Genomic DNA, 57,671 nt, shown 5'->3' with positions numbered 1-57,671 from the left:
TCTACACCAGCTTTTTCAACTTGCTTTTTACCAATTTTTCCAATTGAGTCGTCGCTAAATTCAAAGGTTTTGTGACACTGAATGCAAACCAGATGGTGGTGGTGATGCAATTCCGGTAAATTCAGTTCGTAATGTTTGTGTCCTTCTGCTAATTCTAGTTCGCGCAAAATACTAATTCTTGCCAATAAGTGCAGCGTTCTATAGACAGTAGACAAGCCTATTTTTTCTCCTTGACTTTGCAAAATATTGTATAATTCTTCTGCACTCAAATGATTGCCTTGTCGCAAATTTTGAAACACATTCAAAATTGTTTCTCGCTGGGGAGTCAGGCGACATCCTCTCTGGTTAAGTTCGACTTTGAGTGAGTTGCTGCTGTATATATTCATCACTAATTTATCCCAATAATTGTTATAATTTCCCCCTCTGTCAGGGGGAGTTTACTAGATCCTAATTCCGGTTTCTAAAGGTGGAATAGAAGGATTAATTGTCTGTTTTCCGGCATAATCTTTGTGAGCTCTAGAGCAATGTTGCTGGCAAGAATTGGCAAAACAAGTCTTTGGTTCAAAGTCAGTACAGCCGATCGCATCCTCAGTACAAGCAACGCACGGCCGCACCGTACACTTGAGACGGTAGTCATTCGTAAAAAATTCGCAATTGGAACAAGGAATTTGATGCAGTCGCCGGAGTTGCTGGAATCCTTCTCGCAATGCTAGCCAAGCACTCCACAAAAACACGAGCATCAAAATACTGATACAGAAGCCGTAAATAACAACAGTCATAGGGTAATTTCTCAAAGTATACACAAATTGGAAACAGATTTAAGTCAGAAACAAAGTAAAAAGAAACTTTGTTTCTGACTTAAATCGCCTTCAGCTTCTATTCAAACCGGCGCGATAAGCGTGCCAGATGTGACCGACAAGCGCTGTTACACCAAATAAAAATTGTGCATTTAGGCGGGCATTACCAACCCAAAACTTAAAATTCGCTTCATCCTTTTCCAAGTGGTTAACGCTAGCAATTGTCACGGTTCTTTCCCTCGTAAAATTAATATTTGGGCAATTTTCAACTTGAATCTTGTTGTCCTTAGCATTTTTTCCAGAGTTTTTTGAACTAGGCAAAATTTGAATAAGACTTACGAATCAAGGTTCAGAAACCGGGGTTTTTACGAAAAGACTTGTGGTCATCCGTAGATTCGGTAAAAACCCAGTTTCTTTGGTGGGAGTGAGTCCAGGAGTTTTTAAGTCCTACGAATCAGGTATTATTTGACAGAAATTTAGCTATGACTTGAGATAAAACCGGATTTCTCGAAGCTATTAGTGCTGCAAGTAGCGGACAGAAACCCGGTGATTTAGTTTTTCGCAGTGCGGACTTAATTCCGCACTACAAACCATTTTTAGTTCAGTTCACAACCCCCCGGAAGATTGCATCAATGCCAGCAAAATTGTCTAACAGCAAATAGGCAAGGAATGCTCCGCTGGTACCGCCCATTACCAAACCGCCCCGGAATAAACTCCAATCTTCAGGCGTTTTGTGCCAGTAAAGAACTTTACCTGCTTCAATCTTCCGATTCTCGTAAATCGAGAGGCCCGTTGCCAAAATCAAGACTAATGCTAGAGTTACCAGCAATGCTGCCAGCGGTGCTAAATTTTTGTCTTGCAAAGGAAGCAATACTGCAAAAGCTCCTACTAGGAAATAGCCGTGAGCCAAGCTAACTTCTAATCCCCTGACTATGGGAGACAATCCCTTGCGGTAAATCGGCAAATTCCGCAAAAAGGTTACAGTCACGTCGGAAAAACTAACTGCTGTTGCCGCCGCAGGTTGAGCTTGTATCCGATCGGACTTTTCAACGCTGCTGGCAGTTGCCGTTACAAATTCGCCCGATCGAAAATCAAACCCCGCCGCCTTCGTGCGAACGCGCAGCGCGTGCCAGATGTGACCCGAAAGCGCCAAAATCGCTAACACAAAATGGCTTGTTGCGAGCCAAGTCCGGGAAGAAACAACCGCTGCATCCGAGCCGCTAAAACCCACAGGGCCGTAGAAAACCTCTGGATAAACAGTGTCATTTACAGTCACAAAATAGGCGGCCAAAAAGCCCATATAAGCCAGAGCGCCCAAACTGTAAGAAAGGTAAGCTTCTCCCGACCAAAACAGCACTCGCTTGGCCCAAGCAAAAGGCTTAGTGAAGATATGCCAGAAACCGCCAAGAATGCAGAGCAAGCCAACATAAATGTGACCGCCGACAACATCTTCTAAGTTGTCAACTGCTGCCATTCCTTCCGGGCCGCGCACTGGCAAAAGATAGCTGAAAATGCGGGCAGGATTGAGGGTTGGTTCGCTAATTATCCGCACATCAGCAACGTGGGGATCGTAAAGACCGCCCCAAAATAAGGCTTTTGCCACCAACAACCAAGCACCTGCACCTAATAGCAATAGGTGAATGCCGATGATGGTTGTCATTTTGTCTTTGTCTTCCCAGTCGTAGCCGAAAGAACCAAAGAATGTTTTGTTTTGCGGCAATACTTTCGGGCCGAGCAAGGAATGGTAAAGACCGCCGGCACCGAGAACTGCGGAACTAATTAGATGCACAACTCCGATCGCAAAATAGGGATAGGTATCAACAATTTGACCGCCTGCTCCTACTCCCAAACCCAAACTTGCCAAATGCGGCAGCAAGATTAAACCTTGGTTGTACATCGGCAACTCTGGGTTAAAGTTTGAAAGTTCAAACAGAGTCATCGCCCCGGCCCAGAGTACAATCAAGCCCGCGTGAGCTACGTGAGCTCCCAAAATTCGTCCTGAAAGGTTGATGAAACGGGCGTTACCTGCCCACCAGCCGTACTCATTTTCTGACTTTTCCGGCTCTGGAATTAAATTCTGATCTGCTATTGCTTGCATTTTCGCTTTCCTCCTGATGCGGTTAACTGGCTGGACTGGCTGCAACTTTATTTCCTTCGGGCTGGATGTCTTCGCGCATGGCTTGCACGACTTTGCCTTTGCGGAAATCAAATCCTGCCGATCGCAAAGCGTGCCAGAAATGGCCTTGTAGAACGAAGAAGGCGAGCCAGAAGTGGGTGTTAGCCAACCAGACGCGGGAGGTCAGCATTCCTTCGCTGTGAAAATAGGGGAACTGCTCGAAGCCAATTTTTAAAGTTGGCCCGTAGAATTCCTCTGGGTAAGCAATGGTGTTGACTGAAACAAAGTAGGCTGCGATGAAACCCATTAAGGCTAAGGCACCGAGACTGTAGGAGAGGTAAGCTTCTCCCGACCAGATGAACAGGCGTTTTGCCCAATCAAAAGGTTGAGTGCGAATGTGCCAGAGGCCGCCGGCAATGCAGAGGATTCCTACCCAGATATGTCCGCCGACAACATCTTCGAGATTGTCAACAGAGGCGAGCCAATGCGTGCCACCTGCACCGAACAGGTAGCCGAAAATCACGGCGGGATTGAAAGTGGGTTCCGAAATTACCCGCACTTGCCCGATCGTGGTATCATATAAACCACCGAAATACATAGCTTTGGCCACCAACAAGAAGGCACCGACACCAAGCAAAACTAGGTGGATGCCCAAGATGGTGGTCATTTTATCTGCGTCTTCCCATCTGTAGCCGAAGAAAGGAGTTTTTTCTTCGAGGGTGGCGGGCCCTTTGAGGGAATGAAAGATGCCGCCGAAGCCGAGAAAGGCTGAGCTAATTAGGTGAATTGCACCAATCTGAAAGTACGGATAAGTATCGACAATTTGGTCTCCGGCACCAACTCCAAACCCGAGTCGGGCTAGGTTTGGCAACAGGATTAAGCCTTGTTCGTACATGGGAAATTCTGGGTTGAAACGGGAAAGCTCAAATAGGGTATAAGCTCCCGCCCAGAGGACGATGAGGCCTGCTTGGGCGACGTGAGCGCCTAGCAAACGACCGGAAAGGTTGATTAAGCGGGCGTTGCCGGCCCACCAGGGAAAGGTTTCTCCTTCGGCTGGGAAGGATTTTTTTGCCATGCTTGTCACGGGGCGATTTACCTCTTGTGAAAGATGTCAGTTGAGTTTTAAGCGCTTGCAGCTTATTGATATAGATAATCAACAATTTTAGAAGTTTCGTCAAGGGTTATTTGATAAAATTTTTCACTTATTTTAGTTAAGATATGTAAACAAGCACTCTAAAATATCGTGAAAATCAGTCTATGACTGGTTTTTAGGTAAAAGCGGAACTTTAGTCCCAGTTGGGAAGAATAAATATTAGAGCAATATTTATAAAGCTATTGACAAATAGTATTAGTAAGGGTAGAGTGTTGTTTAAGTAGCTATCTCATCCTCTCGCAAAAGACAAGGTGGCAAAACAAATCCGGTACTTTCTTCTGGGTAAGCTTCCATCGAAGTGGGACTAAAAGACGGTGCGGGATTGTTTTTTCTCAATTAAGAGAATTAATACCAGCTAATGGCTATTTCTTGGCATATTCATCTCAAACTCCAAACCACAAAGCCTGAGAGCAAACGCTCTCAGGCTTTTCTATCGAAATTTTTAACTGCTTGTGGAATCTGGCGCGCCCGTTCAAGCAGAGGATTTGCTTTCCTCGGCGACTTGCTCGTTGCTGGGCAATTCGAGGCAGTAACCGGCCCCGTATACGGTTTTGATGTACCGAGGATGGCGGGGATCGGGTTCCATCTTGGTTCTCAGGTGTCTGATGTGTACGCGAATTGTTTCGATGTCGTCGTCTGGGTCGTAGCCCCAGACTTCTTTGAGGATTTCGCTGGGAGAGACTGTTTGACCGTGGCGCTGCAGCAAGCAGTGCAGCAACTCGAACTCTAGGTGAGTCAGTTTGACGGTATTAACGTACCAAACAGCTTCAAACCTTTCGGGGACGAGGGTCAGCGGGCCGTAATTCAGGATTTCGGAGTGTTTGGCTGCTTGGGGGATGCGGTCTGTGCGCCTTAGCAGGGCTCGCACTCGCGCCAGCATTTCTTCTAGTTCAAAGGGTTTGGTCAGGTAGTCGTCGGCGCCGGAGTTGAAGCCTTCTACTTTGTCTTGAGTTTGGCTTAAGGCTGTCAACATCAAGACGGGTATGTCGGATGTGCGATCGTCCCTCCGCAAACGCTGACATACTGTGAATCCGTCTACTCTAGGCAGCATCAGGTCTAGGACAATCAGATCCGGCAGCAGTTGTATTGCCAGTGCCTGACCTTTGATGCCGTCTTCTGCCTGGGTGACTTCGTAGCCAGCCATTTCTAGGTTGACGGCTACCAGTTCGGCGATCGCTGCGTCATCATCAATAACAAGTATCCGAGGCATCATCATTTATCTCACCGCTAACCAGATGGCTGAGACTACAGCATTCTGGGGGTTCCAGCTAACTTTAACGAACAATGTTTTAATCTTAAGCTTCATTAAGAGCTTTGCGAATTCTGTAAATATTCTTGTACTAATTATAAGCCCTATGGAGCAACTATCAAAAAAATGTTCGCCAAAAATCTTTCTGAGGGCAGATTTTTTTACTGGCCGAGAGGTTAAATTTTGGTCGGATGCGGTCGGGTTTTGCGGGGAGTTAGCTGCGATTTGATGTGAGATTTAAGATTTCAGAGGCGATTCTGGCTTGACTGGCCGATCGATGTAACTGTATAGCCTTTCTGTGCTCTGGTATGAGGTACTATCCGGGCATGGGGCATAGGGCATAGGACATAGGGCATACCCCACTTTTTTGATAACCGCTATATCTACGACTGTCGAAATGAGAAATGCCAATATTTTTGGTAGGAATTTGCCCTAAAGTTGAGCGGTTGAGCCTAGAAATTGATAGTGGCGGATATCTGGTGGTGCAATTCCTCAAGCTTCTAATTGCTGCTGTGCGGCTTGAATGTGAATTGAAGCGAGATGTATTGAGAAGAAAACTTTGCTTTCCCACTTTTGGATGCGGGTAAAATCGATGTCGGTTTGCTGCGGCATTTGTCGATCGACCTGTTTCGCGATCGAGCTTGTTTTGCCTCTATGATATCAAAAAATAGTCTGAGCCTTTGAGTTTATGGTTGCCCACGATCGATCGCCCAACAACTCTAAATTTTGTTAACTTTGTTAAGTTCAGTTAAAAAAAAATTCTTTTTTTTTTTGATGCCTAGGGCTTGCTTTTGATGGCTATTGACGGTATAATCTAATAATGAGAGTGTGACTATTTGTACCCAAAAAACTCACTATTCCCATTATTAAATGGTATCATACAAAAGTCAAAAAATCAACCCCCAAACCTGAAAAAAATGGGCATTTTTTTTAATCTTCTGAAAAAATAAAAATTTGTTGAAGCTGCGACATAACCGAGAAAAACTGCTAGCAAAGCTAGTGAGGCGGAGCGGGTTGAGTATTGTTGCTGGGAAGAGTAGGCTTAGAGTCTAATTTTTGGAAGTAAAGACTGCCGATGGTGGCTAAAAATATTGTATAACCAACAGCTTGCAAAAGATAGATTCGATCTCTGTATCCAAAGAGTGCTTTGAGAATAACTCCGGGAAACTGCCGATCGGGCAAAACTCCTGCGGCATTCCACACCATCGGGCCTAAAATACAAGAGTGCAGTGCTGCAGTGCGATCGTAAAAAACACAAATCCCTGCATACTTGCTATCCATCTGCGACAAAATAGCAGCAGCTTGGTCAAAATGCTTGAGTGCAGATACCGCCAAACCCGCCACAATTAATAGCAACAAAATTCCCATAAACTTGAAAAACAGGCGGATATCAATTTTGACTCCCCACTTGAACAACAGCGCCCCAATGATTGTCGCCCCAGTCAAACCGCCCAAAGCGCCTAAAGCGGGACTCAAACCCTGTTGAAATTGAGCGCTAACAAACAAAACTGTTTCAAAACCTTCGCGCAGTACCGCAATGAAAATTAAACCAAATACGCCCCAGCCGGCCTGAGTATTTTCTCTTAAAGCTGCTGTAACTGCTCCTTCAACTTCAGTTTTGAGAAACCGCGCTTGCTGAGTCATCCAAATTAGCATCCAGCTTAGCATGGCGATCGCCACAACTCCCAAGACGCCTTCTAATAGCTGTTTGATTACCGGTGCGTAAGGCTGATTAGATGTTGATAGGGCGGCGAGTAACCCGTTGAATAAAACACCAACCAAACCGCTAGCAGCAATGCCGGCTGCGACACCTGCATAAACCCAGGAATTGAGGTTACTTTGCTCGGCTTTTTTCAAACAAGCGAGAACAATTCCCACGACTAAGGCTGCTTCCACGCCTTCGCGCAGGGTAATTACAAAAGTCGGTACAGCTTCGCTAAAAATCAGTTCCATAAAGTTCGTAGTGAGGACTGAAGTCCTCCATATTTTTTTTAGTGAGGACTTCATTCCTCTCTTGCGATACTTTTAGTTAATAAGGACTAAAGTCCTTAGTACAAACTAATTAGATCCCAACTAAGGAAGGCTGGTTATTAATTGCCTTAACTAAAATCTCTAAGCATCTTTTTCAGTTCTACTTGATGCAGTTCTTCTTGACCGATCATGGTGCGGGCGTATTCTTCCAGATAAATACTGCAATCTGTCACTACTTCAAGTAAAGATTTATACTTTTTGAGGGCTTTCTTTTCGTGATTTAAACTTTCTTCCAACAAATCTTTTACCGAATGTTTGTATGTTTCTTCGATATTCGCAATTTTTTGCGTTGGATGTCCTTCTAAACCAGTAAGAATTTCTCCGGCTTGTTGCGCGTGGAGCAGGGATTCAGTTGCTTGTGCTTGAAAAAATTGCACGATGGGGATGCGGTTTGGGCCTGTCACCATCAGTGCATAGTGGGTGTAGCGCACAACCCCTGCTAGTTCCCATTCCATGATGGTGGCTAGCAGTTCTTGGGTTTTTTTATCGTCAAGTTCTTTCATTTGTTGTGTTTGATTTAAAATGCAATAAAAGACAGTATTTAGGATATCATGTTTCTTGATTGAATGGATTTTTGGCAAAAAGTGTTTTTTTTAAAGGCCTAAAGCGGTAAGGTGCGATCGATCGCCCCTTACCGCTTTAGGCCTTTGAATTTTGTCGTGATTTCAAGAAAAAGTTTCCCAGCAAGGCGCGCGCCGCGCAGCTTACCGGACAGTTTTTTGTCTCAGTTAGGGGTTGACTTCCAAGACTCCATTAGGAGCAAACACTACGGTAAATTTGGCTGCGGGTACTGCACCGCTGTTACTCTGAGTTTGGGAAGTCTGCTGCAAAGAAGGTAGGGGAGTTTCTTGGGTGAAATCTTTGGCTGGTTGATTGAGCGGCTCGAAATTTGCGATCGCCCCATCAAGACTCGCAGTCACGCGATACACTAGATTTTGCGTGAAGGTAGGCTTAGTTTGCCAATCTCGATCGATGCGATCGTAAGTAGTAAGACACAATTAATTACACAAAACTCTGGGCTACAAGCCTTGTCTAGTAAAGAATCAGCAAAAAATCAGTGTGTAATTAATTCTGTCCAATTACTTACAGTTTCAGACTTAACTCCTGTAGCTGGGCGCGATCGGTAATTTCTGCTGTCTGATTAGTCCCATTCACCGCCTGAGCTTCTGCTGGTTGGCCTGCTGATACAGGTACAGCTTGCACAGTCTTATCTGTACCACTACTGGTAATAGCTGTTTCAGTAGACTGATTAGTAAAAGGCACAACATCAGGAGACTTTTGAGGCAACTTTTTTGGGCTGTCAGCAACTACCGCCTGCAGCGCACCGCTACTGGTAATAGCTGGTTGGGCGGGCTGATCAAAACTCCGAACATCTGTCGCAGTACCATCAGGATTTTTCAACTCTGGTGTCCAAGATTTGACGTAAATACCGCGAAACTTTTCTTTTTGCGCTACGCGAAACATCGCGATGGGATAAGTCACACAAAAAAGAGTGAAAACTCCCATACAAGCCCAAACTATTTTGTGCATCTCCCTGGCTGGGAGCGGCTTATTTTTTGTTGGCGTTGCTGATTTACGGTATGAAAGGCTAAATATGCAAGTCATAGAAACCAGAATCCACAAAACTTCTGAATTTCAACTTATTTTTTCATACCCTGATTAAGCAACGCCTGTTGGGAAAATTACTTGACAATAATTGCATTAGTTTTTTGAATATCTTGAGAATGCCCGCAGTGTGGACTGAGCCGTGAAGCGTAGCTATCCCGTAGGGAATCGCACGTTTGCGCGATGGACTGCTGCAAAAATATTACTGACTATAATAAGTAGCAATAATTCGGGCTTTTTCATTTTTCCAACACCCACTAATTGCGATTTGACTAGCTTTCGGGCAATTTTACTGCTGCTGCGGTCAAAAGGTTAATGCGATTAGTTCTCAAAAATTGAGAATAAAACCAATTGAGAATTTTCAGTCAATTATTTATATTTTTTTAATATTTTGCTTGACCAACCCAAAAACGGATGTTAAATTGCCAAAAGATATTAATAATTTTTATCAAAAAGCTGGCAGGTGCGGGCTGTAAGTATAAAATTCGATTAATTGTTAAGAATTACTTAATCTCCGATCGCCCCGGAGTGAAAATTATGGCGGTTTGTTGCCTGCATCCTTGTAACAGAAGCCATCGCCCGCCACGAATTGCCCCCTAAAGAAGAGCATCACTGCCCCGCACCAATCCCCCCATAGGGCATAGTAAAGTTTTGTAATAAATAGTTGACTAAAGGGTTGGGAGTTCTCTTGTTTGGGATATATCGATGCACATACCTGATGGTTTTCTTTCACCGCCCGTAGCCATTGCCACCGGCGTAGCAAGTGCAGCAGTAATTGCAGTTGCCCTAAGTCGAACCCGCGCCAGTCTGGGATTGCGGCAAGCCCCAATCATGGGCTTAACCACAGCTTTCGTGTTTGCTGCCCAGATGATTAACTTTCCCGTAGCCGGCGGCACCAGCGGGCACTTGTTGGGAGGGGCGCTGGCATCCGTGGTTTTGGGGAGCCCTTGGGCGGCAACTTTGGCGATGAGCACGGTTTTTATCATTCAAAGCGTCTTGTTTGCCGACGGGGGCATCACCGCCTTGGGTGCGAATATTTTTAACATGGGGCTAGTGGGCATTTGGGTTGGCTGGTGGCTGTTGCAGCCGTTGCAGCAACTCTTGGGAGGTTCCAGAAATCGCTTGCCCATAGCTGCGGGTATTGCCGCCGCCCTCAGCGTCGTTGCTGCTTCTATTTGTGTGGCGATCGAACTAGCAATTTCTGGTACAGTACCGCTGAATATCGCATTACCCGCAATGGTAGGCGTACATATTTTAATTGGCATTGGCGAAGGGATAATTACAGGCGGAGTTTTAACTTATCTCGTCAAAGTTCGGCCGGATTTATTACCGGGAGAACAGCCGCAATTGCAGAAATGGGTAGCGCCAGTAGTAGGGGTTTTATTAATTTCGGGCTTGCTTTCGCTGTTCGCTTCAAGTTGGCCCGATGGGTTAGAAGCTGTAGCGGAAAAATACGGTTTTAAAGATAAAGAAGCTGTGGCGATCGAAAATCCTACTCCTTTAGCAGGTTACACAGTTAAAGGATTAGAAGAACAGCCTATCGCTACTAGCATTGCTGGAGTTGTGGGATCTGCCCTCTGCTTCGGTGCAGCCTTTGGTATTGCTCAATTGGTCAAACCGAAAGATGCTTAGACTCTCGATACCTTTTCGATTGCGGTTATCTCTGATAATTGTAGTCGGCATTGGTTTTATGAAGACTGGCGCTTGGCTGTGGCTGGGGATTTATGGGGCGATCGCACTTTTTTGGTCGTTGTGGCTGAGAGCACCGCTGCGAACCCTATTACAACTGTTAGGAGCAGAATTAATTTTTCTGTCATTGTTAGTATTGCCACAAGGTTGGGAACGTGCCAGTTTTCTGTTGCTGCGTTCCCTAATTTGCCTGCTAATTATGAACAGTTTTCTGCTAACTTTGCCGCCCCACAGTTTCGGAATCGCCCTCAAAGGATTGCCCCTACCAGCAGGTTTACAAGAGATAGTTCTGTTAGCAGGACAATACTTAGAAATCTTGCTGTCCGAAGTCAACCGCATGAAAAGATCCGCGCAACTCCGAGGCTTATCCGGTACGGCAGGATGGTTGCGCTACGCCAGTGCTTCCATGATCGGAGCGCTTTATTTGCGAAGTCTCGATCGCGCAGAAAGAGTACACGCAGCCATGCTGATTCGCGGCTATCAAGGAAGTTTGCCCACCGACTCAAAATCAACACCAAAACAGCGACTGTGGCTGACAGTCGCGGTTTTAACAGCAGCGGGATTAACAATAGCTTCTTACGGTAATTGGTAATTAGTCATTAGTCATTAGTCATTAGTCATTAGTCATTAGTTGTTGTTGATTTAAATGTTTTTTTACTCTCCCCTTCTCCCCTCTCTGCGTTCTCTGCGCCCTCTGCGGTTAAAAACTCTTAATCCTAAAATCGAGGCAAATAAAAATTGACTAATCCCACATCACCGCCAACCATTGAAGTGCAAAACCTAGTATTCAGCTATCCCCAACAAAAGCCAGTATTGCGGGGGATTTCCTTTAGTTTGCAACCAGGGGAAAGAGTAGGCTTAATGGGTTTAACAGGGGCTGGTAAAAGCACTTTACTCGAAAATTTAATCGGCTTAAAAATGCCTCAATCCGGCGAAATTAGAGTGCAGGGAACCAAGCTGGAACAGGCGACTTTATCGCAAGCGCGGAAGCAAATAGGATTCTGTTTTCAAGATGCTAACGACCAGCTATTTATGCCGACTATTTTAGAGGATGTGATGTTCGGGCCGCGCAATTATGGAGTGTCGCCTGGGGAAGCGCGCGATCAAGCTTTAGATTTATTAGACGAATTCGGTTTAGTCGAATTTGCCAACCGTTCCGCCCACGAACTTTCCGGCGGTCAAAGAAGGTTAGCAGCCTTGGCAGCAATTTTAGCATTAAAGCCTGCAATTTTAATCTTAGACGAGCCGACTAACGGACTAGACCCCTCGTGGCGCAGACGTTTGGCTACAGTTTTGTCGCAATTGCCGATCGAGGTAATTTTAATCGCGTCCCATGATTTGAATTGGATCGGAAAAACGACTCAAAGGGCGTTAATTTTGGCGGATGGTGAGATTAAAATTGACAGAAAAACTGAAGATTTGCTAAAAGACAAATCAACTCTTGAAAGTTATAATTTGCCGCCCGATTGGTAATCGGTCATTAGTTTGTAGGGTGCTACAACCTCAGACTGTAAATTGCGAGATCAAAGGAGGTATAGTCCCCGGCTTTGCATTACCAGGCAGAGCGAAAGTAACGAGGAAGAGAGTTTTGGTTGGGAAAGAGAGTTAATCTGGAAAGAATTGCTAATACCAATTTCATAAAGTAGCGTTAAATATTACCCCCCCAACCCCCCCGATGCCTTGGGGGGGCTAAGACTTCATCAATAGCATATCTTTAGAAAAATGGTATAACTATTACTGAATTTGCAGGCAAAAATCATGAAGGTAGCTGTATTCAGCACGAAATCTTACGATCGCACTTTTTTGGAAGCAGCCAACAGCGGCCAACACGAGTTGGTGTTTTTTGAACCGCGCCTGAACCTGGAAACGAGCGTGCTAGCTGCGGGATTTCCGGCCGTCTGCGCCTTCGTTAACGACTGTTTGGATGCTCCAACGCTCCGGGCGATCGCCCAAAATGGCGTGCGCTTGCTGGCGCTGCGATCGGCCGGATTCAATCACGTCGATTTAGCAGCAGCCCGCGATTTAGACTTAACTCTGCTGCGAGTTCCCGCTTATTCTCCCTACGCCGTCGCCGAACACGCAGTCGCCATGATTTTGTCCCTCAACCGCAAAATCCACCGCGCCTACAACCGCGTCCGCGAAGGCAATTTCGCCCTAGACGGCTTGTTGGGTTTTGACCTCCACGGTAAAACGGTGGGAATTGTCGGTACTGGCAAAATTGGCGCGCTTACTGCCAAAATTCTCCACGGATTCGGCTGTCGCCTCCTGGGATACGATGTTTTTCACAACCCGGATTGTGTGGCCCTGGGGATGGAATATGTGGCGCTGACCCAACTGTTCGCCAACTCGGATGTTGTCAGCCTCCACTGTCCGCTGATCCCGGAAACTTACCATTTGATCGATACAGGGGCGATCGAACAAATGAAGCCGGGGATCATGGTGATCAATACTAGCCGGGGTCAGTTGATTGACACTAAAGCTGTCACCAAAGGGCTGAAATCTGGCAAAATTGGCTACCTCGGCCTAGATGTATACGAACAAGAGACGGATTTGTTTTTTGAGGATTTGTCGGATCTGGTGATTCAAGACGACGTATTTCAGCGCTTGCTGACTTTCCCCAACGTCCTGATTACCGGACATCAAGCTTTTTTCACTCAGGAGGCTTTGCAAAATATCGCCGAAACCACGATCGGGAATATCACCGATTTTGAACAAGGGCGTACTTCTCCCAATCAAATCGACCTCAGTGAATTAAAAAAATGAGTCAAAAGAGCGATTTTGCAACGACGGCAATTGTTTAAAATCAATTGATATGTTTGTTTTGCTTGCAATTTGTGAAAGTCTGGCTTAATCTCATCAATTAGTCCCGGCTGCCAGAATGCTGTGCTAAATGCCGGATAATTATACTGGCAGCAACTCAAAGCCTGCAATTTTACTTGACACCGGAGGAAGTATCAAATGACACAAGCTAACTTTTCTGACGACACACAAACGATGACTGAAGTCGTCACAGTAGACCTGGTGGCTGACCAACCCGGGGTCATCACTACAGTGACAACTACAGAAACACCGACAAGCCAGTTCCAAGATATTAAAGACCAAGTTCTCACAATTTTGTCGGAACTTCCAGTTTATCTATCCAATTTTTTTACTGAATACCAAAAGCCTCTGATCACAGTGGGTTTAATCCTGGCAGGCGGTGTTAGTCTTAAGGTAATGCTGGGAGTTTTAGCGGCTCTTAATGATGTCCCTTTGGTAGCTCCAGTTTTTGAGTTGATTGGCATGGGATATACGGGTTGGTTTGTTTACCGCTATCTCCTCAAGGCTTCTACTCGTCAAGAGTTATTAACGGAAGTTGATTCTTTTAAAGAACAAGTTGTAGGCAAAGATTCTTAGTGATTAGTGATTAGTCATTAGTCATTAGTGATTAGTGATTAGTTATACCAAATTCGGGTTTGGGATACCTACCCTTTATCAACCAGTCGGCCTTGGGGCCGACATCGTTTGACTTTCTGGCGGTTTCAACCGCCGAATCATCCAGGGGTATGTTACCCGAATTTGGTATCAGTGGTTATTGGTCATCAGTTATGGGTGATTAGTTATAAGTCATTGGTCATCAGTTATGGGTGATTAGTTATTGGTTATTGGTTAGCAGTTAATGGTTATTTGTGATGCTATACCAATAACCGATAACAAGTAACAAATAACAAATAACAAATAACAAATAACAAATAACAAATAACAAATGCCCAATGCGCCATGCCCAATGCCCAATCTTCCTTAATTTTGATGGCAAAGTTGTTGCAAAGTGGCGGTAAAATCGGGGTAGGAAATGGCAGCAGCTTCGGCCCGCTGAATGTTGGTAACACCTTTGGCATTCAGGGCTGCGATCGCCAAACTCATCGCTATTCTGTGGTCGGTGTAGCTGTCAACATCCGCGCCAGTTAAAGGAGTTCCGCCGGTAATTTCTAAGCCGTCGGGTAACTCAGTAATTTGGGCTCCCATGCGGTTGAGTTCCACAGCAGTCACGGCCAGCCGATCGCTCTCTTTGACTCGCAACTCTGCCGCATCTCGAATTATTGTAGTACCGGACGCAAAAGCTGCCGCAACTGCCAAAATGGGGATTTCGTCAATCAATCGGGGAATTAAGTCGCCAGCAATGGTGCATCCCCGCAGCTTACTGGAATAGCGAACCAAAATATCCGCTACAGGTTCGCCAGCCGCCTCTCGCTGATTTTGCAGTTCAATGTCAGCGCCCATCATCTCCAAAGCTTCCAAAATACCCGTGCGAGTTGGGTTGACTCCGACATTTTCGACTACGAGTTCGGAACCAGGGACGATCGCCCCAGCCACCAGCCAAAATGCCGCCGAACTAATATCTCCCGGTACAATCACATTCTGCCCTTGTAGTTGCGCGGGCCCAGTGACTGTAACGCTGCAAGTTTCTGGATCGACGCTCAATTTTGCTCCGAAGGCCCGCAGCATCCGCTCGCTGTGATCCCGCGACAGAGCGGGTTCTGTGACTGTAGTTTCTCCCTCAGCCATCAAACCGGCCAGCAAAATGCAGGATTTAACTTGAGCAGAGGCGATCGGCGAATGGTAGTGAATCCCTTTTAACTGCTGTCCGAGTATCGCTAAGGGAGCTAAAGAACTGCTTTTTCTACCCCAAATTTGCGCTCCCATTTGTTGCAGCGGTTTAATGACGCGCGACATGGGGCGCGATCGCAAAGAACTGTCACCAGTTACCGCAAAAAAACGCCCCGGATGAGACGCTAAAATTCCCAACATCAACCGCATCGTCGTGCCGGAATTACCCGCGTCCAAGACTTCGAGAGGCTCCTTTAACTCGCCAATTCCGACACCACGGACGCTCACCCGTTTCGCGTTAAGTTCCGAAACCGAGGCTCCCAATAGCGAGAAACATTTAGCAGTGCTGCGGGGGTCTTCTCCTAGCAGCAGTCCCTCAATAGTCGTTTCACCGCTGGCGATCGCGCCCAACATCAAAGCTCTGTGAGAAATCGACTTATCGCCCGGAACTCGAATCCGACCTCGCAGCGACAAGCCCGAAGCAGGTTTTTGAATGCTTAAAGTTTGACTTTCGCCTAGAAGCGAAGTAGTTATAATATCAGCTTGCATTGAGATAAACTAGGATGGGACAGCGTTAGCTATCCTACCCTTTTCTCAGTCCTAAGTCATACCATTTTAGATTTTAGATTCTTTGACTTCGCGAGCCAACAAGTTTTAGATTTTAGAATGGGGAATGATATACCGCATAGGGCTTTGGAACAGGGGCTACCCAATTTCATTCTTTTGTGAAACTGGTATCAGCCACGGGGGACAGCAGATGCAACTGTACAGATTTTATCTTGATTTTACCAAAAACCATCCGTATATTTGCTCATATTTCACTTATTGCACTCAGTTATTGAACAGATGATTGAATTTTGACTGAACAATTTTAGATTTTCGATTGCTAGTTGTAGATTTTTGATTGTTTTAAGCAAAATCTCCGGAATTTGGAATCCAACCAATCTAAACTCTAAAGTACAAAATTTCAAACTTGTACGCTCGCAACTTGTGAGCCAGCGTCTTAACCCCTCAAGTCGAAGGGAGCCGAAGCAAGCCGAAGTATCTCAAAACACCCGATCCACAATAACTCCTACACTTTTATTTATGCTGACGCATCACCGCAAGCCTGTAAGTTTATCGCTGGTATCCACAGATTTACCTTTGTGGTCATTCGTTGAAACCGCTGGTACGCTTTATCAAAAAGACAGCGATCGCTTTCACTTGTTGCTACACGAACCGGCAATAGTCGATCGCCAATTTTCCGACGAATCTGGCGAGGAAGTTGCTATCTTACCAACCAGCATAAAACCCCGGTTACTGTGGCTAGAAGTTTCGCCCTATCGAGTCATTATGACCATGCAAGGAAACGGCAAATACAGTTACCGCCACTGCTGGGAACGGGGAATGTACGGGCTTAGCCGTTACTGGCTTCAGGGCGAATCGCTGGCGACTCCCGAACAGTTGCGCCTCCGCAACTTCACTCGCAACTTGACGCTGACAGGAAAGCCGGAACCGGGACACTTGCGGTTAGAATATGAGTTGTGGTCGGAAAAAGTACAACTCGGTCGCTATATTTTGAATCTAGAAATTCATCATTAAATTTGGTAATTAGTCATTAGTCATCAGTCATCAGTCATTAGTCATTAAGTAGGCGATCGCAAAAAACAATCACATCTTGCAGGGTATTATAATTGATGTTTTGATTTTTTTGCAATTACCTATTTACCGATCGCTCTTACAATATTGAATCAGTTTGCCACTCAAAGCATCTAGATTTTCCGCTGCTTGATTCGCCTGCTGTCCGTATCGGAGAATATTTGCGCTAGCTGTTTTGATTTGCTCTCGACCTTTTATACTGGTAGAAGCCTGATTTGCAGTCTCAAGAGCTTTGGCTATGTCGCCTAGTGCTTGACCCATTTCCCGGAAGGATTTAACCGATGGGCCTTGAATCTCTTTGAGGGTGGGATCTGTGACTTCCAAAGCCTCAAGTTGTTTCGCTGTCTGGTTCAAATCTTTAGCTAAGTTCTTGCTAGTTACAGCATCGTAGCTGCCTTTCTTAAGATCGATGAGAGCCTTGCCTTTGGTGACAATTTCTGTAAACTTAGTACACTGGACAGTTCGGTTATCGCCGCAACTAATAGTCAGGGTACAGCAAGCAACAACTAGAGACAGGATGGCAATCTGTTTGCGAAATAAGTACATGAATCCTCGGTTATAAAAAAAGTAGATTCTGGGATTTTATAGTATAGTGGAGAGTTTCGATTTTGGATACTTCGATTTTCTTCGACTTCGCCATCGGCTAAGTCGTCGTAGAAGTTTGAGATAGAAAAATTGACTCAGCTAGATTAATCAAAAAAGTTGGAAATTGGGTCTAAAATTAGGATTGTTCACTTAGGAGTGTGGGGGTTTTATCCGTTTTTAGGCAGATAGCGATTAGCGGATTTAGACAGCGATATATCTAGTGTCGAAAAACCAGACGGCTTTCAGACAAGCACGGCGTTAGCGAAAGTACATACCTGTTCAGGAACTATGGTCAAAAACAGCAATAACCTACAGAAGGGCAGCATTTGGGGATATCTTACCCTACTTTTGCCTATTTGCTTGACGGCGGTTGCCAGTTTCGAGTCGGGAACGATGTTTTGGGCGATCGCCACCACAGCGGGCATTGCTTGGGCTTACAAGTTTTACCAGCAGCAGCAAAAACATAAACTCGCTCATTTAGACTCGGTTTTCTACAAGTTGATCAAGGAAAATCAAGGGCGAGTTACGGCTTTGGATTTGGCGATGAATGCGAAACTCCCAGGATCAAAGGTTCAAGAATATCTTGACAAACGGGCCTATGAGTTTGCCGCCGATTTTGAAGTGACGGAACAAGGAGGAATTTTGTATTATTTTCAAATAGCTCCAAATGTCAATCAAAGCGCCACACCTAACGCGGTAATAGCTGTTAAAGAGCATCCCACAAATGGGGAACAAGCACAAGAAAAAAAACCTAATTTATTTCCGATAGCTCAAACCAAGACTCCTCAAAAGCCGAAAATCTCTTTTACCCAGACGGAACTTTCCCGTCGCTTCAAAGTTCACGCCACTACGATCGGCAAATGGAAAGTTAAACCGGAGTTTGCTGAGTGGAGCCGCGAAAAAGACCCGGAGAATCTCGCCTGGGAATATTCTACAGCAAACAAGCGATTTTATCCCAAAGATTGAGAAGAAGGAAGAGGGAAGAAGGAAGAGGGAAGAAGGAAGAGGGAAGAAGGAAGAGGGAAGAATATACCAAGAAAGCCGGTTTATACGACGTTCTGCGGTTGGTAACGAAGAATTTTGGAATCAACCTGGTTTCTGAGACTTGAGCGCTTCCTGGAAAGATTATGCTGGCTGTTGACCGATCGACCTCTTTGAGTTATTTTTAGTAAAATCGTGTTTTGTTGAGTTTGCCCGATCGACATCGGTAAATTCGATCGCCATAACAGCTTGTTTTTTTACCCTATGTCCAAACCAACCTTGCGAGTAGTCGCCCGTCTCGCCGCCTTTCCCGACAAAGTAGCAGAACTTAAATCTCTGCTGTTGAGCATTATCGAGCCAACTCGCCAAGAAAAAGGCTGCATCAAATACGAATTATTGCAAAATCAAGCCGATCCTACAGATTTCACCTTTGTTGAAGAGTGGGAAAGTGCAGCTTTGCTAGAACAACATCTCGCTTCAAATCACCTTCAAGCCGCCGTGCAGAAATTAGACGGTTTGGCCGTTGGGCCTCCCGATATCCGCCGCTATGAATTGTTAGCTTGATGGGCTGTTTATAGCAATTTTATTAATGTTTTTGAATTAGCTTTTACCCCCCTAGCCCCCCTTAATAAGGGGGGGACAAGAGTTCAGATGAAATGGAAGCGCAGCTAAAAAAAATATGACATTAGCAACCATAAAACAGTTATTCATTTACCCCATTAAAGGGCTGACACCGCAAGAAATGTCGGGGTTTGCTTTAACAGCAGGACATGGAATTAAGGGCGATCGCGCTTTTGCCTTAATGTTTGCAGATAATATAGAAGCTGCAAAAATGCCCGCCGAAAATGTACCTTGGATGAGCAAAAAATCTTTTGCAGTTCAAAACGATTGGCCGCATTTAGCAGCTTTAGAATGCCACTATCAACCGGAAACGACCGTTTTAACAGTCCAGCGTCAAGGAGTTGCAGTGTTATCAGCAGCAACGAACACAGCAGCGGGGCGCGATCGCATCAGCAGCTTTTTTAGCGAATATTTGGCGGAAATGCAGCCAACAAAAGAAGCAAGACACCCGGAGTTTGCACCTTTGCAGTTAGTCGGCGACAGCAGCGGCGAAACTCGCTATCCCGATCGAGCACCCGTACACATTTCTCTCCTCGCCCAAGCCACCCTAGACGAATTAACCGAAAAGGCCAACCAACAGATAGACGTGCGCCGATTTCGCCCGAACATTCTGCTAGAAGGCATGGAAGCTTGGTCGGAATTTGAGTTAATCGGAAAACAGTTTCAATTAGGTACAGCTCTGATCGAAGTGACAGCACGAATCGGTCGCTGTGTCAATATAGAAGTAAATCCAGAAACGGGCGATCGGGATATTCCCCTACTGAGTTTACTCAAACAAGAATTCGGTCACGCACAAACCGGAGTTTTAGCCAAAATCATCAACAGCGGCACAGTTAAAATCGGCGATGTTTTGACTTCTAATTAATAAAAAGCGACATCAAGATTGTGAATGCTGCCTAACTTCGTCTGCAGATAAACCCAGCGCTTCTGCCACTTGCTCTGTATTCAATCCCATTGCCAACAACCGAGGGATAGCATCCCGCCGCGCTCGGGCTTCTGCCGTCAAAGCCTGCTCTGCTAAGGAAGCTCGTTGCTGTTCAACATTAGCTCGTTGCTGTTCGACAGCAGCTCGTTCTGTACCTGTCAGCAGCAAATTGCCCTCGCTGTCCCACCACCGCAGCCACAGCATAGTCTGGTTTTGATAACTGCCTTCCCACAGTCCTAATTCTACGCCCATTGGCGCGATCGGATAATGACCGCGATCGTTCGGAAGCAACTGCTGGTAAAACCCATTGTTCAGGCTGTAAACCTCCAGCCGACCGCTATTGATTTCATAAATCCCATAATACGGAATCCGCATGATTCGCTCATATACCCAAAACTTCCCAGGTCTTTGCGCCGCTCCAACTTCCGAGTAGGATAGCGGCGTTGTGTCCCGCTCTTGGGAACCGTCTCCCGATGCAAACTCCAAAGCAATCATCGGAGCCATGAATTCCCGCCACAGCACGTAAGAGCGACGAATCTGATTTCCTAGTCTTGGTGGCACGTTCGGCACGTAGAACCAATCAGGAGCTTCCGCTCCCTTTTCCAGCGGTTCAGTTTCTCGCCAGTAGATGCCGCAGTCTTGGCCTATAGCATATTGCCCGTCGGGATGAAGCCCCTGCAACACCAGCCCGATCGAATCAGTTAAAATAATACTCTGCGGATGCTCCTGAAAATTCTTCACGAAAGTGCCGTCTTCCTCTGGCAATTGAGTGTGGTCGGGGAAGGGAGAGGGGAGGACAATCTTTTCGGTTGCCTGAGTCATGCGACCTCTCAAATATTGCAGCTTACCTAAATATCTTAACTCAACCTTCCTCCGAAATCCTCACCTTATTACCGATCAACTTCAGAAAACTCGCCCCAAAATGTTGAATTTCCAAAAAATTAGCACAAGCAGGAGTTGACTTGTAAACTCTAAAAGTCCGCATAATCCCCAAAGTCGCCGCACTTTCCAGCGGGCCAATAAAGCTAGTATCCCTATCCAAAAAATGAGACTGCTTAGCCCAGTAAGCCATCTGTTCCGCATTCAAAAAATAACAGCCGGAATGAGGATTCAAAGCCCGTTCAAAAGAAATTGGCTGTTCCATAATTTTCCCCATTAACTGCGGCTGTTCCTCCACATTTTGAAACTTAGCAGTAACTCCTGCCGCTAAATCCCCATCAATATATGCTTTAAAAACAGCTCCTTGAGGCGATATTTCGTAACGGTTCGGTTGCAGCAAATTTGCATTCCCCCCGTGATGCGTAAACCAATTTAATTTACTAAAAAACCACGGGTCGTGCAGAATTAAATCATCTTCCAAATAACAAAAATAATCGTATTTGTCAAGACACGCTCGCAAAACTGCTTGACACTCAAACCCCAACAGCAGCGGCTCGCATTTTGTAGCGTGGTGCATAAAAGACCTGGGCTGTACCGGCAGTTGAGGCAAGAGGTGATAGCCTTGAGTAGTGCAAACAACAATGTCAATTTCGTGCTTTTGAGCTTGATTTGATGGGATAGTTGCACATTCGCTAATGTGAATCATGCACTGAGATTGGCCGTACAAAGCTTGCAGCGATGTAACGCAAGCAGTTAAAGCATTGAGTCGGGGTTGCGGGTCGTTTCGCTGGGAAGCGTGTTTCCCGTCGCCGCTGGGATTGTAAAAGTGAGCAATCGTGAAGAGAATTCGCATTGGAGTTGATTAAGAATTAAAAATTAAACAATAAAACAGAAAGTTCGCACAACAATCACGCCTGTAAATCTTACCGCACTTAGTCACCAAATAACTCCGGCAATCTTCCGCGCAACTCAGCATTCAAACGCGGCAACTCGTCCCGCATTTGCAAGTACCAATCTCGCCGCTGCCGGTAGTGCCCGCACAGCAAGCGGTTGTCGCGCACCCATTCGTAAGCATTCGCTGCTATTTGTTGGCGCAGAAAACTATCATTAATTAACAAATTTAGCTTAATTTCAAAATCTTTTTCATATCTGTAAATTAACCCGGTTTCACCTTCGACAATTGAATGTTCGTAGACGGTGGGACTTGCCAGCACCGCTACTCCCCGCGCCGCACATTCAATGAATTTTAAATCGGATTTCATTTCGTTAACCGGGTTGGGAACGAGCGGCAGCAAAGCTATATCGCAACTGTACATGATTTCTTGATACCGTTCGTAACTGCAAAAGGGTTCAAATTCCTTTTGCTGTATTTCCAAGGCTTCAAAAAATCTGCTGTCGTGGATTACTTTAACTCGAACCCGATGTTTGTGTGCGGACAAAACTCGATTGAGCGCTGCCATAATCGGCTGCCAATCTTGTTCGCGGTTGAGCGCACCAAAAAATATGGTGACTGTATCTTCTGTGGGGTAAATTCGCGGCGGGGGGAGATAAGCTAATTGATTGGGAAATACGGCAACATTGGGATTGTAGTGCCCCAAAATTTTTGCTAGCGGTTCTGTAGAAGTTTGAACGCAGTGACAGCCGCGATAGCTGAGGTAATTGTTGTCTGCGTATTCGCGGCGGCGGATGGGATTGTCGTCAATTTCAGCTACTATTAAGTAGTCTTGTTTTAGCAGTTCTTTGAGTTTGGGAATGTAAGCGGGATATTGCATGATTGTCCGCTGCCAGATGAAGACTTTTTCTTCTCCAGCTAGGGGGCTAATTAATTCTGCTGCTTTCACTCCGGAGACGGTGCGGACACCGGGAATTGTGGCGCTAAATTGGTCAGGTTCCAAAACTCGCACGCGATCGCACCCTGTAGGAGCCATAATGATAGTTTGGATCAGCAATCTGCGGGGCGGTACGGCCGATTTGGTCGATCGCGCGATATAATATTCAGCACCGGTTTGCGTAGCAAAATCCGTCGCTGTCAGCTCTAAAGCCTTCACCATTGGATGCAGCAATTGCTGGAAGCGGACAAAAGTTTCGGTTTTGTGTCCCTTCCCTTGCAGTTCGTAAACCTGCAATCCGGCATCAGCAAATAGTGATTTAATACTGTCTAGGGTAAACCAGTGCTGCATCTTGCCATCGGGATTTTCCCAATCTCCCCGCAACAGATTGACAATGCGCCGCCAGTATTGAGCGTTGGGGATGGCGGCGAAAATTTGCCCGTCTTGGTTGAGCAAAGCACTGTACTGTTTGAGGATATCCCAGGGATTTTTGAGATAGGGTAGCAAGTCGCCAAAAATCAAACAATCGACGCTGCCGGGGGCGATGTCGAGACTTTCGACGGCAAGTTCTTCAATATCGGCTACCGTCACCCAGTTTAGCCGATCGACTGCAATTTTAGCTTTTTCGCGATCGCGCTCAATACCAATATACTGACAGTGGGGATTTACCTGCCTGTATTCTTCCCCCGTCGAACCCGTACCGCAGCCAATTTCGACTACGACTTTAGCATCCGGCGGTAGCAGTTTCAAAAGGTCGTGGTTGACGCGATCGATCACTTTGTCTAAAATTCCTGATTAGTTTATTTTGATATACTCCCCGACCTGAAGGTACGGGGATTCTAGCTTCAAGCAACACTAGCTTCCTTTGGAAGTCTTACGGTGTCTAAGCGAAGAGAAGATACCCCTTCTCTTTGAATATTAATTGCTGCGTTCTTATCTCTATCATGGTGTGTACCACAATTAAGACAAGTCCACTCACGATCGCGCAATTGAAGTCCTGAGTGTTTGTGAGAACAATTGGAGCAAAGTTTACTACTAGCAAACCATTGTCCGATCGAGACAACTTGCTTACCTTTCATTGCAGCTACGGTCTGAAGTATCTCTAAAAAAGTGCCAAAAGCTAAGTCTCCTATCTTTCTACCCCAAAGCTTTTGCATACCTCTTAGGTTAAGTGTCTCGAAGCACAAAACATCATATTCATCACAAAGCTTATGAGACAATTTCCAGAACCAGTCACGTCTAAGATTAGTTACTCGCTCGTGGAGTTTAGCTAGATTAATTCTGGCTTTATTCCAATTGTTCGACCCAAGCTTTTTAGATGATAGTTGTTGAGATAACTTCTTTAGTTGCTTCTTAGCTTGCAATAAGAACAATGGTGATTCGATATCTTTACCATTAGAGTTAGTCAAGAAAGTTTTAAGTCCAAAATCAAAGCCTGCGATTTTACCCGTCACGACTCCAATGGATTCACTAACAGCATCAGTAACAATGAAGATGTACATATCTCCGCTTGGTACTCTCTTTACTGTTAGTGTCTTAATTTTCCCTTCTATCACTCTAGATTTATAGTAACCGAACGTTTGCTTGCCAATACGTATTTTGTTACCTATAAGTTGATAACCAGCTTGCTTGAGAGTGAATGATTTATACTTCTTACTCTGACAAAATGAAGGTGGTTTGACACCTTTACTGTGGTGCTTGAAGAACAGCTTATAGCTTCGATCGATGCGGTCGCAAATGTCTTGCACAGCCTGAGAGCCAACTCGTTGCCAATAACTATTCTTATTTCTAAGTTTAGCTAGATGTTTCATCAGTTGGAACTTGTTTAAGTGCTTGCCACACATTCGATAATAACGCTTGTGTAGAGCAAGACAGTGGTTGTATATGCTTGCTGCTGCGTTAATAGTCCGCTTGAGATACCTATTCCTTTTGTGATTGTAGAGTTTGAATTTGTATGTTTTCATATCACTCGACCTGTGTTATTCTACAAGTATAATACTCTTGGCTGGAGATGGCAAGTATTCAAAAACAAATCAAAGCCGTCCTGAAGGACGGGGCTTTAGACCCAGACCTTCGGTAAAATCAAACAGAGCAACCCGTGCGACAGACAACCAGCCGAAAGTTAGCATGGCGATGCCAGTATACAATGGCGATCGGCACATTTGTCAAGAACAAAATTTTCAGAGACCAACTCATTCTCTTGCTCTTCCCTCCCTTCTCTTCCTCAGCGTACTCTGCGCCCTCTGCGGTTCAATTAAATCCTGTTCCCCATCCAGCAAAGATTGCTACATCTTAGCAAATATTGAGAACACGATCATTTATTCTCAACTCCCACCCTCCTCAAGCGCCATTGAGAATATCAATTAATTCAGCTTTTTAATCAAAAAAATAACACAACACTTAGCTCAATACATTAAAAACTATGAATCAAAATTTAGGAATTAACATCGCCGGCTACATCAACGGCGAATTTGGAGTCGGAGAAGGTGTCCGAGCAAACATCCGAGCAACAGAAGCAGCCAAAATCCCCTTTAACATCAACAATTTTTCCCGCAGTCCCCACCGCCAACAAGACAACACCTATCAAAACTTTAGCCCTGACAATCCGCACCCAGTCAACTTAATTCAAGTCAACGCCGACGAAGTGACAACCTTTATCAAACATAGAGGTTCAAGTTATTTTCAAAACAAATACAACATCGGATTTTGGGCCTGGGAAATACCCGCATTCCCCCCCCAATGGCATCCCGCATTTAATCACTTTCACGAAATTTGGACTTACAGCAATTATTGTGCCGAAACAATTGCCCAAGTTTCACCAATTCCCGTCATCAAAATCATGCCCAGCATTGCTCTGCCCGCACCTTTCCTCAGCAGAAAAGAGCTAGGTTTGCCTAAAAATAAATTTATTTTCCTGTTTATATTCGACTTTTGCAGCCGCATCGAACGCAAAAATCCTTTAGCTACAATTCAAGCCTTCAAACAAGCTTTCGGCGAAGATGACCGCCTATTGTTAATTATCAAATCTTCCAATTCACATCAATTTCCCGAAGCTAAAACCGCCTTAAACTTAGCCATAGCCAACAATTCAAACATTAAACATCTAGACGGGTATTTGTCCAAAGATCAAATTAACGGTTTGCTCTACAATTGCGACTGCTACGTATCGCTGCACCGCTGCGAAGGATTCGGCTTAACAATGGCTGAAGCAATGTTTTATGGCAAACCTGTAATTGCCACCGACTATTCATCAAATACAGAATTTATGAATGTGGGTAACAGCTTTTTAGTCAAGTATAAATTAATCCCGATTGAGCAAGATTGCGGGCCTTACAAAAAAGGCAATGTATGGGCACAACCGGATGTCGAACACGCGGCTGATTTAATGCGGAAAGTTTTCAATAATTACCAAAAAGCTCGAGAAATTGGAGCGGTAGCTGCTGAGGAAATTCAAACTTTACTCAACCCGCAAGTTACGGGTAGTAAAATTAGAAAACGTCTCGAATATATTGCCGAGATTACTGATAACTTTCAAAACTTGCCTCTGTCTGCAACAGCCAAAGCAGAGTCTGCAAAAATTAAGGCTGACTTGCAATCATCACACCCCAAAACTCAATCAAAAGCCCAACTGCAAAACTGGCAGCCTTTGGTGAGCATTTGCATTCCGACGTACAACGGAGAAGCGTTTATTGAGGAAACAATCAAAAGTGCTTTGGCTCAGACATATCCCAACATAGAACTGATTGTATCCGATGACGGTTCCACAGACCGCACAATTGCGATCGCCCAATCCTTCCAATCCCAGACATCCGCCGACTTCCGCATCATCCTGCACCGCAACTACGGCTTATCACAAAACTGGAACTTCTGCATATCCCAAGCCAAAGGTGAATACATTAAATTTCTGTTTCAAGACGACTTGCTAGCACCAGAATGTATCGCAAAAATGGTCGCCCTAGCCCAACAAAACCCCGAAGTCGGTATGGTTTTCTCCCCGCGCGCTATCACCATCGCCGCCGATGAATCTCACCCGATTTTGCGTAAAGCTTCCCAATCAATTAAAGATTTGCACAAAAGTTGGTCGAATTTAAAATCTATTCAGCCCGGACAAGAATTGCTCGCAGATGCTAACTGCTTGAGCAACCCCATCAACAAAATTGGTGAACCGAGTACCGTATTAATTTCCGCCAGAGTTTTTGCCGAAATAGGATTGTTTGATTCAGGATTGTCTCAGTATGTAGACTTAGATATGTGGTGGCGCATCATGGGCAATTATCACATCGGATTTGTAGACGAAAAACTGTCGTCACTCAGGATTCATCCCGACCAACAAACCTGGAAAAACTTCGCGGCTGGGGAAAATCAGAAAGATGTGGTCAGATTTTACAAAAAACTGCTAAATAGTCCTGAGTACAGTTTTCTCAATCGCGAAATCAAACATACAATCCGCCAAAAGTTAGCCATAAGAACCCAGCCTAATATATCTAACTTGTCAGCGCTGGTAGCACAATACAAAAAATTGCCATCCAACCAGTTTATTCTGGAAAAAATGCGCCAGTACCGCCAACAATTAGCGGAATATTGGCTGAATTTCCCAGCCAAAAATTTAGAAAGCGCTTACTCGCAAGCAGCGGGTAAAGCTCATAAGTTGTTAATGGATAGCCACCTGAAACATGAAATTTTAACGGAGTCAGAACAAAGTTTTGTGCAGCAGTTAGTCTCGCAACTTGCTGACGCAGGGGCAATTGCTGAGCAGATTCAATATCTCCTCGCAGCGATGCTGTACGGGGAGGCTTATCAGTTGCGGCTAGAGTATAAAAATGCAGCGATTCCTCAGTGGTTTTTTGACGATTTTCTCAAATTTCTATTTCAATCTCCGACTTGTTTTCAGCAGAAGGGAGATGTTGAAAAATACTCGGAATATTTCCAGGGGTTGATAGAGTACGTCGCTACTAATATTGCCCGTTTTCCCGAGGCGGAAGTTTGGCGTTATTTGGCTGCTTATATTGCTAAGAATGTTAGCTTTAAAGTCTTGTATTTGAGCGAAGCTAATCTGCTAAATGTATTGATTCGGCGAGCTGATATTTTGGAATTTTATTTAAAAAATATTGGCTGTCAAATAGACTGGATTTTTGCTGAAAGAGCAGTTGAACGAACTAAAATTAGAGTGGGATTTTTGCTGGATGAAATTAGTGGAAATTCAGAGACTTTTGCTGCTATTCCAACCTTTGAATATTTGGATAAAACCAAGTTTGAAGTTATCGTGTATCATTTCCAGGTAGAGGATGAGCAATTGGGGAAATATTGCGAAAGTTGCGCTGACAAACTAATGCAACTTTCGGGGGATTTGCCAGAGCAAGTACAGGAAATTCGATCGCACGATTTAGATATTCTGCTAATTTGCACTAATATCGCCGAAACTTCCCAAGCAACCGCGCTGCTGTGTTTGCACCGATTGGCGCGGGTGCAAATGGCTACCGCTGCATCAAATCCGGCCAGCACTGCAGCCCGAAATATCGATTATTTGATTGCTGGAGATTTGACATTGCCGACAGGTGCAGCAGCACAGTATCGGGAAAAATTAATTACTTTAGAAGGTTCGGGAGTTTGTTTCAGCTATCCGGTAGCATCAGCGGCTGCTACAGTTGAACCGACTCGCAGCAGTTGGGGAGCCACTGATGAATCTGTAGTGTTCATCTCCGGCGCTCCGGTTTGGACAATTATCCCAGAATTGCGATCGACTTGGGCAAAAATTATTGCTGCTGTGCCGAATTCTATTTTAGTTTTGTATCCCTTTGGTTCGGGCCGAGAAAACTACGCGGCGGTGTTTTTTTACAACCAAATTCGATCGACATTCGGGGAATTTGGGCTTGACAAACAGCGGATAGTTGTGATAAGAGCGCTAAAAAATCGCGCAGATTGCATAAAATGTCTGAAATTAGCTGATATATATTTAGAAGCCTATCCATACAGCGATGCCGGCTCCGGTTCAGAAGCGCTGTTGGTAGGGTTGCCAGTAGTGGCAAGAAAAGGGCAAAAAATTCGATCGCGCCCATCAGCAGCAGTCCTCGAAGAGCTACAACTTCCGGAACTTGTAGCAAACAGCGAGAACTCTTATATAGAGCTAAGTACAGCACTGGGAACCAACCCAAAACTGCGCCGGCACTATCGGGATCGAGTCCAGCAAACAATGGCGACAAACCCCAAAATTCTTGATAGCCTCGCTTACTCCTCCCTGATAGGCAAACTATTTGAAAGGAACCCGTAGCCCGGTAAAGCGTCAAGAAATAGACAGCAATAGCGCTAGCTTTCTTAACGCTCTGCTATCATCGGGAGATTGAGAGGTTAGTGGTTGTCGCTCTTTTCCTGCCACAACTAAATTAAAAGGGAAAGCGCAAGTCAGTTGGAGATAAAAAAATGACAGGACTTTTTCAAATAGGCGATAAATTGCTTCAAGCTCAGGATATGCCATCGCTCCTGAAGCGGTATCAGTTGATGCCCCAATTTTTGCGGGGTGTAATCATAGACCAAGCGATCGCATCCTTTAGTTGCAGCGACGAAGAACGACAGGGAGCCGTCGAAAACTTTCTGGCACAGCACCAACTGACAGCGCCCGAAGCCCGAGAAGCTTGGCTCCGCAGCCAAAACATGACTGCTGCAGAACTTCAAGACATGGCCGTCAGACCCTTGCTGATCGAAAAATTTAAGCAAGAGACTTGGAGACCTAAAGTTGATAATTATTTTTTAACCCGCAAAGCCAGCCTAGACCACGTAGTCTATTCCCTGGTACGCACCAAAAATCCAGCACTAGCAAACGAACTTTACTTTCGCATCCTCGAAGGCGAACAAACCTTTGCCGAAGTAGCCCGCAACTTTTCCGAAGGCCCAGAGTCCAAGTCCGACGGCGTGTTGGGCCCTGTACCCCTGAGCCAGCCTCACCCGGCAATCAGCAAACTTTTGTCTGTAAGCAAGCCAAATCAACTCTGGACACCGCGTCCTCTGGCAGAATGGATGGTAATTATTCGACTAGAACAGTTCATGCCGGCCCAGCTCGACGAATCGATGCGGCTGCGCTTGATTAACGAACTTTTTGAAAGCTGGGTCGCCGAACAGGTATCGAAGATTGGCCCGCTACAACCCCTGTCTTCGGTGTCTTCAATATCGTGACCGAAAGCAATTTTGTCTGGGGGCCGCGGATTAATCCGTGGAAACTTTAAAAGCGTAGCATCCTGACAAAAAGCCTCCGGATTCATCTGTGGATTCAATCTAAAATCTAAAATCTAAAATCTAAAATCTAAAATCGGATGACTTCTGCCGCTGTTTCCCTCTCCCAGATTCAGGATTTCTTAGCTAAAACACCTCCCTTTGACCGACTCTCTGAGACGGCTCTTCTAGCGTTGGTGGCTAAATGCCAACTCCTAGGCTACAGCACCGGGCAACCCCTGTTTGAACGGGAAAAAATGCCGGCTCAGGTGGCAATTATTTATCAAGGCCAGGCTCGGCTGCTGGGGTTTGACCAGCGGTCGCAGCGCCACGTCAGTTTGCGTTTGGTGCAGTCACAGGAAATTATAGGCTGGGCTGGCTTGCTCAGGGGAATTCCCTGCGAAACGGCGATTGCTTCTACAGATGTAATCGCGATCGTCATACCTGCTGAAGATTTCCTGAGTGTAGTGGAAAAACAACCCACATTCGGAGAAGCCTTTCGCGCTCACTCTTCCTTGAGCGAAGTATTTGAACTGTTGAGCCTGGAATTGCAGCGCCAAGCCGACGGTACTTCCAATCTCAAGGAACTCACCCTGCAAGCTTGGGAAGACGCGACAGTTGTCAACGTGCCAAAGGGCAACAAAAAAACCCAAGAACTCGCCCAAGAGTTAGATGCCGATCGCATTTGGCTCGTCAGCAGCGGCGTCTTGGGCGATTTTCCCACCGGCAGCCGTTTCTCTGTGGAAACCGCAGCCAAATCCTTAAAAGTAGAAGGTCACGCCGGCGCGCGCTTGGTCGGCTTCCGCGAACCCCCAGAACCGCAACCAGAGTCACCAATCGAAACTTCGATACAAGACCCAGGCGTGAGGTCGCTTAGTGGTGAAAAATCGCTGGTGATTAAGCCCGCACCACCTCCTGCAGACCCGCGAGCCGAAGTACCAAAGGATACGAAATATCCGGTTTTCCGCGCCAAAGGAACCATAGATGCGCCCCTAGCTTGCTTCCAAATGTTGAGCAAGTATTTCGGCATCAAATTTCGTCGGGATATCATCCGCAAAGTTCTAGAAAATCAGTTAAAAACCGCTGGTGCGATCAACTTGCAAGCCTGCGGGGCGATCGCCCAAAGCATCGGCCTCACGCCCCAATTAGCGCAAGTCCCAGCCGAAGCCATCAACCGCATCAAAGCTCCCGTAATGGTTAAATGGGAAAATAGCTTTGCCATTATTTACAGCATCACCGAGCAAGAATTGGTGATGGCAACCCCAGAAAAGGGGCTGATGCGGAAGCGGATACCTCAGTTTAAAGAAATCTGGGGAGAACTAGGAGAAGTCCTGCTGCTGCAAGCTCCCCAAGTCGAGCAAAAAGAGCAGTTCAGCTTCTGGTGGTTTGTGCCGGCGCTGATGGAACACAAAACAGTGTTTTTTGAAGTGCTGTTAGCCTCGTTTTTTGTACAGTTATTCGGTCTGGCCAACCCATTAATCAGCCAAGTAATTATTGATAAAGTATTAGGTCAGCGCAGCATCGACACCTTGGATATTTTGGGGGCGTTTCTGTTAGGTGTTGCCCTGTTTGAAGGACTGCTAAATGGTTTGCGTACCTTCTTATTTATAGATACTTCCAACCGTATCGATGTCAAATTGAGTGCGGAAATTATCGACCACTTGCTGCGGCTGCCCCAGAATTACTTTGACAACCGGCGCGTCGGAGATTTGGTTTACAAATTCAGCATGATGGGCCAGATTCGGGAATTCATGACGAGTACAGCTTTGACAGTTGTTCTCGATGCAGTATTCTCGGTGGTCTACGTCGCGGTGATGCTTTCCTACAGCGTGAAGCTAACCTTCGTATCTTTGGCAGTGGTACCGATACTGGCGCTGATGATTATTCTGATCAATCCGCTGGTGCTGCGCCTGATCAAACAAAGAAATATGCGTTTTGCTGACTCTCAATCTTATCTAGTAGAAGTAGTCAGCGGAATTCAAACTGTTAAGGCTCAAAATATTGAATTGAAATCCCGCTGGGAGTGGTCGAGCCGCTACGCAAAATACATTACAGCCAGTTTTAAAACAATTATCACGGGGACAACAGCAGGTACGATTAGCAGCTTTTTAAACCAGGTGGGTAACTTGGCTCAGTTGTGGGTGGGTGCTTATTTGGTACTGAGCAATGACATGACTTTGGGTCAGTTGATTGCTTTCCGAATTATTTCGGGGAACGTGACGGGTTCGCTGCTGCGTTTTGTGAGCGTGTGGCAGAGTTTCCAAGAAGTCTCGATGTCGATCGATATGCTCAAGGATATTGTCGATAAACCCACGGAAACCAGCGAGGAAGACAGGAGCAATATCCCGCTGCCGGCAATTCAAGGGGATGTTAAATATGAGGAGGTTTCCTTCCGATTCCTAGAGAGCGGGGCTCTGCAATTGGCGAATGTGAATTTAGATTTTCCCGCTGGCAGTTTTGTGGGAATTGTGGGGGGAAGCGGTTCCGGTAAGAGTACGGCGATGAAGCTGTTGCAGCGTCTTTATGCTCCGCTGTCGGGCCGAATTTTTATTGACGGTTACGACATTGCCAAGGTGGAATTATATTCGCTCCGCAGCCAATTAGGGGTGGTGCTGCAAGATACTTTGCTGTTTAACTGCTCGGTACAGGAAAATATTGCCCTGAGCAATCCCGATGCGAGTACGGATGAGATTGTGCGAGCTGCAAAATTAGCGGTAGCTCACGATTTTATTATGGGCTTGCCTGCTGGCTACAATACGATAGTCGGAGAGCGGGGTGCGTCGCTTTCTGGGGGTCAAAGACAGCGTTTGGCGATCGCCCGCACGATTTTGCAAAACCCGAAATTGCTGATTTTAGACGAAGCTACAAGCGCCCTCGACTATCATTCCGAACGCCAAGTTTGCAATAACTTAGCAGAGGCTTTCGCCGGCCGCACGGTGTTTTTTATCACTCACCGCCTGACTACCATCCAAAACGCCGACTTAATTATTATGATGGATCAAGGCTCTGTAGTCGAGCAGGGAACTCACAAAGAATTAATGGCTCTTAGAGGACGTTACTATTGCCTCTTCCAACAACAAGAGTCATCGAATACTTGATATCTCACAACTCACAACTCACAACCGATAACGAACAATTAATAATTGGGAAGTAACAAATGGCTATGAAATCGATCACGCTTTCTGAGCAACCAATCATTCTCGAAAAACCAGCGATTTGGTCGCACTTGTTTTTGTGGATGATCATGCTAATGACCACTTCGGGTGTGGTTTGGGCTTATTTTGCTAGCGTAGAACAAGCTGTCCCGGCTGTGGGCCAATTGGAACTTAAAGATGGTGCTAGAGACATCCAAGCACCCGCTACAGGGGCGGTGGTGAGACTTCACGTTGAAAATGGCGATCGCGTGGAAAAAAACCAGCCTCTGCTCACTTTCAACCCCCTAGCACCCGCAGCAGATTTAACGTCGGTTCAGAAAACTAAAGAGGCCCTGGAAAAAGAAAATAAATTTTACGAAGATGTTGTTAACGGCAAAGTTCAAGGCCCTATTCCTTCTAATTTAGAATCCACAATCAAGGACAGACAGAGCCTCGTGGCACAAAATCAAGTGCTGCAAGCTCTAATTGACGAGCTGTACCTCAACAGGGGATCGAGCGGAAATTTTGATGCCAGTCAGCAAGGACTGTATGTTAATTATCGATCGGAATTTCTCTCTCGCGTAGCCGCAGCCCAAGGTCAAGTTCAGGAGTTGGACAAACAACTGAAGCAAGCTGAGAATGCTGAAAAAGCTGCAGGCGCTCAAATGACCGTCGCACAGCAACAATTGGGTTTTGCTCAGAACCAATTAAATTATTCCCAACAGCAGTTAGCTTCTTCGCAAGAGCAAGTCAAATCAGCCCTAGCTCAAAAAGATTTGGCTGACGAACAGTTAGCAAAATCCCAACAAGTCTTGAAGTCTAATCAAGCCATTCTGGGCAGACTAGGCCCGCTGGTAGAGCAAGGAGCGATCGCCGAACTGCAAAAAGAAAAGCAAGAACAAGATGTTTTCAGAGGCCAAAGCGACGTTCTCAAACAGCAAGATCAAATCAAGCAGCGCGAAGGTGAAATCAACTCCCGCAAAGGCGAAATTAACACGCGCCGAGGCGAGCTCAATACCCGCCGGGGTGAAATTAACGCCCGTCAAGGTGACATCGAAAAAATTGCCGCAGAAATAGAGCGCCAGCAAGGAGAACAAGCGCGAATTCAGGAGTCTATAGCCCGCGCCGAAGAACAGTTAAAAAACACTAAGGATGCCTGGGCTAGAGAACTGTACACCAAAATTGCTGAAAACCAGAAACAAATTGCCAGCAGCGATTCTCAGCTTAGCCGCTTAAAAGTAGAAAACCTCAAAAAGCTGTCTGAGGTAAATGCTCAGCTAGAAAAAGCGCAGCAAAACCGCGACACTCAAGTGCTGAAGTCTCCAGTCTCGGGGGTAATCTTTGATTTGAAACCTTCTAAGAAGCAGGATGCGAAGTTGGATATAGCGAAAGATCCGATTTGCCAATCCATCATTAACTCAGTGGTAAAGCCTGGGGATCCCCGCCCGAAACGCTGCGAAGAAGCTTATTACGAAGCGCAGCAAACCGAGAAGCTGCTCAAGGTTTTGGACGACGAAAACGGTCTGGAAGCAGTTGTTTACCTCGAAAACAGCAACGTAGCTCTGGTATTGGATGCCATGAGACAGAAGCGCGAGAAATTGGAGCCGTATCATGGCAAACAATTAGATGGAGAAAAGATTGATTGCGAAAAAGGTAAAAGCTGCGTTTGTCCAGAGAAGGAAGTTAACAGAGAGAAATTGGGTCTGACAAAATACGCCTGCGTGCCTGTAGAAGTCAATGTTGAAGCTTTCCCGGCCTTGGAGTTTGGTACTGCTGAGGGTGAAGTCAAAGAGATTAGCAAGGATGCTGAGCCTCCTACCGAATTGCGGAAATACTACTCTTTCAAAACAAAAATCAAGCTCAAGAATCAAAAGTTTGTTTTGAACAAGAACAAGCCAAACCAACAGGAAGTTAACTTGCAGTCGGGAATGGCTGTAAGTTCTAATATCAACATCGGCAAGCGGACTGTTTTGCAGATGTTTATCAACCGATTTACTGGAAAACTGGATACGTTCAAGACTGTTAAGTAGCGAGCAGTTGACGGTTGACGGTTGACTGTTGACGGTTGACGGTTGACGGTTGACTGTTGACTGTTGACGGTTGACGGTTGACTGTTGACGGTTGACTGTTAATTGTCAGTCTAAAAGCTGATGACTGGATTTTACACTTCCGATGCTACCGGATTTGATGTTAATGAAAAAAAATATTTTATTTAGTCTATACCTAATTCCTGTTGTTATATTAATCGGATTTGTAGCGCATTTTAGCATCAACGTTCCCATCGATGACGAGTGGAGATTAGCCCCCTTCTTTGAAAAAATCGCTCAGGGAAATATAACTTTTAACGATTTTTGGGCTTTGCACAGCAACCACCGCATAGTGTTCCCGAAAATAATTATTTCGCTGCTGGGTTTTGCTTCTAGATGGAATATTAACTATCAGTTGTGTCTCAGTATAGGTTTGGCGGGGCTAACTTTTATCGCCACCTACAAGTTATCTTCTCTGCAAGCTAAAAATGGAGATAATTTGTGGCATTTAGCTAATATTTTAACTTGTATTTTGGTGTTCTCCCTGGTTCAGTACGAAAACTGGCTTTGGGGATTTCAATTAGCCTGGTTTTTGGTAAATTTGTGTTTTGTATCAGCGGTTAATGTGCTGGTTTCAGATAACAAGTTTTCGCCTAAAATTAGAATATCTCTTGCTGCTATATTCTGCTTTATTGCTAGTTTTTCCCTGGCTCAAGGTTTGCTTTCTTGGTTGGTGGCGATTCCTGCTGTGATGGCTTTAGAAGGAAAAAGAGTACATAAAAAGATCGGATTAATTGTATGGATGTTGCTGTTTGTGGCAACTTGTGCTGTTTACTCAATAGATTATCATCCGACTCGGAAAACAAGTATTATTTCATTGTTGAATAAGCCGCTGGTGGTGATTGATTATTTTTTGAGTTTGTTGGGTTCGCCAATTGTGCGATCGCCCGGATTTTCAGCATTAGTAGGATTGGTAATATTCGCAAGTTTTATATTTTTTGTATGGCATTTTGGGAGAAAGATTACCGAGCAGCGTGAGGCTTTGCCTTGGCTGTCAATAGGTTGGTTTTCGGTTTTATCGTCTTTGTTTATTACCGCTGGGAGGGCAGAATTTGGGGCGGTTCAGGCGATCGAATCTTCGAGATATACGACTAATTCAATTTTGCTGTTGATTGCTTTGGTTCAGCTCGGACAATTGTTTGTCCGAGGTAATATTGCTACCATAAATGGCAACTATAAATTTATTTATCGGGGAGTTGCAGGCTTATTAGTTGCTATAATTATTGTTAACTCTCAGCAGGCGATCGCCCAAACTAGCTCGGCACTCCTTTACAAACAAGGCGCTCAAAATTGTTTGCAATTAATTAACTATCTCGAACCGTCGGAGTTTTTCAAGAATTCGCCGGAAAGCTGCTTGAGAGTGCTGAGCAAAAAAACCTGGCTGGTGAGAGAAGGCGCTGCAATTCTCGATCGCATAGGTTGGAGAAAGTTCGCGAAAAATGTAGAGTTTATTTCTAATCCAGAGAAAGTTTACGGCTATTTAGACAAACCCCCAACGGGCGAAAAATCTTTCAAGGCTGCTGGTTGGGCAGTTTTGCCAGAAAATTTGCAACAGCCGAAGATTGTACTGCTATCTGTCGGCGACAAACAATCTTTTTTTGCTAACGCTTATGTAAATTTGGACAGTCCCGATATTGCTAAGATTTTGCAATCGCAGTTGTACAATAATGCGAGGTGGGCGGTTGATTTGTCCGATCGCGATTTGTCGATCGCCCAAACTGAAATTAAAGCTTGGGTGTATAATCCTGTGGACAACCAATTTGTCCAGTTGCGCGGAGGATGAGGAGTGAAAATTTCGGTGATTGTACCAGCCCACAACGAAGAGGGCTGTTTGGAAGGTACTGTGCGGGCGATCGCCCAGACGCTCGATTTAGAAGGCATTCCGCACGAAATTTTGATTGTGAATGACAACAGTGTCGATCGAACAATTGACATTTGCCAGGAATTATCGCGGGAATTTCCCACAGTTAGATACATCAACAATCAACCTCCCAACGGTTTTGGATTTGCCGTGCGACGAGGTTTAGCGGAATTTGACGGCGATGCTGTGGCAATTGTGATGGCGGATGCTTCCGACGATCCGAAGGATTTAGTAGCAGGATACCGCAAATTGCAAGCAGGATATGACTGCGTTTTCGGTTCCCGATTTATCAAAGGCGGCTTTGTAGTTGATTATCCAATTCACAAGTTAGCAATTAACCGCTTAGCAAACTGGTTTGTCAAAACTATTTTTGGCTGGCGCTACAACGATGTTACCAATGCTTTTAAACTCTACCGCCGAGAAGTAATTGAAGGCGTGCAGCCGATTTTAAGCCATCATTTTAATTTAACTGTCGAACTGCCTTTGAAAGCCATTGTCCGGGGTTTTTCCTATGCGGTAATTCCTCTGAGGTGGTACAATCGGACTGCTGGTATTTCCAAGCTAAAAATCAAAGAAATGGGCAGCCGGTATTTATTTATTGTCTTGTATGTCTGGCTAGAAAAACATCTCTCTCGCGGCGACTACCACAGGACTAGAAAGATGAATGAGTTGAAATTAGATTTATTGGCAAAGTCAAGGACTGAAGCCCTTACTACGAACGAATAAAGACTGAAGTCCTTACTGCGAAACATATTTTAGCAATAATTTTAGTTAATGCCTGAAAGAATTTTAATTGTTGGCGGTGCGGGTTTTATCGGCAGTTGTTTGGCAATTGGCCTGAAGAAACTGCACCCAGAATGGCAAATAATTTGTTTGGACAACCTGCGCCGCCGGGGTTCGGAATTGAATTTGTCTCGGCTTAAAAGTTGCGGGATTCAGTTTGTTTACGGGGATATTCGCACTGCGGCAGATTTAGATCCAGTTGCACTCAATGCTGACTGCATTATCGATTGCGCTGCGGAGCCTTCTGTGCTGGCTGGTTTTAGTTCGCCTCAGTACGTTTTGCAGACGAATTTATTGGGTACTGTGAATGTTTTGGAGTTGGCGAGACAGACTGGTGCGAGTTTGTTGTTTTTGTCTACGAGTCGGGTTTATCCGATCGCCCTTGTCAAATCTGTTAAGCTGTTGGAGTTGGATGAGAGATTTGCGATCGCCCCGGAGCAAACATTACCCGGTATATCGGAGTTGGGCATATCAGAAGACTTCCCATTAAAAGGACACCGTTCGCTTTACGGAGCAACTAAATTAGCATCGGAATTGCTGATTGAGGAATACAGAGAAGCATACAACCTGCAGGCAATTATTAACCGCTGCGGCTTAATTACCGGTGCTTGGCAAATGGGTAAAGTCGATCAAGGAGTTTGCGGTTTGTGGGTGGCTGCTCACTATTTCCAAAAGTCGCTGAATTATATCGGTTTTGGCGGCAGCGGGAAGCAAGTTAGAGATTTGCTGCACGTTGAAGATTTGTTGAGATTAGTTAATTATCAGTTAGAACATTTTGCTGAATTTGACGGCGAAGTGTTTAATGTTGGCGGCGGTTTGAGCAACAGTCTTTCTTTGGTTGAGACAACTGATTTGTGCCAAAAAATTACCGGGAAATCGATTCCGATTCATCCTGTTTTGGAGGAACGGGCGGGGGATATTCCGATTTTTATTACCGATTCTTCTAAGGTGATGGAAAAAACAGGATGGCAGCCTAGGATTGGGCCGGAGGCGGCTTTGCAGGATATTTATGATTGGATTGCGGCTAATGAGGCGGTTTTAAGTTCGATTTTGTAGGGATTTTTTACACCGCAGATGTTTTGTGAAATTCGGTAAGAAAACCATTTATTCTGCGCTAAGGAAACGGCAGTACCCTGTCCTGTTTCATCCCTTCGGGTGTAACGCCATTTTCGGCAGTATTAATTATTGCCGTTGAGGTCGAGGTTTTCGATGATGGGAATTTCTGAAGGTGAAGAGGCTATTATCCGCAGGTTAATATCAACTATTATTTGATTTTTATCAAGAACTACATTTGCTTTTTTTATTATAATTTTTGCTGATAAACAATCACCTGATTCAGGTTCGGGAGACGACAGAGTTTTATATCCTGCGTCCTCCAGCCATTCACAAATCTTTCTCCAGTTCTCTACCTTTTCATCAGCTTTGCCTACAAGATTTTTAACATATTGGTATAATGTGTTACAGAAATCTACGGCAATCCCCTTGGGGTTTTTACTGAGCGTTTCGGCAATTTCGGTGGGACTGTGGCCGCAGAGTAGACCGCGTAGATGTTGTTTCTCTGTGGGCGTGAGACGCTTGCCTTTGGCGGATGCGAGGTCTGTATAAAGGGTTTCTAAGTCCCAGTCGCGGGCAGCTTCGGGGAAGCGATCGCTGATCGTGTTCATTGGGGGGAGTGTGTGTTTGGAGTTTTCCTAATCTGATTCTAACACAATTTCTAATGCTTATTAGTTTCTTAGATAATCTTGGTTAAGTTATATTAAAAAGTACAGGTTAATTCTCGAGCTCTAGCTGTCACGGAAAAGCTCACTTCTTGCGGAGTGTTGTTTTGTGCTGGAGAGAGTTATCAAGCCAAAGTATCTAAAAAATCGCCTGTTTTTAAGATGTAGAAATATCAGACTTAAAACTCATACTTAGGAGTATTTTATGCCTTCATTCTATCCAGGTCAGAAAGCTAATGAACTTGCCAAGGAAGCTCAAGAGCGATTCGAGCGTGCGGTTGAAGATTTGAAAAGAGAAGAAGCAGCCACAAACAAATTGGCAGAAGAGTATGGCCAACTTCAACTGAATGTCATAAGAAGCACAATTAAGCGCTTTGTTACCTTCCTTGAAAATAGTGGTCGGAAGGCTTCAGAAAGTGAAAAGCGGCTTTTAGAAGGGATGGATTTTTCAGTTCAGCAGATGAAGGAGTACAAAGCTGCGGCGGTAGGAGCAGAACAATATTTTATGGCTGGCGTTAAATCTGCTGGAGCAGCCGCAGCAGGTTACGGCGGTGCTATTGGTGCTGTTACTTCACTAGGAGCAGCAAGCACGGGAACCGCTATCTCAACTCTCAGTGGAGCGGCTGCTTGGAATGCAACTTTAGCATGGTTTGGCGGTGGAGCGATCGCGGCTGGTGGCGGCGGTATGGCTCTGGGTGCTGCTGTGCTAGGCGGTATCACCCTTTTACCAGCTTTGGCGATTGGTGGCTTTTTTGCTGCTAGTGAAGGCGAGAAAGCGATGACAAAGGCGCGAGAGCATGAAGCTCAAGTCAATAAGGCGATCGCAGACATGAAACTTGCTAAGGATTTTGCTCAACAGGTAAGACAGCGAATAATTGAGTTGAGAAAAGTGTTTGAATCTATGAACACTCGTGCTGTTAAAGGTCTGAGTCAACTTGAATCTCAGCCGTTTGATGCTAAGAGGGATGCTGAGAAGTTCCAACAGGTAGGCCTTCTGATGAAGGGACTTGTAGAAATGTTGAAAACTCCTGTCTTAAACAATGACGGTAAGCTTAACCTCGGTACTGTGAAGGTTTTGGAGAAATATCGGATTTTACCAGGGAAATAGAAATCACGATCGAAGTAGTCTCAAGACTTACGCAGAAAATCTATTTGTAGAGTGGGCATTTCCCACCTTACTGCTTAAAAATAAGGAGGTTGCAATGAATCCCTGGGAAATTTTAGGAAATGTTGGTGATTTACATACGGTATGTACTGAGAATGAGTTCGCAAAAAAAAATCAAGCGGGTGCAGTTGTAGGAGGAGGTGCAGCACTTGCGGCTGGTGTAACTTTTTTGGGTGCGGCTGCTCTAGGGCCTGTGGCTATTCCTTTAATCATGGTTGGCGGTGCAATGGCTGGTGCCACAGCAGAATCTACATTTAAGAATGTAGGCAAAGGCGTAGCAATGGCTGGTGCCAAAGCAGAATCTACAGTTAAGAATGTAGGCAAAGGCGTATCTAAGGGAATTACAGGATTTTTTGATTTTTTCAAAAGCGATGAAGACTTTTTTAACCGAGGAATAGAAAAGCTTGAAAGTGGAGAGTACGGGGCCGCTCTTGAAGATTTTACTAAAGCGATCGAACTCAATTCTCAAAATATTTATGCCTATTTTGTGCGCGGCTGTATTCTCGATGAACAGCACAATTATGCAGGAGCAATTTCAGATTATACTAAAACTATCCAGCTCGATCCTAGCTATGTAGATGCTTACCGCAATCGAGGTAACATTTACGTCGCTAAAAATGATTATATCAAGGCAATTGCCGACTACACCCAAGTCATCAAACTCTCTCCCGGCAATGCGGATATCTACTTAATACGAGGTAGTGCCTACAGCGAACTAAAAAATTACAAAGAAGCCATTGCTGACTTCACTCAAGTTATCACTATCGATCCTAGTAATGTGAATGCCTGCTACTGTCGTGGTTTAGCATATACTGAACTAGAGGATTATGAGAGTGCTATTGCTGATTATACTCAAGTTATCAAACTTGACCCTAACTGTGTGGATGCCTACTTCACGCGGGGCTGCTTACTTGTTGAGCTAGAACATTACAAAAAAGCCATTGCTGACTTCACTCAAGTTATCAAAACTAAACCTAATGATGTTAACCTGTATTTTCAGCGGGGTTATGCTCGCGCCAAAGTAAAGAATTATAAAGGAGCTATTGCCGATTTCACTCAGGTTATCAAGCTTAGCCCTAATGAAGCAATTAATTATTTGTATCGCGGTCATGCACGCGCAGCAAACAAGGATTATGATAGTGCAATAGCTGACTACAATCAAGTCATCAAGATAGAACCAAACTGTACAGATGCTTATTTTCATCGGGGATGCGTCCGCCATGAAAAGGGAGACAAGCGGGGAGCTATTGCCGACTACAATCAGGTCATCAAAATAGAGCCAGACAATGCTTATGCCTACGTTAAAAGGGGTTCTCTACGCAGAGAAAAGGCAAAAAGAGAGGAAGCGGTAGCAGATTTTCAGAAAGCTATCAGCCTCTTTCGCAAAGAATCCATGATGGATGAAGTCCGCAATCTTCAAAAAGAAGTCCGCAATCTTCAAAAGGAAATTAAGAATACTCCTTGGTGGCAGACGCGGGTGTTTTAGGATTCTGTTCTGTAGAAATATCGAATTTTACCAGGCAAATAGAAATGATAGGTAAAAAAGTTCCTGTAAAAATCTTTAATCCAGACTCCGCTGCTGACTACTTCCGCGATGTTGTGGAAGCTTACACCGAGTACAAGATAGTTGCAGAGCAAGAGCGGACTAAACGGCGTGGTATTGAAGCTTGGGAAAAAGCAACGATTGCTGACATTCAAGCAAAACGCGATGTTTTAATCAAGTATCTTGAAGGCTCGTTTGATGAACGTGCTAATAACTTTAAATTTCTCTTTGAAAAAGTCGATGAGACCATAGCAATCCGTGATAACAACCAGTTATCTTTAGCCATGACTTCAATTACTGAAATAGCTAATTCCAGTCCGTTCAAAGACCTTGCTGATTTGACATCTGTCAGAACAGCCCTTGACGATCCAGATCATGAATGGGAGTTTTAATCTGCCCTATCATTCTCAAAAACTCAATTGATTTCATTTTGTCAAGAAAAGGAGATTGTAGAATATGACAATTACATCTATACTCAAACAACTCGAAGGCTTGAGTCGCGAAGAGATGATAGCTAGACTAGAGCCTACTCTCGCTGAAGTTCAAAGCGAGCGGATGAAAATGATAGTAGTAAAAAAAGACCATGAAATAAACAATAAAATTTCAACACTCAACAAAATATTAGGTGTAATTAAATTTGAGGCGCGCCCTTCTCTGAATAAATCAGAACTTGAAGAACTTCGTCCAGTTCTTCAACGATTTGTGCAAGATGGAACCTTTCCTGAATTAAAGTTTAGGTCGCTGTACCCAAGAGGATAAAATTAAAAATCGCACCCTACTCCTACCCAATAAATAAAAATGAAACACACTCTGAACCGTCAGCGATCGCTCAAAATGGCCTGTCTGTCCCAACTAACCTACGTCGCATACAACGAAGGCTTAGAAGTTGTGCGCGATATCCTCAAATCAGGATGTTTACCCTTAGTCCGTCAGTACGAAACAATAGAGTTTATTCAAGCGCCGCGTGCGTTGATTTCAACAAGTGATTTTGCTTGCTGCGGTTTGGCTTTGTCTGCACCGAACGAGATTGCGATCGCCATTAGAGGAACAGAAAACTTAGACGATTATTTTTTAAATTTACTGGCAAAGTCTAATTCACAAGGCATTCATTCAGGATTTGACACTTTTGTAGAGCGTTTTTGGGAACAATTGCAAGAGTTTATATTTCGAGAATATAATAGCAGAAAAGATATTTTTATTACTGGACACAGTTTGGGAGGCGCAGCAGCTACACTCATTACCAAACGGCTTCAAAAATCTGGTTTGAAGCTAATTGAGCCTTATGTTTTAGAAACTTACACTTTTGGCGCACCGCCAGTCAGCACCGAAGAATTCATACTAGATACGCCGTTATACAGATTTCGTAATGCTGGGGACTTCATCCCGCACTTGCCAGAAATAATTGCCGTTGCAATTAAGCGGATACCAGGTTTACGAGGGGCGATTGCTAACTGGAAACCTGGTTTGTTAGAAACACTTTCTAACTATTCCCATTTAGAGGCTGAGTATCTTATAGAAAATGATTATTCATGCCGTCAGTTAGATGAACCCGACATCAGTAAGATTTGGCAGTGGGTTCAGTTTTCGAGAATTTTACTGCCACAGCTACGAGTTAAAACCCAAGGAGATGAAGAAAAATCGGGTGTTAAGGCTAGATTGAGAAAGCTGGTTCAAACTTTGATTCAAGCCTCATTACAAGAACATCGCGCTATTAAATATGTAGAAAGGCTGAATTTTGGTAATCTTCCACCTTGGATTAAGTAGGTAGAATAAATGTTTGCCAAAAGGCGGGCGCCTTCCGCAATCTTCGCGAAACCCAAGACGTGCAGGATGTCAATGATGCGGCGGACACTTCTGGGAGTTCCGCACTGCAGCAAGGGGACGGTTTTTCTGTCGGTGAGTGCTTAAAAACTTTGATTGACATACCTTATGATGGCATGAGTATTGCGCGCGTTAGGGGTTTTACGGATGTTGAGAAAGCAACGATCGCATCTTTAGGGGCAGTGTGCGATCTGGTTTAATATTGCGGGCGATCGAACTTCAAGAAACCGGGTTTTTCGGAGATTTAAGGCTGCGACGGAGATTTTGGTAAAAACCCGGTTTCTGACTGATTTCATCAACCAGTGCTGGGATGATGTTGCGGGCGGAGCGAAGCGGAGGGGATCGCTATTGTTTGTGATATGCTTAAGTATAAGTAGTGAATTTTGGGAGTTGCTAAAATGAACACTGTTAAATTATCGATCGAGGGCGATCGCCAAACTGTAGTTTTACCGAAAGAATACCAGTTTCAAGATAACGAAGTTTATATCAAAAAAATAGGTAACGTTGTTGTTTTAATCTCCAAAGACAATCCGTGGCAAATTTTGTTTGATAGTTTAAAACTATTCTCTGAAGACTTCATGGAAACTAGAGAACAGCCTGCTTTGGACCTCAGAGAGGAACTGGAGTGAAATTTTTACTGGATACCAATATCTGTATCTACATCATCAAGCGTCAGCCACCTCAAGTCTTAGATAAATTTCGGACACTCGATCTATCTGAGATAGGTATTTCATCTATTACTATTGCAGAACTTGAGTACGGTGCTTACAAAAACCAGCGAACCGAGCAAAATCGGGCTGCATTCAATCAATTTCTCATCCCTTTAGAAATTGTACCTTTTGATGAGCGGGCAACCGAAACTTACGGACAGATTCGATCGCAGTTGGAACGACAAGGTATCGTAGTTGGTTCGATGGATATGCTGATTGCATCTCAAGCAATTAGCCAGGGACTTATCTTAGTTACTAATAACGTGAGAGAATTGTCACGAATTCCAGGTTTAATCATAGAAAATTGGGCTGGTAGTTATTTTAGAAGGTCGATCGAACTTAAAGAAACCGGGTTTTTCGGAGACTTAAGGCTGCGGCGGAGATTTTTCCAAAAACCCGGTTTCTGCCTAATTTCATAAATCTGTTCAGCTATAATATTAAGGGCGATCGCACTTCACGCCCAAACTTCCGCCAAATCCAAGACAAACCCCGGCAACACATCTTCACCCGACAAAGTTGCAGGATTGTCCAGCACTTCCACTTCTCGATTTAGCCTGTAAATCTCCACCTTTCGGTTTTTCCGATCTATCAACCAACCTAAACGCACCTGGTTGTCCATATATTCTTTCATTTTGTCTCGCAGCGGCTTCATATTGTCACTTTTAGAACGGAGTTCCACCACGAAATCAGGAGAAATAGGAGCAAAACCTTCTTTTTGTTCTGGGGTGAGTGCATCCCACCTTTCTTGACGCACCCAAGACGCATCAGGAGAGCGAATAGCCCTATTTGGTAGGTCAAAACCAGTAGAAGAACTATATGCTGCACCGAGTTTAGTTTGGCAGTTCCACAACCAGATTTGTCCGCCGATTTCCGAGTTTATTATTCCTGTCTCGCCTCCGGTGGGCGGGTTTACGATTAATTCTCCTGTTGCGGTTCTTTCTAATTGTAACTCCCGATTTGCGATCGCCAATTCGATGAACTGTTCGCGGGTGACAGTCAGCGTTAGTGTTGGCGGAAGATTGATTGCAAGGGCGGCGGATGATTTAGTTTGTGTCATCATTTTTGTCCTCAAACCTATCTTTTGATAGCAGTTCTATTTTGATTGCCCAAAGTCCGAAATGCTTGAGGCTTCGTTGTTTTTATGATAACACTTGGAAGTTACAGGCATAAAGGGCGATCGTATCTGATATCATATAAAAAAAGTTCCACACAGAGAACCGAAAAATGGTAACTTCTACAGTTGTCGCCCCGGCATCAAAAACCTACTCTCTAGAAGCATGGATGGAAAATCCACCGGATCTCCAAGAGTGGGTTGATGGCGAATTATTGGAGAAAAATGGCATGACTCTCAAGCATAGCGAAGTACAGGGAAATCTTTACTTTTGTTGGAGAAACTATAAAGACTCCAGCGGACAGGGAGGAAAAGTTTATACCGACGTTCCCTGCCGCACAAAGCAGCAAGGACGCTATCCTGATGTTGCCTACCTTCCCCCAGAATTGGCAGCACAATTTGGCAATCTCAAAGTTCTGCCGCAAAGTTTTCCTTTATGTGCTGAAATTGTTTCGCCAACAGATTTAGCGGAAGATGTAATTGCTAAAGCTACGGAATATTTAGAATCGGGAAGTGAGGAAGTTTGGCTGGTATATCCCGAAAACCAATGGGTTATTGTAGTAACAAAACAAACCAGAATTATTTTTATTTCTGGGGAAACTGTGAACACTCAAATTGTTCTACCTGGTTTTAGCATGACCGTAGATGAATTATTAAAATGAGCTATTTTCTTCAGTCGGCGCAGGCCGACATCGTTTGTGTAGGTGCGGTTTCAACCGCCGACTATTATAAGTTATATCTTAGAGGCCTTAATAAACATTTGACCGCCCAAAAACCGCCACAAAAAAGGCAGTTTTAAGTAAATCTTTAACAGCAGCGGTGAGGCCGGCCGCCCTTTCGTCGAAAACGGTAAAAATCTCGGTATCATTTCCTCAATATCAAACCCCACAGTTTGTAAAAGCTCTTGCAGCGATAAGTGCGTAATCGGTAATTGATGGTCGATAAAATCGTAGTATTCTTTGTAAGAGTATTTAAAATTAGGCTGAATTATCAAAAGTGAGCCGCTGGGCTTCAGCGCATCAAAGCAAAACGAGATAATTTCTACAAGTTCCTCTTTGTTGCGGAGATGTTCAAAAAAATTAGAGATAAATATCCGGTCAAATTTTTTGGCAAAAACGGATTTATCTCCACAGTTTAAAACATCAACATTCAGGATTTTTACATCAGGATTGGCAAATAACTTTGAATCGGGATTGAGATCGATCAAGCATTTTTTATCAGCCAAAATTTGATTGATAAACTCGCAGTAGCCGCCGCCAATATCTAAAACGGCTGACTCTGGAGGAACATAATTTTGTAAAAACTCATCAATTAGAACTTTCCAGAGTGCCACCTTGGCTTGCATTTGTCGGGAATCAAATCGGTTGGCGTACAATTTTTTGAGATATGTGTCAGTTTTCATAGTAAAATACCATAGACTGAATATGAGTTTATCACGCGATACAGGCAACTATGAACGTTATATCTACCGAAATACCTGAAGTTTTGATAATTGAGCCGAAAATTTTTGGAGACGATCGCGGTTTCTTTTTCGAGAGTTTCAATCACCAAGCTTTCGTAGAAAAAACAGGCGTAACGACAGAATTTGTTCAAGACAATCATTCCAAATCTTCTAAAAATGTCCTGCGCGGTTTGCACTACCAAATGCAGCAGCCTCAAGGTAAATTGCTGCGGGTAATTGCGGGCGAAATATTTGACGTAGCGGTGGATATTAGAAAAAGTTCGCCGACTTTTGGGAAGTCCGTGGGCTGTTTGTTGAGTGCAGAAAATAAACGGCAACTTTGGGTACCCGCAGGTTTTGCTCACGGTTTTTTAGTAGTGTCGGACATTGCTGAAGTTTTGTACAAAACTACAGATTACTATGCACCCGGACACGAACGGTGTATTGTATGGAATGACCCGGATTTGGCGATCGACTGGCCGCTAGATGGTGCCCAACCAATCTTATCAGCTAAAGACAAAGCCGGACAAACGTTGAAAAAAGCTCAAGTGTTTTAATCGTGAAAATTTTACTCGCAGGCGGCAGCGGACAGCTAGCTCAAGAATTGCAGTCGATTTTATTATCTTCGGGAGAGGTTATTGCAGTCGATCGCACTCGCGTCGATTTGTCCCAACCCGAAACCATCCGCCAAGCAATGGCAGAAATCCAACCAGATTTGGTTATCAATTCCGCCGCTTATACTGCGGTAGACAAAGCCGAAAGCGAACCAGAATTAGCACAAACAGTCAACGGCATTGCACCGGGAATTTTCGCAGAAGAATGCGAAAAACTGGGAGCAACTTTGATTCACTTTTCCACCGATTACGTATTTGACGGCAGCAGCGGTTCTGCTTATCTCGAAACAGATTCTACAAACCCGCTGGGAACTTACGGCAAGTCAAAATTAGCAGGCGAGGAAGCAATTAGGCAAGCGGGAAACCGACATATTATTATTAGAACCGCCTGGGTTTACGGCAACGGCGGCAAAGGTAATTTTGTCAAAACTATGCTGAGGTTGGGAAAGGAAAGAGAAGAAATTAGAGTAGTAGCAGATCAGATCGGAAGTCCAACTTGGACGGCCGATTTGGGGGCTGCGACTGCCCAAATTATCCCTCTCCTTGGGCCAGAAACTTTTGGAACTTACCACTATACTAACAGCGGTGTTTGTAGTTGGTACGATTTTGCGATCGCCATTTTTGAAGAAGCAGAAAAACTCGGCTTTCCCCTCAAAATTAAGCGCGTAATTCCCATCACTACCGCCGAGTATCCGACACCAGCAAAACGTCCCGCATTTTCGGTTCTCTCTACGGTGAAAATATCAGCACTTCTGGGCGCGCATCCTCCCCACTGGCGGCAAGGGCTCAGACAAATGCTGGCAAAAGAAGTCAAATAAAAAACTGAGTAAACCTCAAAACGCGAGGGCGGGTTTTGTTCAGAAATTATCTGTTGCAAGCTGTACAGCATCTAGGGGAATCTGGCTTAACTGAACTTTATTGAGCAAAACCTGCCCCATCAATTAAAAATCTTCCCCAAATCCATGAAATTAAAACAAAAATCTATTTTAATTGCGGCATCAGTTATCGCGATTTTGATACCAGCCTCCTATATTTTGTACCTGATATCGCAAGCGGGAGACTTGTCTAATTTTGATTATTGGTGGATGACATGGAATTTTTATGGAGTAAGCGGTTTCTCAACAAATCCTTTTAATTGGATATTTCGGGCGAACGAGCATTTTGTCTTGATTCCGGCAATTATCTATGCTTTGAATATCGCTGTCACCCAAGGTTCAAATATTGGTTTGTGCTTAGTTGCCTGGTTTTTAGCTTTGATTCAGTGCCACGTATTAATTGCTTTGCTGCCATTGAAATTGAGGCATTTTCCTCTACAATTTATTTTGCTCGTACTTAGCATTTCTATTTTTAATTTTACTCCGGCAGCGGCTCACAATTGGATGCGGGGATTCAGCGGTGTTCACTGGATAATTGCTAATTTATTTGTGATTTGTTCGATATTTTGTTTGCAATTTTATGCGAGGTTTTTGTTAGATAAAAAAGAGGCGCAACCCCTGAATATTCATTCCCAGGCAGAGCATGGAAACGAGGGATGGAAACCAAATAACTGGGTAATTGGTAGTATTGTGTTTGGAATTTTAGGCTGTGTTAGTTACAGCACTCCTTTGGGTTTGTGGCCGATATTGTGTGCTGCGGCGGTTGTGCTGCGGTTTCCTCGGCGAATAACTTATTGGTATTTCGGTGCTTCGATTGCAGTGGTGGGTCTTTATTTCTTAACTTATAAAACTCCAGCAAATCACCCTTCTTTAACTAAAGTTAACCCGCTCAAAGCTCTCGAATATATTCCGATTTATCTCGGTGGAATTTTCAGCGAAGATGTGATCGTCGCATCAATTTTTGGTATAATTGGTTTGATTGCTGTAACGGGTTTTATCAGTTATTGGCTATTTGTAAAAAAAGTAGAGCGCCTAAATTGGCTGCCTTGGCTGTCAATTCAATTGTACGCGCTGGAAACGGCGTTAATGGCCGCAGTTAGCCGATCGGGATTTGGCATCGAACAAGCAACCGCTTCCCGCTACGCGACACTCCCAGCCTTGTTTTGGATGAGCACAATTGTTCTCGCAGTCTTGTGCGTGCGGGAGTTTCAGCCGTCACCGAGAATCCAAGGACGTTGGCTGACACCGCTGTTTGCAGTCACCACAGCCGCCGTGATTTTAATGTACGGGGTGGGAGGCGAAACTGCAATGGCGATCGCCCGCAGAGCAACCTATCAACCATTAGTATCACTTTCATTGCAATTAGGCATCACCGATATAACATTAATTAAAGACAAAGTAGGCAACAAACCGGCGGCATTTGTCGGATTAATCGATGCTTTAAAAACTAACAACTTAGTACCATTCAATCGCAACATCAAAAAATACAACTTCTGTGCAGCATTAGACACAAAAATCGATTCCAATTTACTTTCAGCACCCAAAGACGGAGTACCCGGATATTTTGATACACTAACTACCCTCGCACCTCAAGCAGCCAGAGTAATTGGCTGGGTGGGAGACCCCGAAAACAATGTAAAATGTATTGCCATTCTCAACCAAGAAAATGTCGTTCGAGGTTTCGCCGTGTCAGGATTTCCGCGCCCAGACTTAGTTAAATTATTTGGCCCTTCCTACGAATTCGCAGCTTGGAGAGGATACATTCAAACATCGCCAACAGATACATTATTGACAGCATATACCTCATTTAAAAACCGTGAAGGCTGGGTAGCTTTGCGAAACTCCCAAGTTCTCGATAAAAACTAAAACACCTCTCTTTCTCCTTCTCTGCGCCCTCTGCGCCCTCTGCGGTTAATAAAAAAATCTCATTTACAACACAAATGAAATAGAATAGCTTTATGTCAAAAGACCTCAGTTTCGTAATTCCAGTTCACAACGAAGAAGCAACGATCAAATTGCTGTTTGAAAAGATCCAAATTGTCATGTCCCAAGTAGAGATTGACAGTTACGAAGTCATTTTCATAGACGACGGCAGCCGCGATGCTTCTTGGCGAGAAATTGCAGATTTAGCCAGCCAAAATCCTAAATTCATTAAAGCCATAAAAATGCGCCGCAACTTTGGTAAATCTGCCGCACTTTCAGCAGGATTTCGCAATGCAGCAGGGAGAATTATCTTTACTCTCGATGCCGATTTGCAGGACGACCCCGCCGAAATTCCCAAATTCTTAGAGAGTTTAAAATCGGGATTTGATTTAGTTTCCGGTTGGCGAAAACAGCGGAACGACCCGCTTTCTAAAACCTTACCTTCCAAGCTGTTTAATGCCGTGGCGTGTTTGCTGACTGGCGTGAAAATGCACGATATGAATTGCGGTTTCAAAGCTTACCGCCGCGAAGTTTTGCACTCGATTAAATTGTACGGAGAATTGCACCGCTACATTCCTGCTTTAGCAAACAATTTAGGATTTAAAATTGGCGAAGTAGTTGTCGAACACCATCCGCGAAAACACGGAAAATCTAATTATGGTTGGGAACGTTATGCGCGGGGTTTTATTGATTTGTTAACGGTGTTAGCCACGACGCACTATTTGCACAAACCCGGTCATTTGTTTGGGGGATTGGGGTTGTCTTTTGGCTTGGTGGGAACTGTTTCGCTGAGTTATTTGATTGTTATTTGGTTTCTGAATTTGGCGGGGATGAATTTAGGGCCGATCGGCAATCGACCTTTGTTATTTTTTGGAATTTTGTGTACAATTCTGTCGGTACAGTTGATTTCTTTAGGGATTTTGGCTGAGTTGATTGCGCGGAATGTGGCTGCTGATTATGTGGACAAGCAGATTTGTGAAATTATTGATGATTCGGGTTTTGATGTTTAACTGCAAATAATACCATTTCTCTAAAATCATGCAATACTCTCCGACCCCCCTAGCCCCCCTTAGCAAGGGGGGGACAAGAATACTGTTATTTCGTTTGAAATTGGTATAAGATTTGGCGGTTGAAACTTACCAGAAACCGCCCCGCAAATAAGATTCGGCGGTTGAAACCGCATCTACACAAACAAAGTCGGCCCCAAGGCCGACTAAATAAATATCTTATATCTGCGGGGAAAAGGCGCTGCTGTTTGCTCATTTCAAATTTTAAGGAATAGTATTATCTAATTTTAAACAGTATCCATTTACCTTGTCTATCTACTATTTTTCCGTCAATATTTGGATGCCAATCGCTGCGAGTCAGGATATAATTTGCGCTATACTTTCTGGCTACTTTGACTAAATCCGTACTGCTGCGGCGGATGAATAAGTCATTTCCTCCCCAAATCATTTGCGGGTTTAAGGGAACTCCTAAAATATCTTCCATGCGATTTTTCCACTGTTTGATGCCTTTGTCGGTAAAAGGAAAGTTCTTGAAGTTGACGACAATCGCTCTTTGGGATAAAAATTGGAAACTGGTAACTGATGGTGGAATTAATACGAGTGCGTCTGGGCTGCTAAGTTGCAAAAATCGCAAAGCTAATTTGCTTAAATCGTCCGTGGGAACGGCATTGATATTAATTCTTGTTTGAAATACATTTAATATGGGCTTTGGTAGAATTCCGGCTACTCCCAGAACTAAAATTGCAGTAGATAGCAAAGCTAAAATATGAGTTATAGTCTGTTTGATAGATGTAGCAAATGATGTTTTTTGGAGGATGAATGGAAAAGCGAGGATTGAGAAAAAGACTGGGAGGGTGATTATTCGATCGCCTATTATTTCCCATGAATCAGTCGGCGGATATGTTAAGCTAAAAATAAACGTTCCTGCTGCCAAAATCCACAACAATATATTGTATTTTTGGGGAAATATGTAGTTTTTATTTTGCCAAACTGCGAATCCTAAGAAAATGATACCTCGAAAAGGCAAAGTCATTACAGAAAGTACCAGCAAGCTAACAGGTACTTGTTTTTGCGGGTCAACTTCATCTAGCGTCAAAGCAACAGCAATAAATATAATTATTTGAGCGAAAGGTACAGTTCTAGCTAGTTGTAGTTTGGCAATAAAAGCCTGGGGGTAAACTTCCACAAATATGTAATTTAGGAACAGTGCAAAAACTGAGGTTCCGAGAATTAAGTAAAAATTTATTTTGTCTTTTTTTGGCAGTAAATTTGTTTTTTTGATGCACAGCAAGCCGCCAATCATCAAACAGATAAAGTTGAACCAATTCCCGACAGCCCAACTTGACGGGAGGATGTGGTGGGGATTGCGGACTTGGGCGTGAATGAAGACAAACTCGGCGTTGTCGATAGTGTGAGTGCTCGTAGTACCTGTTAATAACATGGGTACGTATACTATACTTGCCATTGTGGCTAAAAGTGCGATCGACAAAATCAACGTTTTAATCTTCCGCTGTCTTGCAGATTCAATCACTAAAACGGGAACCATCATCAATCCCGGCAACAAACCCACTAAGAATTGCAGCAAACAAGCTAGTCCAAAAAAGAAATATCCTGTCAACCATTTTTGACGCAAACTAAAGTAGATTCCCCAAATTGCGAAGGCCATCGCGAAGGTACTGGGTACTGATTTGGTGGAAAATATCAGGGTGTTGCCAACATCTGTAAATGAAGCAGCTATACATAAAAAAGCCATCGCTGCTGCGGGCAGTTTGGAATTAGTATAAATCTTGATAATTGCGTAGCAGGCTAGGACAAATGAACCGAAAGCTAGGAATTGATAAATAAAATGCGCTAGGGGAATGCTGGTTCCGAAGTTGGCTAGCAAATAGATGATATAATAATAGTAGTATCGGGGATTAAACTTAACCATTTCCTGAACGTAATAATCGTTTTTGTACAGTTCAGGATTTAGCATAAATTCAATTGGTGGCACTTCGGGAAAATTGCCGCCAATGGGAAAAATGTAGCCAGTTGCCATCAGGGAACCGATGATGACAAAAGTATAGAGAGATAGATTAAAATACCTGTGGGATTTTTGATGCTTCTGCATTGATAGTTGATTTTTTTTAGCAGATATTAGGTTCGACCGTTTGGATTTTGGCACTCTCTTGATGAATTAAGCAGGAATTGCATTTCGAGCCAAGGAAGATGATATTATTTAGGCTTGCTGCTTACAGATAAATTGTTAATTTCTAGCTGGCATTGCTTTGTTAATTCCTGTTTGTCGCTACTCAATACTTCAAGCATCAGATAAGTTGGATTTTTGCCCTCAACTAATAGATTTAGATCGATCGCACTTTTGGCACCATACTCCATCTTCGCAGAGTCTATCAACTTACCTTGTTTGTCCCACAAAGTCAAGCGCAGGGCAACTCCGGGGCATTGCTGGTTAAGTAAAGTGAGTTTGCCGGTAACTTGCGCCCTGTCTGAAATAGCACCTAAATACAGAAAAGATGTATCGAGTTTCGTGCTATTTTTAATGGGATGAGTTACAATTTTATATAGGTTATCCGATTCTCGACTGACTGAATAATTGGCACTTGTGTAAATTGACTGACGCAAACTAATCCAATCTAACTGCCCGCCCGGTCGATCGACTATTTGTTGCTGCATCGCGTATAAAGTGCGAACTGCTGTGGCTGCATCCGTCGGACGAATTCTCCGATAAATGCTGACAGTCACGCCGTTTTCTAACTTAAACTGTTGTGGTAACAACTGGAAATCGCGGGAAATCTCCCAGTTTTGAGTAAAAGCATCCCAGACAACTTTAACAACATCTTGTTCGTGCGATCGCAAAACTTGTTCGTCTGTCGGTAACACCTGCTGAAAAGGCACAGCAACCGCCGCATATTGCGCTTGCAACAACTCCGGTAGCGGGTAACTATCGCGCGAGTCAATTTGCGGCCTCCCGATGGTGTTTAACTTCCACCAACCCTCCGGCGGGTTTAATTTCCGATTAGCTTGTCTGAGTATATTAGCATTAAAACTGTTAGAAGCACCTGCAATATAAATCGGTTCTTCATCCGGTGCTAATTTTCGCAGAAACTCTACTAATTTTACAACTTCGCCGTAGTCCGATCGCACTAACGGCCCAAAATTACTCACAAACAGTCTTGACAAATCAACCTTGACAGGAATCAACCCGACGGCTGCATTCACAATCAGATAAAAACCCGCCGCGCCCAGCATCAAATAGCGGACTTTTCCCTTAAGTGTCAGCCAAATTGTCCAGAAAAATGTGGATATTCCTAAAAGTGCGATCGGTGTCACGTGAATTGTATAGTGCAAGTAGCCGTAACGCAAGATTAACAACCATTCAACCAGCGACAAAACCCCAAACAAACAAACAAAAACAGCCGCCCCAGGCACCAGAATCCGCCTCAGAATCCCCGCCGAAAAACCAATCAGTACCAGCAGCCAAGTTCCCAAACCGTAAAAAGACCCATAACGAATTAAAATATCATTAACCGGCAAACTCCAAGCCACATATAAATTCCCATAATTCACTGTCAGAGCACTGCGAGTAAAATCTCCCGCTACCAACATTAAAAAAGTCAAAATAGTCGCAGCTATCAAACCCAATTTGATGCCCGGTTCGAGCAAAAATCGGTATTTAAGCGCCGTTTTGTTGCGGTATTTTAGTACGAAAAACTCGAAAAAAGCCTGTAAACTAGCCGCACCCAAAAAGGCGATCGCACTATAAGCAAAATGTCTGCGAAACAAAATCGCCGTCCCCAAAAAAAACCCTATTAACGGAACTTTCCACCAAGATTTTAGTCGAGCATCCTGCAAATAAATCCAAATTGCCAACCCTACAAATACGCAGCCGCCAGTATCCAAATATCCCCGCAAAGTCGGAATCCAACTCATCGGAATCAATAAACTCAGCAATACAGTTGACCAAAAAACCCGGCGCGGATAAACTGGAATTAGCTGTGCAGAAATTGCCCCCAGCAACAAACGAAACGGCAGTACATAAATCAGCGAAACGCTGAGAATATAACTCAAACGAGAATCGCCAAACAAGAGAATAAACGGCAATAGCGGCAGCGCGACAGACAGATTTTTTTCCTTAGAAAGCGACTCTATAACTCCGCGCCACGCTCTATCCGGCGAGTCTCGAAACAAATTAGCCGTGTTAACTGTAGCGGTGTTGTATCCCGCGTAATCCCACCAATAAAAAGTACGTTCGGTAGATACATAAATTGACGTTACTCCAACTGTTACCAGAACAACTAAAAACAGAAAAAGTCCATCAATCAGAAACTTGCGACGCAACTTAAAATCAAATATTTCCATCACTCTAAAAAACCTAATTAACTCCAAAACTTCCTCATTCTTCCTTAGCGCCCTTCGCGCCTTCGCGGTTCATTAACTCTTGCAAAAAAACATCCAACTTTTCCGCATATTGCCGGTTCGCCCTCGCACTCGGATGAATATCATGGGGTAAATTATTATTTCCCGGTACTTTCAAATCTACCGAAATATCTACCGTCGCAATTCCCTCCTGACTTAACTCATCCAACATCTTAGCAGAACCCGCATTAATTCCCGCAACAACTAACTTAATATTATTAGCCTTAGCCACTCGGTTAAATTCTTCAATAATTGCCTTAGAAACATCGTGACTTTTGTACAATTGTTCCTCAAATTGATCGTAATTAACCTCCAGCAAATTTACTAAGGCGGAAACTCGCATTAGCGGCCACTCGCGATATTCAAGTTTTTTCATGCTGTAGGTAAAATTATTTTCTCCATTCAGCCTAGCATCGGGCTGCAACAGAATGCCGAGTTTATTCCAAGCAACCATTTGTTTGCTTCTCGCCCTCAATAAAGTATTGCGCCTATCGTGAAATCCGGCATAGGCAATTACGGCAATTTTGGGTTTATTTCCTTGCTTTAGTGCTTCTTTAAATTGAATAAACGAGTGCAGCGTGCCGTAGCCGTTAACGCCAAAATTTACTATTTCATATTTAGGTAATTTTTCTTGTAACAACCACGCATAAGTTTCGCTGTCATTCAATGACCAACCGTAGGTAAAAGAACAGCCAAATATCCAAATTTCCGGCTTGGTTGACGATTGATTGTAGGTGTTGAGCGGGTGTGTTATTCTTAAACTATTATTGAGATGAGTGGCATTAAACGAGTAATTGCCGTTAAGCGTGACTTTGAATTTTCCGGGTAAATGCTTGTAACCGAGTTGCGAATCTTTAGTGAAAAAGTTACCTTTCGGTTCCACCGCCACATTGACATTTTCTATTTGCCAGGGTTTGTATCCGGCAACTCGCAAGACAATTTCAGCGCTGGTTGCAGATATCAATATTGGAAAAATTAGATAGGTTATTAATCGGAATGTAAAATTTTTGAGTCTGCCTTTTTTCATGTTTTATATTATGTCCGATCGATTAACTGCATTAAGGTTCGTAGTGCGGAATGCGAATCCGCACTACGAACCGTTTTTGTTATGATAATCAACCGAACATGATATTATGCCAATTTCATAAAGTAGCGCTAGATATTACCCCCCCAACCCCCCCTTAGTAAGGGGGGGCTAAGATTTCATCTATACCACATCTTTGAAAAAATGATATTAGATGGTGGCTACTCGTTACCAGGAAGAAATGGGGGTAGGCCGGCACCATCCACTACGCCTAGATATGTGCAAATCCTGCAAGGATTGCCATATCTGTAGCCACCGGTTAAAACCGGTGTGTTACTACTTCTGTGGTGAGTTCTAATAATTCGCTTCCTCCTCGTACTCAGGAGTCTTAGTTTTTTCAGGGATATTTACCCGAGGAGCATTGTAAGGCTTCGGTGCTTCATCGTCAGCCCAAGCATCGGCCTCCACATCATCTTCATACTCGTACTCAACCACAGGCTGCTTCGGGCGAGAAATCTCCGGGCGAAGGTACTGCTTTTGTTCGTACTCT

General features: G+C 44.3%; 52 protein-coding genes (2 of these 52 cut by a window edge). 30 read left to right on the top strand and 22 right to left on the bottom strand.

The window, feature by feature from the left end; translation table 11 throughout:
• From AACV78_RS05260 to AACV78_RS05220, 9 genes are all read right to left on the bottom strand, one after another.
• Nucleotides 1-386 carry the 5' portion of a ferric uptake regulation protein gene (locus tag AACV78_RS05260; protein ID WP_194011391.1) on the bottom strand. 130 nt of this gene lie to the left of the window's left edge, so the window shows 386 of its 516 coding nt (coding positions 1-386); the start codon lies at nt 384-386; the stop codon falls past the left edge of the window.
• Nucleotides 387-440: 54 nt separating this feature from the next.
• On the bottom strand, nt 441-779 hold the full coding sequence (locus AACV78_RS05255) for a hypothetical protein (RefSeq protein ID WP_228042085.1): 339 nt from the start codon (nt 777-779) through the stop codon (nt 441-443).
• A gap of 619 nt (nt 780-1,398) precedes the next feature.
• The gene (locus AACV78_RS05250) at nt 1,399-2,895 is read right to left on the bottom strand and encodes a chlorophyll a/b binding light-harvesting protein (protein ID WP_194011392.1); all 1,497 of its coding nucleotides are present in this window, start codon (nt 2,893-2,895) and stop codon (nt 1,399-1,401) included.
• Between the two features lie 22 nt (nt 2,896-2,917).
• Nucleotides 2,918-3,988, bottom strand: a complete 1,071-nt coding sequence (locus AACV78_RS05245; RefSeq protein ID WP_194011393.1) for a chlorophyll a/b binding light-harvesting protein — start codon at nt 3,986-3,988, stop codon at nt 2,918-2,920.
• Between the two features lie 550 nt (nt 3,989-4,538).
• Nucleotides 4,539-5,276 (bottom strand): response regulator transcription factor, encoded by a 738-nt coding sequence (locus AACV78_RS05240; protein WP_194011399.1) that lies wholly within the window; start codon nt 5,274-5,276, stop codon nt 4,539-4,541.
• Between the two features lie 1,035 nt (nt 5,277-6,311).
• Nucleotides 6,312-7,262, bottom strand: coding sequence for an FTR1 family iron permease (locus AACV78_RS05235; protein WP_194011400.1), 951 nt, complete (start codon nt 7,260-7,262; stop codon nt 6,312-6,314).
• 152 nt (nt 7,263-7,414) lie between these two features.
• Complete coding sequence (locus AACV78_RS05230) at nt 7,415-7,849, bottom strand: ferritin-like domain-containing protein (RefSeq protein ID WP_194011394.1); 435 nt, start codon at nt 7,847-7,849, stop codon at nt 7,415-7,417.
• Between the two features lie 225 nt (nt 7,850-8,074).
• Nucleotides 8,075-8,344 carry a hypothetical protein gene (locus AACV78_RS05225; RefSeq protein WP_194011395.1) on the bottom strand — a complete coding sequence of 90 codons (270 nt, stop codon included), beginning with the start codon at nt 8,342-8,344 and terminating at the stop codon, nt 8,075-8,077.
• An 85-nt stretch (nt 8,345-8,429) separates the two neighbouring features.
• Nucleotides 8,430-8,828 carry a hypothetical protein gene (locus AACV78_RS05220; RefSeq protein ID WP_194074274.1) on the bottom strand — a complete coding sequence of 133 codons (399 nt, stop codon included), beginning with the start codon at nt 8,826-8,828 and terminating at the stop codon, nt 8,430-8,432.
• Nucleotides 8,829-9,656: 828 nt separating this feature from the next.
• On the opposite strand from AACV78_RS05220, the gene AACV78_RS05215 reads away from it, so the two are divergent.
• The 5 genes from AACV78_RS05215 to AACV78_RS05195 all read left to right on the top strand — a co-directional run bounded on the left by AACV78_RS05215 (nt 9,657) and on the right by AACV78_RS05195 (nt 14,036).
• On the top strand, nt 9,657-10,583 hold the full coding sequence (locus AACV78_RS05215; RefSeq protein ID WP_194011396.1) for an energy-coupling factor ABC transporter permease: 927 nt from the start codon (nt 9,657-9,659) through the stop codon (nt 10,581-10,583).
• Nucleotides 10,576-11,232: a CbiQ family ECF transporter T component gene (locus tag AACV78_RS05210; protein ID WP_194011397.1), complete on the top strand. Its 657-nt coding sequence runs from the start codon at nt 10,576-10,578 to the stop codon at nt 11,230-11,232. Before AACV78_RS05215 ends, AACV78_RS05210 begins: the two co-directional genes overlap by 8 nt.
• Before the next feature lie 146 nt (nt 11,233-11,378).
• On the top strand, nt 11,379-12,113 hold the full coding sequence (locus tag AACV78_RS05205; protein ID WP_194011398.1) for an energy-coupling factor ABC transporter ATP-binding protein: 735 nt from the start codon (nt 11,379-11,381) through the stop codon (nt 12,111-12,113).
• A 285-nt stretch (nt 12,114-12,398) separates the two neighbouring features.
• Complete coding sequence (locus AACV78_RS05200; protein ID WP_194009738.1) at nt 12,399-13,403, top strand: 2-hydroxyacid dehydrogenase; 1,005 nt, start codon at nt 12,399-12,401, stop codon at nt 13,401-13,403.
• Nucleotides 13,404-13,598: 195 nt separating this feature from the next.
• On the top strand, nt 13,599-14,036 hold the full coding sequence (locus tag AACV78_RS05195) for a CAAD domain-containing protein (protein ID WP_194009737.1): 438 nt from the start codon (nt 13,599-13,601) through the stop codon (nt 14,034-14,036).
• A 384-nt stretch (nt 14,037-14,420) separates the two neighbouring features.
• Here the strand turns inward: AACV78_RS05195 and aroA are convergent, their stop codons facing one another.
• Nucleotides 14,421-15,776, bottom strand: coding sequence for a 3-phosphoshikimate 1-carboxyvinyltransferase (aroA, locus tag AACV78_RS05190; protein ID WP_194009736.1), 1,356 nt, complete (start codon nt 15,774-15,776; stop codon nt 14,421-14,423).
• Between the two features lie 537 nt (nt 15,777-16,313).
• On the opposite strand from aroA, the gene AACV78_RS05185 reads away from it, so the two are divergent.
• Complete coding sequence (locus AACV78_RS05185) at nt 16,314-16,808, top strand: YwiB family protein (RefSeq protein ID WP_194009735.1); 495 nt, start codon at nt 16,314-16,316, stop codon at nt 16,806-16,808.
• A gap of 123 nt (nt 16,809-16,931) precedes the next feature.
• Here the strand turns inward: AACV78_RS05185 and AACV78_RS05180 are convergent, their stop codons facing one another.
• Complete coding sequence (locus tag AACV78_RS05180) at nt 16,932-17,411, bottom strand: hypothetical protein (protein WP_194009734.1); 480 nt, start codon at nt 17,409-17,411, stop codon at nt 16,932-16,934.
• Between the two features lie 327 nt (nt 17,412-17,738).
• Between AACV78_RS05180 and AACV78_RS05175 the strand changes: the two genes are divergently transcribed.
• The 4 genes from AACV78_RS05175 to AACV78_RS05160 all read left to right on the top strand — a co-directional run bounded on the left by AACV78_RS05175 (nt 17,739) and on the right by AACV78_RS05160 (nt 19,917).
• Entirely contained in the window at nt 17,739-18,416 is a 678-nt protein-coding gene (locus AACV78_RS05175; RefSeq protein WP_194009733.1) for a hypothetical protein, read from the top strand.
• Nucleotides 18,413-18,559 (top strand): hypothetical protein, encoded by a 147-nt coding sequence (locus AACV78_RS05170; RefSeq protein WP_194009742.1) that lies wholly within the window; start codon nt 18,413-18,415, stop codon nt 18,557-18,559. Before AACV78_RS05175 ends, AACV78_RS05170 begins: the two co-directional genes overlap by 4 nt.
• Nucleotides 18,560-18,695: 136 nt before the next feature.
• The gene (locus tag AACV78_RS05165; protein WP_194009732.1) at nt 18,696-18,995 is read left to right on the top strand and encodes a putative quinol monooxygenase; all 300 of its coding nucleotides are present in this window, start codon (nt 18,696-18,698) and stop codon (nt 18,993-18,995) included.
• 115 nt (nt 18,996-19,110) lie between these two features.
• A complete protein-coding gene (locus AACV78_RS05160; protein ID WP_194009731.1) occupies nt 19,111-19,917 on the top strand; it encodes an MOSC domain-containing protein in 807 nt (268 codons plus the stop codon).
• Nucleotides 19,918-19,929: 12 nt separating this feature from the next.
• On the opposite strand, the gene AACV78_RS05155 is transcribed toward AACV78_RS05160, so the two are convergent.
• The 4 genes from AACV78_RS05155 to AACV78_RS05140 form a co-directional block, all read right to left on the bottom strand.
• Nucleotides 19,930-20,799, bottom strand: a complete 870-nt coding sequence (locus AACV78_RS05155; RefSeq protein WP_194009730.1) for a Uma2 family endonuclease — start codon at nt 20,797-20,799, stop codon at nt 19,930-19,932.
• A 40-nt stretch (nt 20,800-20,839) separates the two neighbouring features.
• Entirely contained in the window at nt 20,840-21,709 is an 870-nt protein-coding gene (locus AACV78_RS05150) for a calcium-binding protein (protein ID WP_194009729.1), read from the bottom strand.
• Between the two features lie 79 nt (nt 21,710-21,788).
• Nucleotides 21,789-23,462: a methyltransferase domain-containing protein gene (locus tag AACV78_RS05145; RefSeq protein ID WP_194009728.1), complete on the bottom strand. Its 1,674-nt coding sequence runs from the start codon at nt 23,460-23,462 to the stop codon at nt 21,789-21,791.
• Between the two features lie 68 nt (nt 23,463-23,530).
• Nucleotides 23,531-24,649, bottom strand: coding sequence for an RNA-guided endonuclease InsQ/TnpB family protein (locus tag AACV78_RS05140; RefSeq protein WP_194009727.1), 1,119 nt, complete (start codon nt 24,647-24,649; stop codon nt 23,531-23,533).
• 458 nt (nt 24,650-25,107) lie between these two features.
• Here AACV78_RS05140 and AACV78_RS05135 point away from each other — a divergent pair, with 458 nt between their 5' ends.
• From AACV78_RS05135 to AACV78_RS05105, 7 genes are all read left to right on the top strand, one after another.
• On the top strand, nt 25,108-28,953 hold the full coding sequence (locus AACV78_RS05135; RefSeq protein WP_194009726.1) for a glycosyltransferase: 3,846 nt from the start codon (nt 25,108-25,110) through the stop codon (nt 28,951-28,953).
• Between the two features lie 149 nt (nt 28,954-29,102).
• Complete coding sequence (locus AACV78_RS05130; RefSeq protein ID WP_194009725.1) at nt 29,103-29,852, top strand: peptidylprolyl isomerase; 750 nt, start codon at nt 29,103-29,105, stop codon at nt 29,850-29,852.
• Nucleotides 29,853-29,989: 137 nt separating this feature from the next.
• Nucleotides 29,990-32,986, top strand: coding sequence for a peptidase domain-containing ABC transporter (locus AACV78_RS05125; RefSeq protein WP_194009724.1), 2,997 nt, complete (start codon nt 29,990-29,992; stop codon nt 32,984-32,986).
• A 59-nt stretch (nt 32,987-33,045) separates the two neighbouring features.
• The gene (locus AACV78_RS05120; RefSeq protein WP_194009723.1) at nt 33,046-35,052 is read left to right on the top strand and encodes a putative HlyD family type I secretion protein; all 2,007 of its coding nucleotides are present in this window, start codon (nt 33,046-33,048) and stop codon (nt 35,050-35,052) included.
• Nucleotides 35,053-35,215: 163 nt separating this feature from the next.
• Entirely contained in the window at nt 35,216-36,892 is a 1,677-nt protein-coding gene (locus tag AACV78_RS05115; protein WP_194009722.1) for a hypothetical protein, read from the top strand.
• A 3-nt stretch (nt 36,893-36,895) separates the two neighbouring features.
• Nucleotides 36,896-37,696: a glycosyltransferase family 2 protein gene (locus AACV78_RS05110; RefSeq protein ID WP_194009721.1), complete on the top strand. Its 801-nt coding sequence runs from the start codon at nt 36,896-36,898 to the stop codon at nt 37,694-37,696.
• 48 nt (nt 37,697-37,744) lie between these two features.
• Complete coding sequence (locus AACV78_RS05105) at nt 37,745-38,809, top strand: NAD-dependent epimerase/dehydratase family protein (RefSeq protein ID WP_194009720.1); 1,065 nt, start codon at nt 37,745-37,747, stop codon at nt 38,807-38,809.
• Between the two features lie 122 nt (nt 38,810-38,931).
• On the opposite strand, the gene AACV78_RS05100 is transcribed toward AACV78_RS05105, so the two are convergent.
• Nucleotides 38,932-39,417, bottom strand: coding sequence for a helix-turn-helix transcriptional regulator (locus AACV78_RS05100; RefSeq protein ID WP_194009719.1), 486 nt, complete (start codon nt 39,415-39,417; stop codon nt 38,932-38,934).
• A 259-nt stretch (nt 39,418-39,676) separates the two neighbouring features.
• On the opposite strand from AACV78_RS05100, the gene AACV78_RS05095 reads away from it, so the two are divergent.
• The 8 genes from AACV78_RS05095 (at nt 39,677) to vapC (ending at nt 45,129) form a co-directional block, all read left to right on the top strand.
• The gene (locus AACV78_RS05095) at nt 39,677-40,579 is read left to right on the top strand and encodes a hypothetical protein (protein ID WP_194009718.1); all 903 of its coding nucleotides are present in this window, start codon (nt 39,677-39,679) and stop codon (nt 40,577-40,579) included.
• Between the two features lie 94 nt (nt 40,580-40,673).
• On the top strand, nt 40,674-42,122 hold the full coding sequence (locus AACV78_RS05090; protein WP_194009717.1) for a tetratricopeptide repeat protein: 1,449 nt from the start codon (nt 40,674-40,676) through the stop codon (nt 42,120-42,122).
• Entirely contained in the window at nt 42,101-42,571 is a 471-nt protein-coding gene (locus tag AACV78_RS05085; RefSeq protein WP_339383471.1) for a hypothetical protein, read from the top strand. The genes AACV78_RS05090 and AACV78_RS05085 overlap by 22 nt, the downstream gene beginning before the upstream one ends.
• Nucleotides 42,572-42,635: 64 nt before the next feature.
• A complete protein-coding gene (locus AACV78_RS05080) occupies nt 42,636-42,938 on the top strand; it encodes a hypothetical protein (protein WP_194009716.1) in 303 nt (100 codons plus the stop codon).
• 39 nt (nt 42,939-42,977) lie between these two features.
• Nucleotides 42,978-43,943 (top strand): lipase family protein, encoded by a 966-nt coding sequence (locus tag AACV78_RS05075; protein ID WP_194009715.1) that lies wholly within the window; start codon nt 42,978-42,980, stop codon nt 43,941-43,943.
• Nucleotides 43,944-44,002: 59 nt separating this feature from the next.
• The gene (locus tag AACV78_RS05070; protein WP_194009714.1) at nt 44,003-44,200 is read left to right on the top strand and encodes a hypothetical protein; all 198 of its coding nucleotides are present in this window, start codon (nt 44,003-44,005) and stop codon (nt 44,198-44,200) included.
• 198 nt (nt 44,201-44,398) lie between these two features.
• On the top strand, nt 44,399-44,629 hold the full coding sequence (locus AACV78_RS05065) for an antitoxin (protein ID WP_194009713.1): 231 nt from the start codon (nt 44,399-44,401) through the stop codon (nt 44,627-44,629).
• On the top strand, nt 44,626-45,129 hold the full coding sequence (vapC, locus tag AACV78_RS05060) for a type II toxin-antitoxin system tRNA(fMet)-specific endonuclease VapC (protein ID WP_194009712.1): 504 nt from the start codon (nt 44,626-44,628) through the stop codon (nt 45,127-45,129). The genes AACV78_RS05065 and vapC overlap by 4 nt, the downstream gene beginning before the upstream one ends.
• A gap of 35 nt (nt 45,130-45,164) precedes the next feature.
• Here vapC and AACV78_RS05055 read toward each other — a convergent pair whose 3' ends face one another.
• Nucleotides 45,165-45,767, bottom strand: a complete 603-nt coding sequence (locus tag AACV78_RS05055; RefSeq protein ID WP_194009740.1) for a Uma2 family endonuclease — start codon at nt 45,765-45,767, stop codon at nt 45,165-45,167.
• Nucleotides 45,768-45,934: 167 nt separating this feature from the next.
• Here AACV78_RS05055 and AACV78_RS05050 point away from each other — a divergent pair, with 167 nt between their 5' ends.
• On the top strand, nt 45,935-46,483 hold the full coding sequence (locus tag AACV78_RS05050) for a Uma2 family endonuclease (protein WP_194009711.1): 549 nt from the start codon (nt 45,935-45,937) through the stop codon (nt 46,481-46,483).
• A 71-nt stretch (nt 46,484-46,554) separates the two neighbouring features.
• Here the strand turns inward: AACV78_RS05050 and AACV78_RS05045 are convergent, their stop codons facing one another.
• Complete coding sequence (locus tag AACV78_RS05045) at nt 46,555-47,223, bottom strand: class I SAM-dependent methyltransferase (RefSeq protein WP_194009710.1); 669 nt, start codon at nt 47,221-47,223, stop codon at nt 46,555-46,557.
• Nucleotides 47,224-47,273: 50 nt separating this feature from the next.
• On the opposite strand from AACV78_RS05045, the gene rfbC reads away from it, so the two are divergent.
• The 4 genes from rfbC (at nt 47,274) to AACV78_RS05025 (ending at nt 51,684) form a co-directional block, all read left to right on the top strand.
• The gene (gene rfbC / locus AACV78_RS05040) at nt 47,274-47,819 is read left to right on the top strand and encodes a dTDP-4-dehydrorhamnose 3,5-epimerase (protein WP_194009709.1); all 546 of its coding nucleotides are present in this window, start codon (nt 47,274-47,276) and stop codon (nt 47,817-47,819) included.
• A 2-nt stretch (nt 47,820-47,821) separates the two neighbouring features.
• Nucleotides 47,822-48,694: a dTDP-4-dehydrorhamnose reductase gene (gene rfbD, locus AACV78_RS05035; protein ID WP_194009708.1), complete on the top strand. Its 873-nt coding sequence runs from the start codon at nt 47,822-47,824 to the stop codon at nt 48,692-48,694.
• 144 nt (nt 48,695-48,838) lie between these two features.
• On the top strand, nt 48,839-50,617 hold the full coding sequence (locus AACV78_RS05030) for a hypothetical protein (protein ID WP_194009707.1): 1,779 nt from the start codon (nt 48,839-48,841) through the stop codon (nt 50,615-50,617).
• Between the two features lie 92 nt (nt 50,618-50,709).
• On the top strand, nt 50,710-51,684 hold the full coding sequence (locus AACV78_RS05025) for a glycosyltransferase family 2 protein (RefSeq protein WP_194009706.1): 975 nt from the start codon (nt 50,710-50,712) through the stop codon (nt 51,682-51,684).
• Between the two features lie 274 nt (nt 51,685-51,958).
• Here AACV78_RS05025 and AACV78_RS05020 read toward each other — a convergent pair whose 3' ends face one another.
• From AACV78_RS05020 to AACV78_RS05005, 4 genes are all read right to left on the bottom strand, one after another.
• Nucleotides 51,959-53,791 (bottom strand): DUF6798 domain-containing protein, encoded by a 1,833-nt coding sequence (locus AACV78_RS05020; protein WP_194009705.1) that lies wholly within the window; start codon nt 53,789-53,791, stop codon nt 51,959-51,961.
• Nucleotides 53,792-53,895: 104 nt separating this feature from the next.
• Nucleotides 53,896-56,040, bottom strand: a complete 2,145-nt coding sequence (locus AACV78_RS05015) for a hypothetical protein (RefSeq protein WP_194009739.1) — start codon at nt 56,038-56,040, stop codon at nt 53,896-53,898.
• Between the two features lie 34 nt (nt 56,041-56,074).
• On the bottom strand, nt 56,075-57,061 hold the full coding sequence (locus AACV78_RS05010) for an SGNH/GDSL hydrolase family protein (RefSeq protein ID WP_228042084.1): 987 nt from the start codon (nt 57,059-57,061) through the stop codon (nt 56,075-56,077).
• 414 nt (nt 57,062-57,475) lie between these two features.
• Nucleotides 57,476-57,671 carry the final stretch of a PRC-barrel domain-containing protein gene (locus AACV78_RS05005; RefSeq protein ID WP_194009070.1) on the bottom strand. The gene runs 821 nt beyond the window's last position, so 196 of the gene's 1,017 nt are visible here — the last part of the coding sequence; its start codon lies beyond the right edge, outside the window; the stop codon is at nt 57,476-57,478.

The sequence above is a fragment of the Tychonema sp. LEGE 07196 genome, from assembly GCF_963890365.1.
Classification (GTDB): domain Bacteria; phylum Cyanobacteriota; class Cyanobacteriia; order Cyanobacteriales; family Microcoleaceae; genus Microcoleus.
The sequence above is the reverse complement of the archived record's forward strand: the minus strand, read 5'-3'. Positions and strand labels throughout refer to the sequence as shown.

Excerpts from the sequence above, each read along its gene's own strand:
- AACV78_RS05255 (WP_228042085.1), bottom strand. The coding sequence starts at position 779 with ATGACTGTTGTTATTTACGGCTTCTGTATCAGTATTTTGATGCTCGTG.
- AACV78_RS05250 (WP_194011392.1), bottom strand. The coding sequence starts at position 2,895 with ATGCAAGCAATAGCAGATCAGAATTTAATTCCAGAGCCGGAAAAGTCA.
- AACV78_RS05245 (WP_194011393.1), bottom strand. The coding sequence starts at position 3,988 with ATGGCAAAAAAATCCTTCCCAGCCGAAGGAGAAACCTTTCCCTGGTGG.
- AACV78_RS05240 (WP_194011399.1), bottom strand. The coding sequence starts at position 5,276 with ATGCCTCGGATACTTGTTATTGATGATGACGCAGCGATCGCCGAACTG.
- AACV78_RS05230 (WP_194011394.1), bottom strand. The coding sequence starts at position 7,849 with ATGAAAGAACTTGACGATAAAAAAACCCAAGAACTGCTAGCCACCATC.
- AACV78_RS05215 (WP_194011396.1), top strand. The coding sequence starts at position 9,657 with ATGCACATACCTGATGGTTTTCTTTCACCGCCCGTAGCCATTGCCACC.
- AACV78_RS05210 (WP_194011397.1), top strand. The coding sequence starts at position 10,576 with ATGCTTAGACTCTCGATACCTTTTCGATTGCGGTTATCTCTGATAATT.
- AACV78_RS05200 (WP_194009738.1), top strand. The coding sequence starts at position 12,399 with ATGAAGGTAGCTGTATTCAGCACGAAATCTTACGATCGCACTTTTTTG.
- AACV78_RS05195 (WP_194009737.1), top strand. The coding sequence starts at position 13,599 with ATGACACAAGCTAACTTTTCTGACGACACACAAACGATGACTGAAGTC.
- aroA (WP_194009736.1), bottom strand. The coding sequence starts at position 15,776 with ATGCAAGCTGATATTATAACTACTTCGCTTCTAGGCGAAAGTCAAACT.
- AACV78_RS05185 (WP_194009735.1), top strand. The coding sequence starts at position 16,314 with ATGCTGACGCATCACCGCAAGCCTGTAAGTTTATCGCTGGTATCCACA.
- AACV78_RS05180 (WP_194009734.1), bottom strand. The coding sequence starts at position 17,411 with ATGTACTTATTTCGCAAACAGATTGCCATCCTGTCTCTAGTTGTTGCT.
- AACV78_RS05175 (WP_194009733.1), top strand. The coding sequence starts at position 17,739 with ATGGTCAAAAACAGCAATAACCTACAGAAGGGCAGCATTTGGGGATAT.
- AACV78_RS05165 (WP_194009732.1), top strand. The coding sequence starts at position 18,696 with ATGTCCAAACCAACCTTGCGAGTAGTCGCCCGTCTCGCCGCCTTTCCC.
- AACV78_RS05160 (WP_194009731.1), top strand. The coding sequence starts at position 19,111 with ATGACATTAGCAACCATAAAACAGTTATTCATTTACCCCATTAAAGGG.
- AACV78_RS05155 (WP_194009730.1), bottom strand. The coding sequence starts at position 20,799 with ATGACTCAGGCAACCGAAAAGATTGTCCTCCCCTCTCCCTTCCCCGAC.
- AACV78_RS05150 (WP_194009729.1), bottom strand. The coding sequence starts at position 21,709 with ATGCGAATTCTCTTCACGATTGCTCACTTTTACAATCCCAGCGGCGAC.
- AACV78_RS05140 (WP_194009727.1), bottom strand. The coding sequence starts at position 24,649 with ATGAAAACATACAAATTCAAACTCTACAATCACAAAAGGAATAGGTAT.
- AACV78_RS05135 (WP_194009726.1), top strand. The coding sequence starts at position 25,108 with ATGAATCAAAATTTAGGAATTAACATCGCCGGCTACATCAACGGCGAA.
- AACV78_RS05130 (WP_194009725.1), top strand. The coding sequence starts at position 29,103 with ATGACAGGACTTTTTCAAATAGGCGATAAATTGCTTCAAGCTCAGGAT.
- AACV78_RS05125 (WP_194009724.1), top strand. The coding sequence starts at position 29,990 with ATGACTTCTGCCGCTGTTTCCCTCTCCCAGATTCAGGATTTCTTAGCT.
- AACV78_RS05120 (WP_194009723.1), top strand. The coding sequence starts at position 33,046 with ATGGCTATGAAATCGATCACGCTTTCTGAGCAACCAATCATTCTCGAA.
- AACV78_RS05115 (WP_194009722.1), top strand. The coding sequence starts at position 35,216 with ATGAAAAAAAATATTTTATTTAGTCTATACCTAATTCCTGTTGTTATA.
- AACV78_RS05105 (WP_194009720.1), top strand. The coding sequence starts at position 37,745 with ATGCCTGAAAGAATTTTAATTGTTGGCGGTGCGGGTTTTATCGGCAGT.
- AACV78_RS05100 (WP_194009719.1), bottom strand. The coding sequence starts at position 39,417 with ATGAACACGATCAGCGATCGCTTCCCCGAAGCTGCCCGCGACTGGGAC.
- AACV78_RS05095 (WP_194009718.1), top strand. The coding sequence starts at position 39,677 with ATGCCTTCATTCTATCCAGGTCAGAAAGCTAATGAACTTGCCAAGGAA.
- AACV78_RS05090 (WP_194009717.1), top strand. The coding sequence starts at position 40,674 with ATGAATCCCTGGGAAATTTTAGGAAATGTTGGTGATTTACATACGGTA.
- AACV78_RS05080 (WP_194009716.1), top strand. The coding sequence starts at position 42,636 with ATGACAATTACATCTATACTCAAACAACTCGAAGGCTTGAGTCGCGAA.
- AACV78_RS05075 (WP_194009715.1), top strand. The coding sequence starts at position 42,978 with ATGAAACACACTCTGAACCGTCAGCGATCGCTCAAAATGGCCTGTCTG.
- AACV78_RS05065 (WP_194009713.1), top strand. The coding sequence starts at position 44,399 with ATGAACACTGTTAAATTATCGATCGAGGGCGATCGCCAAACTGTAGTT.
- AACV78_RS05055 (WP_194009740.1), bottom strand. The coding sequence starts at position 45,767 with ATGACACAAACTAAATCATCCGCCGCCCTTGCAATCAATCTTCCGCCA.
- AACV78_RS05050 (WP_194009711.1), top strand. The coding sequence starts at position 45,935 with ATGGTAACTTCTACAGTTGTCGCCCCGGCATCAAAAACCTACTCTCTA.
- AACV78_RS05045 (WP_194009710.1), bottom strand. The coding sequence starts at position 47,223 with ATGAAAACTGACACATATCTCAAAAAATTGTACGCCAACCGATTTGAT.
- rfbC (WP_194009709.1), top strand. The coding sequence starts at position 47,274 with ATGAACGTTATATCTACCGAAATACCTGAAGTTTTGATAATTGAGCCG.
- AACV78_RS05030 (WP_194009707.1), top strand. The coding sequence starts at position 48,839 with ATGAAATTAAAACAAAAATCTATTTTAATTGCGGCATCAGTTATCGCG.
- AACV78_RS05025 (WP_194009706.1), top strand. The coding sequence starts at position 50,710 with ATGTCAAAAGACCTCAGTTTCGTAATTCCAGTTCACAACGAAGAAGCA.
- AACV78_RS05020 (WP_194009705.1), bottom strand. The coding sequence starts at position 53,791 with ATGCAGAAGCATCAAAAATCCCACAGGTATTTTAATCTATCTCTCTAT.
- AACV78_RS05015 (WP_194009739.1), bottom strand. The coding sequence starts at position 56,040 with ATGGAAATATTTGATTTTAAGTTGCGTCGCAAGTTTCTGATTGATGGA.